A 54722-nucleotide genomic window follows, 5' to 3' on the forward strand; every position below is an offset into this window, starting at 1 on the left:
AGCCGGAGAGAATGCCTGTTACCTGCTCCTGGCATTTATCTCACTGAAGATGGAGATGAACTGGAGAACAACGAAAATAGGGAAGGTACGTCCTAATTTGCCCCTCTATAAAAAATTTACACAATTATGTTGACAGTACCGGCGATTCAACATGGCTAAGTTCTTCATCGAGTTTTTCGCGGGAGATGCCATATCTCCTGAGGGTTTTTCTTATGCCTTTTAATGATTCCGGTTTTCGGACCCTTTCCTTGATAAAAGGCGCCCTTCCGTCTGCCTTCCTTTTTTCCTCAACCACATCGAGACAGTCGATAAGTTTTATATCAATGTTGTTTTTTCTCAACACGCTTCCAAGATAAAGCAGGCCCATAGGGGTTGACCAGAAATTATATGCAGCAAAGTCATAGATGTATGGGTTAATGAGAAGCGCTTTCATGGTTACAATATTTTATGTTTCACGTGAAACGCCGGGGGCTATTTCCGGCGAGCTATTGGACGAACTGTGGGGCGAAAGAGCTTGATCGACAGCAACCCGAAAATAAAACCGCCAATATGCGCATACCATGCAACACCTTCTCCGTTTGAGAAAAGAAGCTGGATGAGAAACCATACAGAAAGGAGAAGGATAGCGGGAATCTCAACAACTTTTATAAATATGATTATAAACAACACGGTTTTTATTTTTGCGTAAGGGAAAAGAAGAAGGTATGCGCCGAGTATCCCCGATACAGCGCCGCTGGCGCCAATCATGGGAATGTTCGAGGACGGATCGTATAAAAACTGAAAAATAGCTGCAGTTATGCCGGAAAGAAGATAAAAGAGAACAAATTTCTTATGACCAATGGCATCTTCTACGTTGTTACCAAAAATCCAGAGATAGAGCATGTTTCCTGCTAAATGAAAAATACCGCCGTGGAGAAACATGGATGTAAAAATCGTTAATATATTGTAAGGCAGTAATTCGTGGCGGTTAGTTATTGCCATAGACAATTCCTGCGGGACCAGACCATAATACTTATATATGGTATGGCTATCGATGCCCCCAAAAGCAAGCTTCTGCCACAAAAAAATTAATATATTTACAAAGATAACGCTTATTGTTATAATGGGAAAGGTTCGAGACGGTATATTATCTTTTATGGGGATCATTGACGTATTACTTACCACGTGTTGTACACCAAGTCAAAGCTATAGATATAAGAGACGGAGACGTGTATGCCAGAACTGAGAAAAGACCCTATTATAAACAGGTGGGTCATTATTTCAACGGAAAGAGGAAAAAGGCCAGTTTTTTTTGGTGAGGAAACTCCACCTCAAAAGGCTGGTATGTGTCCTCTGTGTCCAGGCAACGAAAACATGACGCCTCCCGAGGTGTATGCCGTCAGGGCTGACTATGCACCACCAAACAGCCCTAACTGGACATTGAGGGTGGTCCCGAATAAATTTCCTGCCTTGAGGATTGAAGGGAATCTCAACAAAGAAGGTGTTGGGCTTTACGACAGAATGAATGGTGTCGGTGCCCACGAGGTCATTGTGGAAACGCCAATCCACGGGCAAACCTTGTCGGGCATGGACGTGCACGGCATACAGAACGTTTTTATTGCAAGCAGGGAGAGGGTTCTCGATCTGGCAAATGACAAGCGATTCAGATATGTAATGGTTTTTAAGAATCATGGTTCTATAGCAGGCGCTTCACTTGATCATTCACACTCACAACTGATAGCCCTTCCAATTGTTCCACGTAGAGTTACGGAAGAGATAAATGGCGGTCTGGCCTATTATAAATATAAGGACAGATGTGTATTCTGCGACATAATAGCACAAGAAAAAGATGATAACGTAAGGGTAGTCATAGAAAATGAAAATTTTATTGCACTCTCACCGTATGCATCCCGATTTCCTTTTGAGATATGGATTTTGCCAAAGAAACACGAGCCATATTTTGCCCTTCATAAAAGGGTGGACAACTATCATGATATCTCCGAGATACTTTTAGTTATTTTAAAAAAATACGATAAGGTTCTTAATTCACCTCCTTACAATTTTATGATCCATACAACACCATTTGGTAACGGTGATATGCAACACTATCACTGGCATATGGAAATCATACCAAGGCTGACAAAAATGGCAGGGTTCGAATGGGGAACCGGTTTTTACATAAACCCCACACCACCCGAAGAGGCTACGGCATACCTTAAAGAAACCAATATTTAGGAGGTTACAATGAATGTCTTGATAGCATCTCCTGAGGTTTTTCCTTTTATAAAAACCGGTGGTCTTGCCGATGTGACCGGCTCACTTCCCAAGACCTTAAAAAAAATGGGTGCAGACGTAAGGGTTATCCTGCCGAAGCATAAGAACATTGAGGAGCAGGGGTTTCCCATGAGATACAAGAATTATAAGTTTTCCTGTCCCATATCGCAGGGGTTTGTTGACGGCGAGATTGTCGAAAGCGAATATGATGGCGTAACAGCTTACCTTGTGGAAAAGGATGAATATTACTACAGGGATTATCTGTACAGTACGCCCGATGGTGACTATCTTGATAATGCAGAGCGATTTGTCTTTTTTGCAAAAAGCATTTTAGAGGCCATTAAGGTAACAGGGTTTGTTCCCGACGTTCTCCACTGTAATGACTGGGAAACGGCCTTGGCGCCCGTGTTTTTAAAGACAACATACAAGGATGACCCTGTTTTAAAAGACATTGCAACATTGTTTACTATCCACAACCTCGGGTATCAGGGTATTTTCTGGCAGTATGACCTGCACCTTTTGAATATCGGATGGGAATATTTTACACCGGATTATATCGAATATTTTGGAAAGATTAACTTCTTAAAAGGCGGGATAGTTTTTTCAGACATAATCAACACAGTAAGCAAAAAATACAGCGAAGAAATCCAGACTGAAGAATTTGGAGATGGTCTCGACGGTATCCTTCGGACAAGAAAGAAAGACCTTTTCGGTATCATCAACGGGATTGACTACGAGGATTGGAACCCGGACAAGGACCCTTATATACCGGCACATTACAACGCTGGTAATATTAAAGACAAGGGGCTATGCAAAAAAGCACTTCAGGAGGCTTTTGGTTTACCACCCAACGGAAATGTCCCCCTCATAGCTACCATATCAAGACTTGCTGATCAAAAAGGTTTCGACCTTATCGCCTCTTCGCTTGAAGAAATGTTGTCTTACGGAACTCAATACGTTGTTCTTGGGACGGGGGAGAGGAGATACCACGATATCTTCACAGAATTATCCAAAAAATTTCCAAGCTCATTCGGGATCAAGATTGCCTATGATAACGGGCTTGCCCATCTTATTGAAGCGGGTGCAGACATGTTCCTGATGCCCTCAAAGTATGAACCGTGCGGCTTGAACCAGTTGTACAGCTTGAAATACGGAACCGTGCCAGTCGTGAGAGGCGTCGGCGGCCTTGAGGATACGATCATAGACTATACAGAAGCGCCTGACAAAGGCACAGGATTCAAGTTCTACAAATACTCCGAAGACGAAATGCTCGACGCAATCAAAAGGGCATTGAATATATACAATACACAAGATGCCTGGCGCTCTCTTGTCAAAAGGTGTATGAATGAAGATTTTTCATGGCAAAGATCAGCGAAAGAGTATTTAGAATTATATAAAAAAGCTATTGAAAAGCATGAATCCCGTTGAACTTCTTGGGAATATCATAGAAGTATCACATTCGAACCTCGAAATAACGTCGAGGATTAAAACAGTTCTTAGCATAATGTCCCAGGGTATGGATTTTGATGAGGCGATTGTTTTTACTTCTGACCAGGACAAACGGCTTACCTGCAAGTTCAAAAACCCAAAAAGCATGCTTTATAAAATCTTAGACAGGTATAGATGTTATGTTGGTGAAGGTATTATCGGGAGCGTGGCCCAGAAAAGAATACCGCAATATTATAACAACAAAAACATACCGCCAAGATTTGGCTGTCTTTTTTATCCGGAACTTGACAGCTTAGTTGAAAAATACAAAGTCTTTGCGTTCCTCCCCTTGTCAGACGACAGCTATATTTATGGTGTCTTGGTGCTGTGCTCTTCCGGCAGGCGTTTTATAACAGACGCGGAAAAGATCCTTCTTTCCATAATCTCGCGTGAGATAGGCGGCGTGTTAAGGATAAACGATCTACTCCTTTCCTCAAAAAAGAGGATTAGCGAGCTTGCAACCCTTTCGGAACTTGGCAAGACACTTTCCTCAAACGTGGAACCGCAAATCCTATTAAAAGACATTGGACTGATTATTGCGAAGTCACTCAATGCACTATTCGTAACAATAAAATTAGATCATGTTTTCTTAAGGGCTGAACCTCAAAGATATACGTATGGAATTCTGGACCAGCCAATTGAAAATTACGTAAACGAATTAGAACAGGAAGCCTTGCGGCAGAAAAAGACAGTATCACTGAGGAACCATGGCCAGGTGGAAGACGATATTTCTTCAAAATACTCCCTTTATGCAACACCCATAATGTCGAAAAACAGGATTCTCGGAACGATAACAATATGCGGCGGAAGATCGCAGAGAGATTATGCCTTTGAGGAGAACAGCAGGTACCTTATAAACACTTTTGCAAACTATATAGCTAACGGGCTGGAAAACACCTTATTAAACACAAAGCTGAAGGATGTTATAAAAGATTTAAATAATGCTCAAAAAAGAATAATTGATCAGGAAAAATTCAAAAGTCTTGGGGAAATGACGGCAAATATAGCGCATGAAATTAAAAACCCTCTTGTAGTCATTGGTGGTTTTACGAAGAGGCTTGCAAAGAAGATGTGTATAGATCAAACTGAAAGCAGGTACATAGATATTATAACCAATGAGGTTTCGAGATTGGAGTCTATTCTCAACGATGTATTGAATTACGTAAAAGACACGCCAGTGCCTGACGAAACATGCAGTATGAATGATTGTGTTGACGAGGTTCTTTACCTCTTCTCGTCCGACACAACATGGGACCACATGCGGGTATTAAAAAATTATGATAAAAATTTGCCGCCCGTACCCTGTGATATACAGCAGATTAAGCAAGTTTTTATCAATATCATTATCAATGCCCATGAAGCCATGAATGGCGAAGGAACAATAACAATTAATACGGAAAAAACAATAATGGACAACAAACAGTTTGTGGTTGTTTCCATAGCTGATACGGGCGGAGGGATAAACCCTTCTGTGATAGACAACATCTTTAACCCGTTTTTTACAACGAAAGAGAGGGGGACGGGCTTGGGGCTTGCCATCTCGAATAAAATTATCCTTAATCACGACGGAAAAATTGAAATTGAAAATGTGGCAGGGAAGGGAGCAACATTTTTTGTTTATCTTCCTGTAAAAAATCATACAAACAGAGAGGAGCTATTATGAATGGTATAAAAATATTGGTAGTTGATGATGAGGAAAATATTCGATTCCTCCTCAAGGAAGAGCTTGAAGATGAGGGGTACCTGGTGGAGCTGGCTTCCAATGGTTTTGAAGCCATCGATAAAGTAAAGGGCACAAAATTTGATGTTATCGTCATGGACATCAAGATGCCCGGGATGGACGGTATCCAGGCACTAAACGAGATAAAAAACATGATTAAAGAACAGCCAGTCATCTTGTGCTCTGCCTACGGAGAGTTCAAACAGGATTTTTCGAGTTGGATCTCAGATGCGTATGTGGTTAAATCAGCAGATACCAGCGAGTTGAAACAGACGATAAAGAACATATTGAACACCTAATACAACGATACACAATATGTGTTCATCGGGACCTGCTTAGTTTTTTCAATTTCCCCGTTTAGCTCTGTGTCTACCGAATTGATTTCATGAATGACGGCGAAACGCCACAGGCATATAATTGTCACCAAATACCTTGATATTGTGAGAGAGTTAGAATAGTATTATTAGAAGCGGGGGTGTAGCTCAGAGGGAGAGCATCTCGTTCGCAACGAGAGGGTCGTGGGTTCGAATCCCATCACCTCCACCAAGCAAAGCGGGGCGAGACAGTCTTTTAATTAGTTTGACTTTGTTGTCAAATATGACTTATAATCAGCGAAATGCGTAAAATTTTTCTGCTTTTATTAATTTTTATATTCGCTTCATGCAGTTATTTACCTTTTACAAAAAAGAAGGATGATGCTGCTGCCCCCAAAGACACGGGCACCAAAAAAACAGCAAAAACAGATAAAAAAGCTGAAAAAATAGAAAAAATAGAGGAAAAAGACCCCAAGCCAGGCGATATAAAAGTGATCGATGGTGTGGAGTATATTTATACAAGCAACAGGAAATATATGCTCACGCCTTATGAGCCAGAGTATGTTTGGATAAGAAAGGATCAATTTACCCCTCGTATGGGCGAGGCATTGCTATCGGGAGGCACCGCATCGAAAAAAGAAAGAGACGAGATGGAAAAGCGGATTGCCAAGCTTGAAGAAGATCTCAAAAAGAAAGGAATTGCGCCATACATGGTCTACCCGCAACAGATGGGGGCCATGCCTTCCGGGATGGGCTTTATGCCGTCATTTCCCCTAATTGCTTTTAATTACCCGTCACCCAAAATGAAGAGAAGGGTCATCGTAATACCCTTTGTTGATCAATCCAATTACAAAGAAGAGGGTCTTGGCGAGCTGGCCACAAGAAGGCTCATATCGAGACTTGAAAATACAAATGCAATAATTTGTGTTGATCCTAATGTTATAAATATTCAGGGTGTACTCACTGATCCAGCTAATCTTAAAATGCTGAACGAGCTTTATGGCATTCAGGCTGTTATCAAGGGGGCACTTTCTGATGTATATACGAGCTCGTCAAAAATAGAGGGCAAAGAAGAAAGGCAAACCTCATTCGCGATGTCGAAAATATCTCTCGAGGTTTACAATACCGACACAAGCACTATATTGAAACAGCTTTCAGGGAGAAACCCCATCTCTCTCACAAGAGAAAAGGGCGACATGAGTACGGAAAAGTCGAAAATGAAGGCCATTGACCTGTCTATCGAGATTATTGCTGAAGACCTTCTCAAGGCTATACTGACATTGGATTGGCACGGACGAATTGCATCCATCGAAAGCGGTAAGGTTTACATAAATGCAGGTCGACTGTCCGGTTTAGAAAAAGGCAGCACACTTGAAGTGTACTCTATAGGTGAGCAGGTAATAGATGCCAGAACAAAAACCCCTCTTGGTATGATCAAGGGCAATTTTAAGGGAGAACTTGAGGTGGCTGAGCTGTTTGGCGTAGATGCAAGCTGGGCAAAAATCAAAAAGGGTGGAAACTTTTCACCTACCGATCTTGTTTACTTTCAGAAATAAACATTTTAGCAATCAGTGAATACCGTTACCTTACGAGTTGGAGCACGGCCTTGAATTCGTCAGTCCCGGCTTTTTGGAGGAGTTCGTAGATAAACATCTCGGTAGATGTAATAACTGCTCCGGCACGACCCATTCTCTCTAAAGCAACACGACAGTTTTCGGGCGTCCGTGACGACACAGCATCACTTATTATGTGAACATTTAAATCAGGCAATGCATATAGCGCTGTTTGAGTTACACAGATATGAGCTTCAACGCCGGTCACGATCAATGTTTTTTTCCCTGTTTTTTCTATCTCGTCTGAAAATTCTTTACAGAAGAAGCAGTTAAAATGGACTTTACTGATAGCCTGAACATGGGAAAGTCCCTTGCGTACCTCGGGGATCGTAAGACCAAGCCTTGTCTGTTCTGTTAATATAACCGGCATTCCGATAATTTGGGCAAAATTCGAAAGCTTGATCACATTTTCGACAACCCTTTCCTTATTTGAAATAACCGGGACCAATTTTTCCTGAACGTCAATGACAACAAGCACACAATCTTCCCTTGTAATTAAACACTGTGTTTCACGTGAAACGCCAGACATGAACAACCTCCCAAAACAACAAAAATAGTCTATTACCGGGGCTCACGTCGCCCCCTCTCACTCCTGGTGTGAGCTAAAGAGACGTTTTCATTAATTTTGCAACCAACAATGCTACACGCTTGCCCAATTTCCGGGCATTGACAATCGTTTTTTCATCAGGCTTTCCCGTGCACGAAATACCATAGTGGCCTGTTGCATCTAAAGGGTCTCCAACTATGATCATGCCATAGATGAGCAGCGCCTGGATTATGGACATCATGGTTGTCTCTTTGCCACCCGATTGGTCCCCGGATGTGGCAAATGCGGCGCCTATCTTGTTGCCCATTTGTTTACGAAGACCTACAAATTTATCAAAGACTTGTTTTAGCTCCGCAGCCATACCGCCAAAATATACAGGAGAACCGGCTATAATGCCGCCCGAAGACAGTAAATCATCCTTTGTCACATCCGCTACCGACTTGAGAAGACAGTTGACATCGGGGACTTCTTTTACCCCGTTTGCTATCTCTTCAGCCAATTTTTTCGTATTTCCCGACCGCGAATAATAGATTACAAGCACTTGCATGGTTTATATCCCTCCTCAGGTTTTTATTTAAAACTTTTCGATGATATAACGAGGACACCTTCCCCGTAAGCATCGTCTCAGGACAAATCAAAAGCAGAAACGAGCGTTGTCCTTGTTGTTTTACCATCCCAGCAATAACGTTCAGAGAGTTGATTGAACTCGTTTCCCTGTCCGAATTTCTCAAAAACCGCACCTTTAAGTGCGATATAATTGAAAAGATCTGCTACTTTTATTGTAACGGAGAAAAACTTACCATCGAAAAACCCATACTCAACGCTTTTCAGGATTGCATTTCCAAGCCTGAGCACATCACCTTCTCTCGTGTAAAGCATTACATTAATCTTGTTTGGCTCGACTTTCACGTACTTCATGTTTTTTAATGTTGAAATATCTGTCCCCCACTTCATGCCGTTATAACCATCGGGCTCATTATGGTATGCAAGCAGGCCAACCGGCAACAACATTAACATAATTACAAAAATGATGAATAATTTTATATGATTTATAACACTCAACACCTTATGCATGCTTTTGCTCTTATGTGTCTTTCTCAACCACGCATATCTCGGGCAGGTTTCTGTAGTGTTCCGCATAATCAATACCATACCCTACAACAAAGCCATCATCAATGGTAAGCCCAACGTAATCACCTTCCATTTCAACTTCTCTCCGTGCCCTTTTGTCGAGGAGGGCACATATTTTGAGCGACTTCGGGTTTCTTTGGAGGAGCAGCTCCTTTATGGTTTTCAAGGTGAGTCCCGAATCAATTATATCTTCAATGATGATAACATTTTTACCTTCAATACTTTCCTCAAGGTCTTTTGTGACCGTTACCTCTCCTTTGGACTTCGTGGCAGCTCCATAGGACGAGACCCTCATGAAGTCAACCGTTGAAGGATTTTTGATACACCGTATCAGGTCTGACAAAAACATAAAAGAGCCTTTCAGGAGACATACGAATAAAATTTCCTCATCATCAAAATCATTTTCGATGCAAGATGCGAGCCTTTTTACGGCATCGTCTATCTCGTCTTTAGTAAATAATGGTTTCAGCATGCACACATTCTCCTATAGGGCATATTTCATAACGATTATTTCGGGCTCCGCAGGGAGGCCCGCCTTATTGACTTCAATTTCAGAGGTCTTTGCCGCCTTCACGCCTGCCTTGCCCGCAGTAAATTCCTCAACCTTCGCGATTGGGAAATCACATTTTTCTGTTTTAAAGTGCATTGGGATGATAATGGCCGGCTTTATATCATTCATGACCCTTGATGCCCCCCCGGCATCTATAGTGTAAAGGCCTCCTACGGGCAGCAATAGAACATCAACCTTTCCCATTTCGTTGATTGCACCCTTTTCCAGTGTGTGTCCGAGGTCTCCCATGTGCGCCAACGTCAAACCATCCGCTTCGATGACAAAGACGAGGTTGTTCCCCCTCTCCGTGCCTTTTGATGGGTCATGATGTGTAGGAATGGCCTTTATTTTTATGTCTTTTACATTATGAGTACCGGCTTTCTTAATCTGTGTAAATTTTCCTTTTATATCTTTTGTATAGTTATGGTCGTCATGGTCGTGGCTTGTGAGCACAATGTCTGCTTCTTCAGTGATTTTGCCGTATGTGAGCGCCCCGCCGAATGCCCCCGACTCATAAGGGTCGATAATAATACGAATGCCCTTATCCGTCGTTATTTTAAATGCCGCATGTCCGTACCATTTAATTTTCATGATGTTTCCCTCCTTTTTTATTGGAATAAATTTTTTTCTCAATGATATCAAATGGTGTATTTGTCATGCTCTGAAGCCTTGCCATGTCCCCTCCATTATTCTCTATTATATTCCATTGATACTTAATGTCGCAAATGTATTTTAAGGCTTAATCTCTGATTCCGCAATTCCCACCTGCACCGCGAGCGTCTTGGTGGACAGGCACAATCCTCAATTCCAAACGGTTTATATCAACCCTTTTTCTTTTAAACTGCAGTAGCCTTCTTTTTCGGGTTTGCTGTGCTCGGTGATTGCGCTCTTTACGGTATGTTTTCCAACGATGATATGGTCAAGCACCTCAATGCCAAGTATTCTGCCTGCCTCAATGAGGCGGCGGGTGATTTTCAAGTCCTCTTCCGATGGTTCCGGGTCGCCGGAGGGGTGATTGTGGGCGATAACTACCGATGATGCAGCGTGGGCGATCGCCTTATTGAAAACTTCTCTCGGATGCACCAGGCTGGCATTAAGGGTTCCGACAGAGATATTTTCGATGCGAATAATCTTGTTTCTTGTGTTAAGAATCATGAGCATAAAATGCTCCTTTTTCATATCCTTGATGCGTGCACGGATTGCCTTTACCACAACCTGTGGGTTCTTGATATCATAATCTTCGTAGCCGTATTCGGTTTCCAGTTCCTTTCTTTTTCCAAGCTCAAAACATGCCTTTAATTGCGCTGCCTTGGCAAGCCCAACCCCCTTGACCTTAGAGAGTTCCTCTATTGTTGCCTCGCTTATTCCCCTGGCATTGCCAAACCTTGCCATAAGCTCCTGTGCAATAGTCATGACTGATCTTCCCGAGACTCCTCTGCCAACAATAAGGGCTAAGAGCTCCTGAGCGGAAAGCGCCTCAGCACCGAATTTTTGCAGTCTTTCCCTTGGCCTTTCCGCCTTTGGCATGTCATTGACAGTAAAAGATGCGTCGTTACTCATGTTTACCCTCCAGCAAAATCAGAAGTTAAGAAGTTGAGAAAATACATTTATCTTAATATTTTCCTGAACACTATCTCCTCCGCTGACGGCTCAAGCGGTATTGAAGCCCTGTCTATATCGCCGTTTTTGCCCATAAGGAAGGTTACTCTTAAATCTAATCCGCCGACGGGACCCTTGTTAACCGTTTTGAAGGTGTCGTACTGATAGTGTCTAAGGGGTGCGGTTGCTTCTTCGATGTCTCTCAGGGAAAGTTTGAGGCCATTATCCTTGATATCGATTGTTACGGTGCCGAATGCCGGGTGCTCATATTCTCCCGCATAATCTGTAAGGGAATGTGACGGTTTTGTGCCTTTTTTCCTGCCCCGTTCTTCTTCTGTCACCTTTTCTTTCAGGCCCGCCAATTCACGGGATATCGCGTTGCTCAATCTTGTGCTCCAGGGGACCTCTGTAAGACCCAAAATGCGGTCGTATGTGTTAAACGAAGCAGATGCCATAAATTCGTAGTTATTTGACCTGTTGGTGAGGATCACAAGACCGGCTTTTTCTGCAGGCAGAAAGCCTACGTGGGCGGTGAAACCCTCGATCATGCCGTCATGGCTGACAAGGTAATGCCCCCGGTAGGGCGTTATCATCCAAGCCATACCGTAACTGCCGGGGAGTATCTCATCGTATTTCATGGGGCTACCTGTCAGCATTTGCGGGGTAAATAGCTGAGACAGGGTGTCTTGAGAAATTAATTGCCCGTCACCAATCTTGCCTCCATTCAGGTGAAACAGCACCCATTTTGCCATGTCCTCAAGATTGGAATTAATAGAGCCGGCAGGCCCATACACCCCTATATTTTCGAAGGGCAGTTCTTTAATCGGCGCACTGAATAGTTCTGCCTGATTCGCGGGAAATTTTTTCAGCGCCTCATTGTCCATCTTGTGAGGGATGGCAAAATCAGGAAATTTTTTGGAGTCTTCAGGGGAAAGGTTGGAGCTATCCATCCCGAGCGGTTTGAATATTCTTTTGCTTACAAACTCCTCCCAGGGCATCCCCGAGACCGTATCAACCATTATACCGGCAACCGCATAGTGGAAATTGTTATATTGAAACCTTTCCCTGATGCCTGTATTAGGTTTCAGATATTTAAGCTTGTTGATAGCCACTTCCCTTGTTGAATCCTTGGTGTCAATGGCGGCGTCATATCTGGGGATGCCCGTTCTGTGTGACAATATATCCTTTACCGTAACCCGTTCTGTAGCATAGGAATCATAAAGCTTGAATGCCGGGTAGTATTCTCTCGCCGGCTTGTCAAAGTCCATCTTCTTTTCGTCGACGAGCATCCCTATGGAGAGGGAGGTAAATGCCTTGCTACAGGAGCCTATGCCAAAAAGGGTTTTTGGTGTAACGGTTAATCTATTTTTCATATCTTTGTGACCAAAGCCCTCTGAAAAAACAACCTTCCCGTCCTGTATAATAAGGATAGCGGCACCCGGCACATTCCACGTCTTCATCTCGCCATTGACAAATTTTCTATAATCTCCGGCATCAAAGGCGCCTTGTACCGATGCGGTTGAAAGAGATAAAAATATTGTGATACAAAATGTGGTTATTAATCTTACCGGACTTTTCATGTTGACTCCTTATTTGAGGATTTTATAATTAACTATAAAAAAATCCTGACAAAATAGCTACATTCAATTTTTGTTATCCTTAACTGCTTTTCAGGGCACGAAAAACGTGGTAATATTTTCTTCAAGAGGAGGCGAAACATGATTAAACTTAGAATTTTCTTTTCCGCCATGGTTGTGTTTTTTATCGTTATTGTTTTATCAGGCTGTACCACTACCCAGTATCAGGCGCGTGATTTTTTTGGCGAAGGCTATACCGAGGCGCGGATAGCTGAAAATACATACAATGTAGACTTCCGGTGCAACGAGCTTACTTCAGAAACGCTCTGCGAGGGGCATTTGTTCAGACGGTGCGCTGAATTGACCATTAATGCTGGGTACGATTACTTTATTATGGAGAACCACAGCACCTACTTTAAAGGAGAGAACACGGTTGTTCCCGGGCACTACAACACCGTAACAACCGGTTCGGGAAAAGACAAGACAACCACCACGGTATTTCAGCCGGGGTATGTTGTTAAAAATCAATATCCTGTATCTAAAGCAATGATAAGGATGTTTAAGGGGAGCGTTCCAAAAAACGAAAAGAATGCATATAGCCCCCGGGAGATATTGAAATATGTAACTTCCGGCAACTAAAACGTTTTTATGAAGGGGATGAGATGGGACCGAAAGAAATAACCGAGGACACATACCTCATAGGGGATTCGGATATAAGCGATTCAAGGGATTGCTCTATTTATCTTTTAAACCTTGGGGAGTTGGTGCTTATTGATACCGGCGCAGGGCCGAGTGCAAACAAGATCATTCAGAATATCGAAAAACTGGGGCTCAATCCTGCAAAGATTTCCACAGTGATTCTTACGCACTGCCATATAGACCATGTGGGTGGAGCGCAGGAATTCAAAAAACGGTTTGGCTCGCGCATTATCATGCACGAGATCGATGCAGAGGCGGTTGAAAGGGGCGACAGCAGAATGACGGCAGCGCACTGGTATGGTATTGATTTCACGCCTTTGGCCGTTGATATAAAACTTAAAAAGGAAAGCGAGAAGCTTACCGTCAGTGATCAGGAGATTGTATGCCTCCATACGCCCGGGCACACACCCGGATCGATTTCGGTGTATCTCGACAGGGGCGGAAAAAGGATTCTCTTCGGCCAGGATATCCATGGCCCTTTTCTTGCGGAGTTTGGCGCAAACATGTCTCACTGGCAGGAGTCGATGGAGAAACTCCTTGCGCTGAAGGCGGACATCCTCTGCGAAGGACACTTTGGCGTCTATCAGCCGAATGAAAAGGTGACGGAGTATATTGAGCGGTATGTCGAAGAATATGGGGAATAAGGAGCGCTCACTGTTTAGTATTGCGTATTTCAGCAAAGCCCCTATTCCATCCTTATATTCTCCGGTTTTTTCTGTGATGCTTTCCAAACACCATAAAAGGACTTGATCAATCCCGCCAGTCTCTCGGTCTGTTCATCTTCGAGTACATTGTTAACTGTCGCTATGGCTGCACCAATCAGCATGGCGTTCGCCGCTGAGCAGCTTTCCTGAGAAACCAATATCACAGGTTTATTCACTGCATGGGCATATCCTGCTTCAAACGCAGTGCCGGCATCATTATCATCTACAAGAGCAATAACAATGCCAGATTCACCCAGAAGCCTTATGCGTTTAACCTTGATGCTCTCTGCCATCTCTAATTTGGTCTCTATGTGCCCTTCAACGTTTGGGGTACAGTCAAAGGGGTCTACTATGCTGATATCGTTTCCGTATCGGGTTTGAGATAAAGCAGAAGAAAGCTTTTCCAGGAATACCTTTTTGAAATGTCTTTGTTTGTCATTGAAACATGGGTGGGCGAAATATGCTTTCATAATGCAATACTATCGTTTCAGTTTCTTAAATGCTTTGTATGCTCCATAGCCAAGTATTGTAGCAGTCCCAACTATTAAGGGAACACCGAATATAATAATTGTGGATACTGCTTTTATTGCCGTTGCAGCAGCAGCAATTTTACCGGATTTTTTCATCTGCTCACCTGCCCCTCACTACAACCACTTTTTTCTTCTGAAATAGATGAGCATGGATGTACCAATAGTCAGCATGATGAGCCAGATTGCAGGATAGCCCCAGCGCCATTCAAGTTCCGGCATGAATTTGAAGTTCATTCCATAGACGCCGGCGACAAAGGTCAAAGGCATGAATATTGTGGCAATAATGGTCAGCACCTTCATAACCTCGTTTAATCTGTTGCTTATACTGGAGAGGTAAATATCGATCATCCCGTAGAGCATATCCCGGAAGATTTCTATGGTGTCAACCACCTGGATTGTGTGGTCATAGATATCCCGTATATAAACGCGCGTAGGTTCATGAATAAGGCGTGAACCCTCCCGTTCAAGGCTGTTAATGACCTCTCTGAGGGGCCAGACCGATTTATGTAACGAGAACACGCTGCTCTTCAATTTGTGGATCGCTTCCATTATTTTCGGCGTTGGCCGGGTAACGAGCTCTTCTTCAAGAAGTTCTATCTTTTCTCCAAACCATTCAATGACCGTGAAATAATTGTCCACAATCTCATCGATCAGGGAATAGGCAAGAAAATCTGTCTTCATGATCTTTTCACGGTTTGCCCCACCCTTGATCCGTTCTCTCGTGTGCGTGAAGGTGTCCTTTTGGTCTTCCTGGAAGGTGATAACAAAATCTTCACCGAGAACAATGCTTATCTGCTCCGCCTCCATAGCGTCATTTTGATCGTTGTGTGACAGATTTTTTAAAACAATATAAAGATAATCCCCGAAATCCTCTACCTTGGGGCGCTGGTCGGTGTTCATAACGTCTTCTAATGTAAGGGGATGCAGATAAAAACGTTTGCCGACCTCTTCGATAATCTTTAACTGATGGACGCCGTCTATGTTAATCCATTTTATGGCCGTGGTATCCAAGAGCGGCAGGGCCTCTTCGATTGTGCTTACTTCTTTCTCCTGGAAGGTCGTCTCATTATAAACCGTTACCGTGATTTTGACTTCACCGGTCTTGTGCTCACCGATATAGACCGGTGTCCCCGGTGGCAAACCGGCTTTTTTTGATCTTTTCCTTGCGTTCTTCAGCATGATATTTTATTCACCTCGGTTAAGGGTCTGGATCGTTGCATCGGGAAGCACGAAAACATCAGGGTTTTTATGTTGATATGCGTCTTCGAGAATGTGGATAATCTCATTCAAATCCTTATGCCACGATGTGTCTTCTTTTCTTCCAAACCACCATTCATTTGCCCTGTCCCTGTATTGTGAGTAGACAAAAACCTTTTTCACCCTGCTGTCTTTTTCCCTTTCACCGAAGGAAAGCCTCCCCCATGTGTGTTTTCCGAATCTCCCGAGGAGATAATGGATTACCTGTCCCTCCGGCACATCACAGAGGAGCACAATATGGCCTCCGGTGTCTTTAAGCAGCATCTCAGCCAGAGAGAGGGCTATAATCGATTCATTGGCCTTGCTGTATGTATTTGCAAAGACAATATCCGCCCTGCCTGGAGCTTTTGTGCTGTAATGAACGGAGGATTTTTCGGTCATGTACAGATAAAGATCGTCAGGGTTGCCTGCGAAAATGTCAACTATCTCAGCATCTGTGTTTATGAGAACATCTATCTTTGCATCGAGGCGTGCCATTCTTCCGCACTCCTTAATGTCCTTGAGCAGAGGATTATCAATATATTTCCCTATGCTGTAACACGCTTCCCAATGGTTCTTTAAAAGTGTTCCGTGATGGTATTCGATGGTGTCGATATGACATAATGCGGGCATGACGATCTTGTATCCGCCGCCAAAACCGCAGAACGAATGCGGCACAAAGGTGCCGATGCCGAGTCTCAGGTCGCAGGACAGATATTCTTTGTTTATCATGAGGGGCGTGCCGAGTCTTGTTTTCCCAACGAAAGCGCAGTTTTCGAAAGGGTTGTGGTTGAAGACGGGGAACCTTTCGACAATCTCTGGCCCCAGTTTTTTTCGGAAGGCCACATTATCGAGAGGTCCATGGGTTCCCAGGGCGCATATAAACCGTACCTGCCCATCCCTTATGCCATGCGCTTCGAACAGCTCAAGAAGAAAAGGTAAGACCTTGTAAGCCTTTGTGGGGCGGGACAGGTCATCAAAGAGTATGCAAATCTCCTTTTTACCTTTCAGCATTGGCTCAAGAGGCGCTATTGCCCTTCTGAGACTGTCTTTACCGAGCACCCTCTTTTTGTCGCCTTCCATGGGGAGAACGGTTGTGTTCCACCTGTCCGGGACTTGAAGAGAGAGGCTGTAATCTCCATTCCACAGGCCGTGTTTAAGGGTTATTTCCATGGCGTTCAAATCACCGTACACCGTGCAGTTTCCATCACGAAACATACCAGGTTATTTTGAGTAGGACCCTATCTTCTTTAAGAAAAAATCATACCAAGCAGTACCGAAAGTGCCCTTGTATTTATCATAAACAGGACTTACAGCCTTTTTAAAGACCGCCCTGTCCTCGACGCTTAACGTGTATATATCTACCCGTTGTGTTAGGGCCTTCTCCATTGCATAATCCCCGCTTTTTGTGATTGCCTGCCGGTTGACCGTTATCTGAACCTCGGCGGCCTCCCTGAAAACCTTCTGCTGATCCGGGGTGAGGGACTTCCAGAATTTACTGTTCACTACCACAGGACATTCATTAAGGATATGATTTGTTATGGTGGCGAATTTATTCACCTCTGTAAATTTCATCATAACAGATGTATAAAGCGAATTGTCCTGACCGTCGATCATCTTTTGCTGCAAAGCATTGTAAACTTCCGGCAGGGGGAGGCTGGTTGGATTCGCGCCAAGCGCCTTAAATGTATCAATGAATATAGGGCTCACAGTGACACGTATTTTTAAACCCCTTAAATCATCCGGTTTCTTTATCTGCCTCTTTGAATTTGTCATGTCCCCAAAACCGTTTTCGGTATATCCTATAAAAACAAAACCCTTGGGATCACAGTATTGGGCAAGCCTTTCCATTATTTCCTTATCTTCGAGAACCTTATAGGCAGCCTCTTTGCTTGGAAAGACAAAGGGCAATTCTATAATGCCGAACTCAGGCACAAAATTGGCAAGCACCCCGGAAGATACAGTCGCCACATGAAGAGAACCTGCCCGAACCTGTTCCGCCAAAGAGCGTTCGCCGCCAAGCTGACCGAGGGGAAACACCCGGACTTCCATGCTGCCCTTAGATTTTTCATTTATATATTTTGCAAACGCCAACGCCCCGAGATGCTGCGGATGGTCAAGCGATGACATGTGACCGTATTTAATGACAGTCTGTGCTTTTGCAAGGATAAAAGATGAAAAGACAAGGGTGGTTACCGTCAATAGTATAAGGGTGGTTTTCTTGAACATGGCACCTCCGCTTCCCCAAGGTTTTTAAATCTGGGAAATTCTCATATAAAATCCTATGCTTGTCAAACAAAAAACCTACTCGAAGAAGATTGATACAATTTTTTACACTATATGCTGAAATTATTAGCGACACCAAATCCCTTATTGTGTTGACAAATAGATTTTTTATATTTTAAATGAACTATAAATAAAAACTTGAAAGGGGTGTGTTATGAAAAAAACATTATTTTTTGCAACGCTCTTGCTTGTTCTGCTCGGCCTGCATATAGTTTTTTCTGTGTCCCATGCAGCAGACACTATCAAGGTGGGTATTGTCGATACATATTCCGGGCCAGCGACAACATATACACAAGACGTCCTCGATGGATTCACTCTGGCCATAAACCAGGTGAACGCAAAAGGCGGAGTGCTTGGAAAGAAGATTATTTTTGTGACGCGGGACGACAAATTTAAGCCGGATATTGCCCTATCGATGGCAAAAGAGCTTGTGTTAAAAGAACGCGTTGATCTCCTCATGGGCTCCACAAATAGCGGTGGCGCACTTGCCATATCGGATTTTGCGAAGAAGGAAAAAGTACCGTTTATTGTAACCGATGCAAAAAGCGATAAAATTGTAGGAGAAAAGGGCCACCGGTATGTTTTCAACGCAAACGAGAACACTATGATGATCGGGAAGGCGACAGCGATCGCACTTTCCAAGAAGCCTTATGTGAAGTATTGGATCATGGGAGAAGACTATGAATTTGGTCATGCCTGTGCGGATGCTATCTGGAACAACCTTAAGGCTCTGAAGCCTAACGTGCAGTTGCTCGGGCAGTCATGGAGAAAGGTGGGAGAGGTTGATTTGACTCCGTACCTGAGCGGTGCTCTCCAGGCTAACCCGGACTGTATAATAAGTGCATCGGGCGGAGGCGGTGTAGTGAATTTTCTCAAGTCAGTTAAGACGCTAGGTTTAGCCCAAAAGATTCCCATTTATCAGCATTACGCAACGGACACCCTTGCGCTGGCACCCCTCGGCCTGGAAGCCCCGGAGGGAGTCATGGGAAGCTCAAGCTATCATTTCTACTATCCAAATATACCGGAAAACAAGGCATTTACAGAGGAGTTCAGGAAGACCTACAAGAAGTACCCCGGGTCCACGGCGCTATACGGCTATTCTGCCGGCATGTTCATAGCAAAGGCATACCAGAAGGCGGGAAAAGTTGATACTGAACGCTTCATTGATGCCCTGGAAGGTCTTGTCATAGACAGTCCCATCGGAAAGCTTGAGATGCGTGCCTGCGATCACCAGGTCACCCTGCCCATGTATTATGGGGTCACAAGGAAAGTGCCCGGCTATGATTTTCTCCTGGGCGCGGATATGGTAACGATTCCTGGAAAGGATTACTTGCCGACCTGCGAAGAAATGATGAAATTGCGTAAATAGAGTGTTTTTGTTGACAAATAACGGCGTATATTTTAAAAGTTTCCATATAAGGATAAAAGAATAGGCAGTAAAAAACACAAAAGGGGTGCAGTTATGAAAAAAACAGTATTACTTTCCATGTCTTTGTTGTTTTTTGTCGGTTTGTTTATGATATGTCCACTCACGAATGCCCAAAGCACAATAAAGGTTGGCATTGTTGATACCTACACAGGGCCAGCAACAACATTCACAATGGATGTGCTTGACGGTTTCAAGCTTGCAGTCGATAAAATTAATGCAAAGGGCGGTGTTCTCGGGAAAAAGATCGAATATACTACACGCGACGAGAAGTTTAAACCGGATATCGGCCTTGCCATGGCAAAAGAGCTTGTACTGAAGGAAAAGGTTGACATCCTCATGGGTACGATCAACAGCTCAACAACCCTTGCTATTTCCGATTTCGTGAAAAAAGAGAAGGTACCGTTTTTTGTGACCTTTGCAAAAAGCGATAAGATCATAGGCGAAAAAGGACACAAGTATGTATTCAATATGAACGAAAATACCGCTATGGCAGGAAGGGCGGCAGCCGTTGCACTGGCGAAAAAACCATACGTAAAATACTGGATTGCCGGTGATGATTATGAATACGGACGCGCCATTGCCGAAAACGTATGGAATAACCTGAAAAAGCTGAAACCACAGGTCCAGAAGGTCGGAGAGTCGTGGTGGAAGGTCGGAGAAGCAGATTTTACACCATATATCACCCAGATTCTCGCAGCAAAGCCTGATTTTATCATAGTAGCCACCGGTGGCTCTGGTATGGTCAATTTTCAGAAGGCCGCAAAGGCAACCGGTTTAAGCCAGAAAATACCGTTCTATCAGCATACGGCCATCGAACTTTCTGTTCTGAAACCCCAGGGCCAAAATGCACCGGAGGGTGTCTACGGAACAGCCAACTACTTCTTCTACTATCCTGATACACCTGCGAACAAAGCATTTGTAGATGAATTTAAGAAGGCATACAACAGAGAGCCGAGAATAGGCGCCCTCTCCGGTTATATGACCGCCCAGTTCATAGCCGAAGGGTATAAGAAGGCCGGCAAGATTGACACAGAAGGTCTGATCAAGGCCCTCGAAGGCATGTCGCTTGACAGCCCCGTGGGTCCCCTGGCAATCAGAGGGTGTGACCACCAGCTTGAGCTTCCCATGTATTTCGGAGTTACGAAGAAGGATCCCAAATATGATTTTCTCGTAGCAGGCGATATCCAGATAATCCAGGCAAAAGACTACATGCCTACCTGTGATGAGGTAAAAAAGGTCCGTAAGTAGGAATCCTCCAAAAGGAGTTCAATAGATGGATTTTATCTATTCGATAATACCAGCGGGTGTTTTGTCACAGGTTTTTGTGGGTTTGAGCCGTACCACTATACTCTTCATTGTGGCATCAGGTTTAAGCCTCATCCTTGGTGTCTTGAGGATCCCCAACGTCGCCCACGGTTCACTCTATATGATAGGGGCTTTTACCGCTTTCACGGTGACAAAAATATTCGGCAGTGGTTCTGCCGGTTTCTGGATGGCCCTCATCATTGCCCCTCTCGTTGTGGCCTTTATAAGCCTTATCGCGGAAAGGGGGATGTTTCAATTCCTCTACGAACGGGAACACCTCATGCTCCTCCTTCTTACCTTTGCGTTTTCCCTCGTTTTTGGTGACCTTGTAAAACTTGTATGGGGCGGCGAGTACAAATCAGTACCGGTGCCCCATATTTTTCAGGGTTTTGTACCCCTCTTCGGAGGCCTTCCCTTCCCCCTCTACAACCTCTTCCTCCTCGTTGCGGGCCCCGTTGTGGCAATACTCCTCTGGCTTCTGACGAATAAGACCAAAATTGGAAAGATTGCACGGGCAGCAGCAGTAGACAGGGAGATGGTGGGCGCTGTGGGCATCAATGTAAGCTGGGTCTTTGCCACTGTCTTTGTCATCGGCTGTTACCTTGCCGGCCTTGGGGGTGTCCTTGTGGCGCCTACGGTGAGCGTTACCCTCGGCATGGACCATAACCTCATTATAGAGGCATTCCTCATTGTTATTATGGGAGGATTGGGGAACATCTGGGGGGCGCTGCTCGGCGCCTTGATATTTGGCCTAACACAGTCGATGGGCATTCTCATATGGCCCCAATTCGGTATAATCTTCCCTTACCTCGCAGTGGTTATTGTGCTGTTGTTCAGGCCTACCGGGCTCCTCAAGTCTACATGGTAACGGAGTGCATATGAGAAAGAAAACCCTTCTATGGCTGAGCGCGGGCATCATCGTTCTCCTGCTGTTCCCCACATTTCTCCCGCGATTCTATGTGTACCTCGCATCGATTATTCTGCTCTATGGTCTCCTTGCCACAAGTCTGAACCTTGTCCTCGGATACGGAGGGATTTTCCAGTTCCACCACTGCGTATTTTATGGGGTTGGCGCCTATGGGACAACGCTTATGCTCACAAAGACAGGGCTGCCTGCTGTGTTCGCATTTTTTGCGGGGCCTCTCGTGTCTGCCGCATTCGGACTGATTATGGGTATCATCTGTATCCGCCTCTCCAAGCTCTATTTTGGCATGTTGCAGATATCTCTCGGTTCCCTTGTCTGGGCTATTGTATACCGGTGGTATTCCTTTACCGGAGGCGATGACGGGATCCATGGCATACCCATTCCGGAGATGCTTTCATCACCAAATAGCGCTTACTACTATACGCTCACAGTAACCATTGTGTGTCTTTTTGTAATGCGGAAAATCATCAACTCCCCCTTCGGAAGTGCTCTCCAGGGGATACGGGACAACCCGGTGAGAAGTGAGATGATCGGGATAAACGTCAGGAGGCATCAGCTCCTCGCCCTTGTCGTTGCGGGGTTCTTTGCGGGGGTTGCAGGGTCTCTCTTTGTTGTTGTTGATAATACGGTTTTTCCGGATATGCTCTTCTGGACCCTTTCGCTGGAAATATTTATTATGTGCCTGCTGGGGGGGTGGTTTACATTCCTGGGACCCATGCTCGGCGCTGCCATCATTATTGCCCTGAGAACGTTTGTGAGTACCTATACCGTCTACTGGGCACTTGTTCTCGGTATTATCATGATGCTCGTCATCTTTTTCCTGCCCAACGGCATCCTTGGCTATGTTGAGGAAAAATTCAAAAAGGGATTTATAGAACCGGAAATAAAGGAGTAATCAGTGTTAGAGGTAACATCCATATCAAAGGCCTTTGATGGGTTCAAAGCGGTGAACAATGCGAACCTTACGGTGGAAAAGGGCGAGATTGTTGCAGTCATCGGACCGAACGGGGCAGGAAAGACAACCCTCTTCAACCTCATTACAGGGATTATTAAGCCTGATTCCGGGAAGGTACTTTTCAAAGGGGAAGACATTACGGGGCTTCCGCCCTATGAGGTATGCAGAAAGCGCATCTCCCGCTCCTTTCAGATAGTCAATGTGTTTCAAAGACTTACGGTTTTTGAAAATGTCCAGATATCCGTCCTGTCAAGACAGAAAAAGACCTGGAACCTCTTTACCCCCTCTACAAAGCTGGCGATCAAAGAGACAGACGATATCCTCGAAAGCGTCGGCCTCTTGAAGAAAAAAAACCGCACTACCGCCCTGCTCTCACATGGCGACCGTAAAGTCCTGGAGATCGCCATGGCCTTGGGGGGCAACCCGGAATTCCTTATCCTCGATGAACCCACTGCCGGCATGGCCGCAGAAGAGACCTCGCTGTGCATTGACCTCATTAAAAAGCTTTCCCTAACTATGGGGCTCACCATCCTTTTCTGTGAACATGACATGGAGATTATCTTCGGGATTGCCAACCGCATTATGGTTATGGTGAGAGGCGGCACGGTTATCCAGGGGTCCTGTGAGGAAGTGCGGTGCAATGAGGCGGTACAGGATGCGTATTTAGGGGGGAGTGACGTATGCTTAATGTAAGGGGGATTGAGACATATTACGGCTTAAGCCATATCCTCTTCGATGTCTCCCTCGCCGTCAATAAAGGAGAGGTAGTGGGTCTTCTGGGGAGAAACGGTGCAGGTAAAAGCACCACCATGAGAAGCATCATGGGCCTTACCCCTCCGAAGAAAGGGCACATATCCTTTAACGATGAAGACATTACAGGCCACAAACCCTTTTTGCTCTTCAGAAAAGGGATCGGTTATGTCCCCGACGACAGAAGGGTCTTTGCAGATTTAAGTGTTGACGATAACCTTGAGATAGTCTTCCACAGGGGAACCGAATGGAATAAACAGAGGATATACGAGATTTTTCCCGCTCTCAGCGAAATGAAAACAAGAAGGGCAGGGCACTTAAGCGGCGGTGAACAGCAGATGCTCACCATTGCCAGGGCCCTTATGGGAGGGCCTGAGCTCCTTCTGCTTGACGAACCGACGGAAGGACTGGCGCCGCTTATTGTCCGCGACCTGGAAGAGCAGATACTTAAGCTGCGGGATGCGGGTATCAGCATCCTTCTGTCGGAACAGAACGTAAGATCGGCGCTGAAGATGATCGGCAGAGCCTATGTCATCGATAACGGGAGAATTCGCTTTGAGGGAACCGTTGCCGAGCTCGAGGCGAACGAAGAAGTGAAGAAGAAGTATTTAATGGTATAGGCAATCACCCGCCTTACAGTCTAAACGCAATTCCTGTTTTTCATTTACCACCAACCATCAACTATAAACTGTTTCCAAGATCGGGACATTCAAGGTTTGCTGCAAAGCGATACCCTTGGGAAACGGGAGATTCCCCTGCCGGACAGACGCCCGAATCTCAGGAGACAGTTTCAAAAGTGAAATCGTGCGAGACAGTGTTCGTATTGACTTTCCAGAGATTTGGGAAGCTTCCGACACAGTGTCGGAAAAACCTTCCGATACATAATCGGGAGACCGCTCGTAGTTTACCAGGGCGCTCATCACCCCGTTCACATCATACCACTTTTCAGGAAAGAAACAGGTGAGAGGCAATATGCTATGGGCAATAGGCGATATAAATCACGTGTGATTCAATCCCGACAGCGGAGGGACATCACGCAAGCCTTAATCCTGCCAGGCAGGACATCACGGAATTTAAGTTATAAATTGCCAAAAAAACAGCACTTTAAGCCCCAGAAATACAGTTTTGAGTGTTGGGTGCTAAGTTTTGTGTTATTTGAATTGACGTTTTCAACTCAAAACAGCTTTTATGGTTTGGTCCGACCCAAATCGACATTCCTGACGCTGCCAAAAGAGTAAAATTCATGATTCTTTTCGGAGATTATGTGGGTAATGGCTACTTTCTGTAATCCTCAACCTGATCTTGTGCTTCGACATAGCATGTTACAAGTGGTTATCGTTAAAATCGCAACAGATTTAAGATACACTTCAATAGTAGGCACCGACGTACTTGAGTGCTGGGGAGCAATGGAACAGAAAATGCGGTTAACGACTTCACGAACCTCTTCAATGGAATCTTATGGGTTCCGCAGCGGTCACAGTTCTCCACGTAGGACAGTCTCCAATACCGAAGAAACATACCTCCCGGACTTCATTGTAGACATGGCAGCAGCTTCGCTGGTGCTGGTTCTTCGCAAGAGATTCGATGATGTGGCAAATGGAAGTAAAGCAAAAATAACTTACCATTTCAATAACGGTTGTTATATAATGCAAACATATTATTTAATGACCTTTTATGGGGGTTCTCGATGCATGGGAAGATTATTCTGTCAGTCGTATTTTTTGTTTTCTTCGTATCCTTTGCCGTTGCAGGAGGAAAAGAATCCAAAGACCCCACAACAGGTATGGAATTTGTCTTCGTCAAAAGCGGCTGCTATGATATGGGCGATACCTTCGGTGGCGGCGAACCAGATGAAAAACCTGCCCATAACGTCTGCGTCAGTGATTTCTATATGGGTAAATACGAAGTTACACAGGGGCAGTGGAAAACCATCATGGGCAGCAATCCGTCATATTTCTCTTCCTACGGCGATACCTGCCCCGTAGAAATGGTTTCGTGGAATGACATTGAGGAGTTCATTCAAAAGTTCAACAGCAAAACAGGCAAATCCTACCGTCTCCCCACCGAGGCAGAGTGGGAATATGCCGCAAGAAGCGGAGGCAAGAAAGAGAAATACGCAGGAACAAGCTCCGATTCAGACCTTAAAGACTATGCCTGGTATGGCTCTAATTCAGACAATGAAACCCATCCTGTAGGTCAGAAAAAACCCAACGGCCTTGGCATATACGACATGTCCGGCAATGTCTATGAATGGTGTCAGGATTGGTTCAGTTCTTATTACTATAAAAACAGCCCCCGGAATAACCCTCAGGGTCCTTTTTCGGGCAGTAACCGTATGTTTCGCGGCGGTTCCTGGCTCAACGAACCGCCGCTTGTGCGGGCTTCCGACCGGAACGACGACGATCCATCGGGCAGGTACAACCGCGTCGGTTTCCGCCTCCTGAGGACACCATAGAGAGCATCAGATGTTTCAGAAAGAAGACTTACCATCAAGACTCCGAAGTCGGGGAATGAGTCGGAGGTTGCCTTCATGCCGGAGCAGGTTGCAAAACGCCTTCGCGAATACATCACACACAACAGTCTTTCTTCTGATACGCAATATATCTGCCGTCTGTACCAACTAACAAACCCAATTCTTTCTTTGACAGTTTACAGGTCTTTCTCAGCTTCTTAATTGTATCTGGTGTCCAGGATGACATATATATAGTATAATCACCTTTTTTTCTGTATCCGTCGATATGTGATGGGGTTTATAGATGAGTTTTAACTGGAAATACTATTCTTGCCGGTATCTATCAAATCAATTTAGCCTCTACAGAATATCGCCAGTCATATTATTATTCCATTGACACACACAGTTGTTCTTTTTATAATTTCACGTTACAGAAGCAATGTCTTACCAAACATGTTCTTTGTTACTGTAAACAAATTCAATAAGGAGAAGGTAAAATTTATGAAAAAAATCGGTTGTTTCTGTCTAATATTGTGTTTAGTCCTTCTTGCCGGAAGTGTACATGCGACTCAGAAAAATATAAAAGGAACTTTTGAGCTGACAATGTTGACGGAGGAATACCCGCCTGTCACGTTTATAAAAGACGGGAAGGTCACCGGTTTTGTCACGGACATAGTACGCGAGATTATTACCCGTCAGGGCACTCCGGATAAAATCCGGTTAACCTCCTGGGATGAGGCCTACAATATGGCGTTGAACACCCCGAATGTGGTGCTCTTCAGCGCCGAGAGAACGGAAAAAAGGGAGAAGCTGTTTCAATGGGTGGGGCCGGTCGGTAAAAACAGCGCGATATTTTACGCAAAGAAAGGCTCCGGCATAAAAATTAACAGCCTGGAAGAAGCCGGAAGGCTTGCCGCCATTGCTACAACTACCAACTGGTTTACCGAACAGTACCTTAAAAGCAAAGGGTTTACGAATTTGGTCAGTTCTCCTCTTCCCACCACCAACGTTAAGCAGCTCATGGATGGAAGCGTTCAGATTTCGGTCTTTACCGATATTACAATCCCGGAGATTGTGAAAAATGCGGGATACAGCATGGATGATCTGGAACCGGTCTTTCCTGTGAGCAATACCTATTTTTACATTGCGATGTCACTTGGAACTCCGGTTGAGATGGTTAAAAAATGGCAGTCGGTCCTGGATGGCATGAAAGCGGATGGTGCCTTCGAAAAAATATACCGGAGCTACATTCCCACTGCTGACCTGAAGGATCTGCTGCAATTTTCCCGATAAGCTCTGCTTTTGTCATTGATACCCCCTTGTGGATTGTTGTTAATAGAGACTTTCTATAAATAAGTTGGTAGAATTTTCCTTGATACAAATCTATTGATAAGCAGGTGCTATACGTAACATATCTTGCTTTCTCTCTTAATATTAGTTACTTACACCCTGTTTTCCCTTATCCGTCTTTTATCCAATTCAAACCCATCATTCTCATTTGACTGGGTACGTTGCATGACGACAACGATTTACGGAACTGCAAATTGTGAGAAGATGTTCTGAAACATTTTCAGAAACTGTTGCTGAAAATGCTGAAACCTACCCAAAGTCAACAAAGACAGGAAAATGCAGGGGCCGGACCAGAAAGTCTGTGCCGGGTGATGGGCGTAATGAGGCAAGTTTCTACAACAGTTGTAGAAAGCTTTTTAATCCTTGTAAATTTAAGCCAGTCTTCGTTTTACGGATTCTCCGCACAGTGGCGGAGAATTTGGAAATAGCCGAAAAAGGACCGCCTCTTATGAATGGGGTCTTGCTTTTTGCATTAATGGACCGGGGTGTGCATCAGAGGGAATTTGCGGACACATTGTCCGCAATCGCTGCATGGGTAATCTGTCCGGAGTGGAAGCCGAAGAAATGGTTTTCCATTAATATCAATTTGATAGCATATTGGAATAAATTGTATCCGGTCAGTCATGGGATAGATTTCCGGATATGTTTCGTAATAAAGAAAGAAAAAAACTAATCTTTTGTTTCCATTTATCCGTATTGCGAGCGACAGCGGGCGGCAAAAAAGTATTTTTCCTAAAACTGGCCGATTATTTTAAATTATTGATTATTTATGCCGAGTTGGTATATAAACATAATCGTTGTAACTGTTGCCAGAGATACAAAAATGTATTTCAAAGGATAATCCGGGAGTAACCCATGATCAAATTTCAAGGGGTGCACAAGTGGTTCAAGAAACTCCACGTTTTAAACGATATCAACCTTCACGTGACGCCTGGAGAAGTACTGGTGGTATGCGGTCCCTCAGGCTCCGGCAAATCAACGCTCATACGCACCATCAATAAGCTGGAACCCGCTGACAAGGGAACCCTTGTTGTAGATGGCATGGATCTCTCTGATCCGAAAACAGACATCAACAAACTGCGTGCAGAGATCGGCTTTGTGTTTCAGCAGTTTAATTTATATCCGCACCTTTCCGTCCTGAAGAATATTACGCTCGCACCCATCAAAATACGCGGACTCTCTAAAAAAGAGGCTGAAGGAAGCGCAATGGCCCTTCTTGAGCGTGTAGGGCTGTCCGACAAGGTACATGCTTACCCCACACAACTTTCAGGTGGACAGCAGCAGAGGGTGGCCATTGCCAGGGCCCTTGCAATGAAACCGAAGATCATGCTTTTCGATGAGCCTACGTCTGCACTGGATCCCGAAATGATCGGCGAAGTGTTGCTTGTCATGCAGGACCTTGCACGTTCCGGTATGACCATGATAGTGGTAACCCACGAGATGGGATTTGCAAGCGAGGTTTCTCACAGGGTTGCCTTCATGGACTATGGTGTCATACTTGAAGAGGCAAAACCTGATGAATTTTTTAAAAACCCGAAACATGAGAGGGCACAGCAGTTCCTTAAGGAAATACTGTCCCCCATGCACTAAGTACCATAAGGAGGATATACAATGAAGAGATTTGGAGTGTTAGTGCTGGCATTGGTATTTGTCGCAGGTATTTGCGGAGCATTGTTCGCAGCAGATACGCTGGAGACGATCAAGAAGAAAGGTGTAATGGTAGCGGGCGTCAAAGACTCCACCCCGGGCTTTGGCTATGTGGATGAGAAAACACGCGAGATTGTCGGTTATGATGTTGATTTTGTCAAGGCAATTGCAAAAAAGCTTGGCGTGAAGATTGAACTTAAGCCCGTTACCTCGGCAAGCCGTATGCCCCAGCTTGTGGAGGGAAATATTGATATCATCGCTGCCACAATGACGAAGAACCCCGAGAGGGCAAAGCAGATTGACTTCAGCAATACATACTTTTTTACCGGCCAGAAATTTATTGTAAAGAAGGGGACGGCAAAGAGCCTTGCTGATCTTGATGGAAAGAGGATGGGGACGGCAAAGGGCTCCACTTCAGAGCAGAATGCAAAGAAGGCATTGCCAAAGGCAACAATACTTTCTTTTGACGATTACCCTCAGGCATTTCTTGCACTTCAGCAGGGCAAGGTTTTTGCTGTGACAACGGATGAGTCAATCCTTGCAAACATCCTTAGCAAGGCCCCGAACAAGGATCAGTACGAAATTCCCGATATCCAGATTTCCGATGAGCCGTATGGGCTGGGTATCCGCAAGGGCGAGAAGAACTTCGTCGACGCTGTGAATAAAACCCTTGTTGAAATGGAAAAGAGCGGCGAAGCGAAGATGATTTTTGACAAGTGGTTCGGTCCGAATTCGACAACTCCACTCAAGAGAGGAACATTCAAGATTACGGCGGACAAGTAAAGCCGTATTCATATGGCGCAGAGCGGTTAGCGTGGAGCGTATAGAAATTCTCATGAATCAGAGACTGAACGCTAAACGCTATCCGCTAAGCGCTCATGCAAGGGGTTAGCTTTCAGTGTTTAAGTATCAATTCGATTGGGCGGTGGTTACATCAGGGCAGTATGCTGAGTGGCTTCTTTCGGGCATTAAGGTAACGTTCGAGCTCTCTCTCGTGTCGATTGTTTTATCGTTTATTCTCGGCCTGCTCATTGCTGTCATGCGCATGAGCCGTGTTGGCCCTGTTCGCTGGTTCGCCCACGCGTATTTAGAGTTTTTCAGAAATACACCCCTCCTTGTGCAGATTTTCTTCTGGTATTTCGGGTCGTATAAGATCCTTCCAAAGGCATTTAACGATTGGTTGAATACTACGAATTTCGAGTTTGCTGCTGCAGTAATAGCGCTTACCATATATACATCCGCCTTTATCGCTGAAGATATACGCTCCGGTGTTCGCTCCATACCAAAGGAGCAGATGGAGGCAGCCAGAAGCTCCGGTTTTTCCTATTTACGTTCCATGCAATATATCATTCTGCCGCAGGCGGTTCGTCTTACGATTCCACCTCTCATAAACCAGTTCCTTAATCTCACAAAAAACTCTTCGCTGGCTATGACAATCGGGGTCATGGAATTAACCTACCAGGCACGTCAGGTAGAAAGCTATACCTTTAAAGGTTTTGAGGCCTTTACTGCAGCCACACTTGTATATGTTGTTATTTCCCTGATAATTACCGGCATGGTAACGCTCTACAGCAAAAAGGTGTTAAGTCCCATGAAGGCGCATTAGCATGAATACATGGTTCGATTTTACCGTTATCTGGACCAATATAACCTATTTTTTCATAGGCCGGTTTCCTCACGGGGCATTGGGCGGCATTTCCCTTACCCTTTATCTCGCCATAGTCTCCTGCATACTTTCTTTTTTCGGAGGCCTCATGCTGGGGCTCATGAGCATATCACACAACAGGATTATCAAGTATGGTTCAATGGTAATATTGAATATAATCAGGGGGATGCCGCTCCTGATGGTTATATTCTGGATGTATTTCCTCCTGCCGGCCTTTCTGGGAAGGACGGTTTCGGAGAATTGGACGGTCATTATGGCATTGACACTCTTTACCTCTGCCTACATGGCTCAGATTGTAAGGGCAGGCGTTGAAGGTATCCCCAGAGGGCAGACAGAAGCAGGGCTCTCAACGGGTCTCCCTTTATGGCAGGTAATGATATATATTGTAATGCCTCAGGGATTGCGCAACATGATCCCTTCTTTCGTAAATCAGTTTGTCTCAATGATTAAGGACACATCCCTTGCTTTCATTGTCGGGGTGTCTGAATTGACCCAGGTGGCAATTCAAATCAACAACCGGACAATTATCTATCCGACGGAAATTTTCTTCTTTATTGCTGTTATTTATTTTATTATCTGTTTTGCCTTTACAAGCCTTTCGCGCTGGCTTGAAAAGCGTCTCGCCTGGAAGCGGTAAGATTAAAGCATATTTTTTACCCGCATCTGTAATTCGATGAGGGTGGAATTTGACAGCCTTGTCAGACCGTCCTTTTTGATCTTGTCAGGCCTTACCTTTTTGATTGCCTTGAGAACCGAATATTCTACGCTGAGATTGCTCGTCATGAAGTAGCTGAATGCCCAGCTTGTTATTTCGTATTTGTCTCGCTCAGATAACCAGAACAACTGTTCACCCCTTCTTTGCTATATTTAATGCAGAAGACTTTTTATGGCCAGGGCTCAATCTTGCCCTTCATGGGCAGACAATATTTCGTATTAGCCCCAAACCACTTGTCATATATTTTTTTGTAGGTGCCGTCTTTCCATACATCCTGGATAGCCAGGTTGACGGCGGTCTTCCATTCAATGTCATTTTGGGGCAATCCAATCCCGTATGGCTCGACACTGAAAGATTCTCCTACAAGCTCATATTTTCCCGGTTCTTTTGCGGCAAACCCGATGAGCAGTGTGCTGTCCGCTGTCCAGCCTGCAACCTTGTCCTGATATAAAGCCAGGAAACAGAAGGATTCATCCTGAAAACTCACAATTTGTTTTCGGGGGTTTTTGATGCCGAAACCAGTCATGAGGTTTATCAAGTTCTGTTCGTTCGTTGTTCCCTGTACCACTGCCATCCTCTTGCTGATAATGCCTTTTACTGTATTGTATCTCCCTTTTTTTGCAAGGACAGACTGGCCGTCAAAAAAATAGGTATTGGAAAAGTCGACAAATTTTTCTCTTTCTTTTGTGTGGGTTATGCTTGCAATGCTCATATCAATCTGTTTGTTTTTCACATATTCTATCCGTGTAATGGTTTCAACCCTTACACGCTCAACTTTTAAGGTTTTTCCCATGAACTGCGCGATACGTTTTGCAACCTCATCTGCAAAATCCACCTCAAAACCAACCCACTTATTTTTCTCATTGATGAATGCCAATGGGGCATTATCCTGTAAAAGGCCAATACGAACTGTCCCCGTCTCTTTTACCCTGTCGTAAACAGTACCGGCAATGAGCATACCCGGCATGAGGAGCAACACGAGAAGAATGCCCGTTGAGAATAACCAGCCCTGTTTATTCATCCTGTTCCCCTTTCTTATCCATTGGCAGTATTGTTGTCAATTATGCACAAAATGGTAACCTTATTCTTAAAAAAATGAAAGAGAAAATATATTCATTTTGACAACATGCAAGCCATTATGATAATAATACCGCTATGGCTATAAGGGTATTCAACTCGTTTTCAGGGAAAAAAGAGGAATTCAAGCCCATTAATGAAGGGTTCGTCAAGATGTACGCCTGCGGTGTAACCGTATACGACCATTGTCACATCGGCCATGCGAGAAGCGCCATCGTTTTTGATGTTATATACAGGTATTTCATGGCCAGGGGATATGACGTTACCTACGTGAGAAATTTTACAGACATTGACGATAAAATTATTAATAAATCACGCATTGAAGGTATTGCATGGGAGGAGGTAGGAAAGAAATATATTAAGTCTTTTTATGAAGATATGGACGCCATGAACATACTGAGACCAACCCATGAGCCAAGGGCAACGGAACACATTGAAGAAATGATTTCCCTTGTGGAAGCCCTTGTCAAAAATGGCCACGCCTATGCGGTTGATGGCGATGTTTATTTTTCCGTGGAAAGCTTCAGGAGTTACGGCAACCTGTCGAAGAGAACACTGGAGGAAATGGAGGCAGGCGCCAGGATAAGCATTGATGAGCGGAAGAGAAACCCCCTCGATTTTGCCCTCTGGAAGTCGTCAAAAGAGGGCGAGCCCTGCTGGGTAACCCCATTCGGGGAAGGGAGGCCTGGCTGGCACATAGAATGTTCTGCCATGAGCACGAAATATCTCGGGAGCCCCTTTGATATACATGGAGGAGGGAAAGACCTTATATTCCCGCATCACGAGAACGAGCGGGCACAATCAGAGGCGGCGACAGGGGTTAAATTTGTTAACTACTGGATTCACAATGGTTTTGTGAATATTGACAAAGAAAAAATGTCGAAGTCCCTTGGAAATTTTCTCTTAATCAAGGATTTTATTAAGGATTATCACCCCGAGGTTTTGAGACTTTTCTTTCTTTCGAACCACTACAGGAGCCCCGTAGATTATAGCGACCAATCCATTGAAGACAGCAACACCGCACTGTATCGCCTCTATTATACCCTTGAAAGGGTTCTGGAACTGGAAACGGCGAATCAGGGCGTGGAACCACGGCAATACAAAGAAGCGGACGAACACGAGAAATTGTTCTTCGAGGCCATGGACGATGACTTTAATACTGCACTTGCCTTGTCCCATGTCTTTGAATTGTCGAAGCTCATTAACAAACTCCTTGACAGGAAAGACAAAAGGAGTGCACCATTCATCGTATACACAAAGAACGCGATGCTTCACCTTGCCAATATTCTTGGCATGCTGAGCGATGACTTTAAAAGTTTTGAAGCAAAAGAGAAGGCCCGTCACCTTGAACGTATGGGGCTGACAGCACACGAAATTGAAAATATGATACAGGAAAGGGTTGCGGCAAGGAAAAACAAAGATTTCAAAAAGGCGGATGAGTTTCGTGATACACTTTTAAAGAAGGGGATACTCTTATTGGATACCCCGAAAGGCACTGAGTGGAGAATAAAACATATATTTACATTAAAAGGAGAGGGATAAAATGGTAGAGGTCAGGTTTCACGGAAGAGGCGGCCAGGGTGCAGTAACGTCTGCGGAACTTGTTGCGCAGGCTGCAATAACGACGGATCATTTCGCACAGGCCTTCCCCAGTTTTGGTCCTGAAAGAAGGGGTGCACCTGTACAGGCGTTTTTAAGGGTTTCGGAAACCCCTATTAAGCTGAGGTCAAAGGTGTATCAACCGGATAACGTGGTGATACTGGACCCCACATTATTAGGAGTTGTAAACCCAAGTGAAGGCCTGAAAAAGGATGGTTTTGTTGTCATAAACTCTCACAAGTCGGTAGAAGAATTGAAAAAACTTTTCCCCGGTTACAATATTGCTGTTGTAGATGCCTCGAAAATTGCAAAAGAAGAACTCGGTGTGCCTATAACGAACACTACCATGATAGGCGCCCTCATAAAGGCATCGGGCATCGTTGATCTTGAATCTTTAGAAGAGCCGGTAAAAAAGCGTTTCGGGGTTGTTGCCCAGAAAAACATTAACGCATATACAAGGGCTTTCAAAGAAACGGTTATAATTAAAGCCGAATAATCAAGGTTCACGATGCGTGATTCACAATAAATGGGTATTAGAAGTTCTTAACTTCCTAACTTCTGAATTATGAAAGTTTCCGGTAATATCGTCGATGTACTAAATTCCACCATCTATCCCGGAACAATACTGATTAACGACGGCAGGATTGTTGATATCGTCAGAGACAGCAGACGGTACAATACCTTCATTGTCCCCGGGTTCATCGATGCCCATGTCCACATTGAGAGTTCTATGCTGGTGCCCTCTGAATTTGCCCGGCTGGCGGTAGTTCACGGTACAATAGCTACTGTCTCCGATCCGCACGAGATTGCAAATGTTCTCGGCATAGAGGGTGTCAGATTTATGGTAGAGAATGGGAAGACCGTACCTTTCAATTTCTTCTTCGGCGCCTCCCCCTGTGTGCCTGCCACTTCTTTCGAGACATCCGGCGCCTCCCTCGATGTGCCTGAAATTGATGCACTTCTCAGGAGAGAAGATATTAAATATTTAAGTGAAATGATGAATTTCCCGGGCGTTATCAATGAGGATTCGGATGTGATGGAAAAAGTTGCCATCGCAAAAAGATACGGAAAGCCGATTGACGGTCATGCGCCCGGCTTGAGGGGAGAGACCCTTGAAAAATATGTCCGCGCCGGCATATCAACGGATCATGAAACGTTTCAATATGAGGAGGGTCTTGAGAAGCTTTCCCTGGGCATGAAGCTCATCGTCAGGGAAGGCTCGGCTGCAAAAAACTTTGATGTCTTAAGCCCGCTCATTTTGAAATATTCGGATCAGTGCATGCTGTGCAGTGACGACAAACACCCGGACGACCTTATTACGGGACACATTAACGAGCTGGTAAAAAGGGCATTACGCATGGAGATTGATGTAATGACTGTGCTTAAATGTGCCTGTGTGAACCCTGTTATCCATTATGGGCTTGATACAGGCTTGCTCCGTTCAGGTGATTATGCTGATTTCATTGAAGTGGATAACCTTGAACGTTTTGATATTCTGCGAACGTATATTAATGGCGAGGTCGTTGCAGAACATGGCAAAACCTTGTTGCCCCACTTACCGGCGCCCCTTCTTAACAACTTTTCAGCGACCGAAAAAAAGGTGTCCGACTTTTTTGTTTCCAGAAAAGGCGATACAATCAATGCGATTGAGGTCGTTAACAACCAGGTCATTACAGGCAGGGTAGCTATGACCTGCAGGCCTTCCGAAAACAATGTAATTTCTGACACCGAGAGGGACCTTTTGAAACTTGCCGTGGTAAACAGGTATGAAAACCGCCCGCCTGCAATAGGCTTCGTTAAAAATTTCGGTCTTAAAAGGGGCGCAATTGCGTCATCGGTTGCCCATGATTCCCATAATATTGTGGCTGTCGGGGTAACAGACGAAGATATTTGCAATGCGGTGAATCTGATTATTCAGCACAAAGGGGGGCTTTCCGTGGTATATGATGATGTTCGGGAAATCCTTCCCCTTCCCGTTGCCGGTCTTATGAGCAATGAGGACGGATATAGCATTGCTCAGCATTATGCAAAGCTTGACCACCTTGCCAAACAACTGGGATCGTTTTTAAGTGCACCTTTTATGACGCTGTCTTTCGTGGCCCTCCTTGTTATACCGAAACTAAAGCTGAGCGATAGGGGATTGTTTGATGGCGAGCAGTTTCAATTTACCGGCCTTTTTACCGATAAATGAAATTTTGTAATACTCATTACACTTTCCTCTTCCTGGTCTATCGGAAGCGATAATTCCAGGTTTCCGGTATTATTCAAAAATGATGCTCACTATATCATCCTTATTCACGGGTACGTTGAGGGTTTGCCCATTTTTCAGTTGAATTCTAATATTTTTTCCGCCAGAGGATACAGGCGTACGACTAACTTCTATATTCTTGAAATTGGACAAGGCCCAGTTCTGCATTTTCCCGTCAGCACAATCGAGGGCAAAGCCCGCCCAGGCATATATGGCAGCCCGAAAGATTGAGCCGTCTGTTCTTTCAAAATCGTGCAGGTTGTATAAGGATTCGGTATAACTGAAGCTCGGGGTTATCTTCCGTTTCTCGTTGGTGGCCGTTATCCTTCTCGAATTTTTCACACTCACCTTAAAGCTCTTGCCGTTAGGCTCTAACAGATTGAATTCGTCGGTTATGATCTTTCCGGTTTTGCACTCATAGGAACTGCCGTCTGCTGACTTAGTTAGTCTGATTGATGTGCCAGGTTCGAAGTCAATAGAATCGGCAAATGTCGGAACTGCTCCAAACAATGCTATACACATAACACAGACAACTCCATAGGTCCTTAACTTCATCACGCGATCTCCTCTGGTGCAATTTTGGAATGAACCTACCCCGTTCAAGACAAAAGTCAAGCATACTTAATAAGAAAAGGGGCAATTTGTAGCAAAGGGGTACAATGTGGGCAGCCCTATGAGTGAATTGGTGGCTTATGAACGGAGGCTCGAAGGCCTATCCAAGGAAATTGCTGACACTGTGTCAGCAACTCTTGAAATCTCCGGAAAATCAATACGGACGATGCTTCGCACGATTTACGTTTTCGCCGTGTCATTATCATTCTTCATTCTTCATTCTTAATTATTCATTGCTTTCCATGCGTGCTTCGTGCTTAGGATTCTTCCACAACATAAAAGTATTTCCCCTGTACACCCTTATGGTATATAGTATTGAAGTCTCGTCAGAATGAGTGAAATCCTATCCACCTTCTTTTAACCTGGAGGTTTTGTATGAAAAACTATATGGAACGCACCTCCCTTGATGCACGCATTAACCCCATATTCACAGCCCTCGTTACTTCATTTGCTGAGCAATCTGCAAAGGCCTTCGGGCTTGATCACGCCGGCGCCCTGAAACTGACCCTCGCATGTGAAGAAATTTTTACCTATCTGTGCGGAATAGACAAAGGGGATAAACCGGTAACCATAGAAGCGAAGAATGGTCTTTATTTTGTTCAGGTTAAAATTCTCTTCGATGTGGCCCATTTTGACCCAAGGGCGTTTAATCTTACGGCAAAGGTGTCTCTTGATGACGAAAGCGGCCTTGAAGATATGGGTCTTCTCATTGCATCACGTTCTGTGGACAGGTTCAGCATTAACCATGATGCGAGGGAAGGCACAGGGGTGGTGCTTATCAAAGAAAGAACCTACCCCGAGATTACCTGGGCCGAATCAACAGCAGTCAAACCTTTAAAGGGTTTTACCATTACAGCCCCCGATCCGGAGGCGTTAAAACTCTTTGCACATCAAACCGTTTCGACGTATTCCGACAATCCTTATCCCCCTGATTTTCGTTTTCCCGGCAAGCTGGTTGATATGGTGGCAAGCGGTGAATATAAAGCACTTATTGCAACTGATAATTACGGAGCAATCGGTGGAGGTGTAATATGGCGATGGCGTATTGCGAGAAAGAAAATAGTGGAATGTGCAGGTCCTTACATTTTTGGACAACCCCCCGAATCCGGTATAGCAGAAAAACTCATGGATGCCCTCATTGGTGCTATCGCAAAGACCGAAGCCATTTGCCTGATAAATGAATATGCCTCGCCCGAGTTGCCGAAGCAGTATTTTGAGCCATTAGGCCTGGTTGATTACTATGGGCCTGACGGAACATTCGTGCCATGGTGCCTCTATTACAGGTTGTTGAAGGAAGATGTGGGTTCCCAGGTATGGGCACATCCTGAACTGGAAGATTTTCTTAAAATACAGTACAAATCCTTATCCTTTGCGAGGAAGATCGTATTGACCAGCTATGGCGGGGAAGCAAGACCACCACATTCGGTATTTGCATCTCAATTCGTGCGTACACAGCGGGTGGTTACTTTGCGTCCTGTCTGGGACGGTATTGATGTTTCGGTAAATCTGTCAAGACACGTACAGATCCTAAAAAACGAGGACATACAGACCATATTCCTCGAAATCGATCTTGGCCATGCATGGCAAGCTAACCTGGTCCCGGCTCTTAGAGAAAACGGTTTTACCCCACGGCTTATACTTCCGTATGCCGGCAGGGCGGATATTGTTGTTTTTCAATACAGGGAAGGTATGTAGGGCCATGTTCAGTATTCCCCTCGGCAGCCTTGTACCTGAATACATAAAGAAATTCGAGCCCTATGTCCCGAGCAAACCGGACCAGGAATTGATGAAAATGTACGGGTGCGAACGCCTTTACCGTCTCAATAATAACGAAAACCCTCTTGGACCTCCCCCTGCATCGCAGGAAATTATCCGGCAGCTCTGGCCACCCAAGGCAGGCATTTACCCAAGCGGAGATATTTACTATATGCGGTACAGGCTTGCGGAAAAATTCAACATGCATCCCGACCAGTTTCTCTTCGGGAACGGGGCGAATGAGGTCATTGCCTTTGTTATCAAAGCATTCTGTCAGGAGGGCGACAATATCATCACTGCCGATAAAACCTTTGCTGTTTATGAATGGGTGGCGACATTTTCAGGTTTTGAGGCAAGGCTTGTTCCGTTAAGGGATTTTGGTTTTGATGATGCAGGCATGCTCGATCAGATTGATGAGCGAACAAAGATACTATTTGTCTGTAACCCCAATAACCCTACCGGTACATACTGGAATGAAGATACTTTACGCAATTTTCTGGATGTTATCGGGGGCAGACAGATCGTTGTCGTAGATGAAGCGTATTGTGAATTTGTTGAAAAAGAAGATTATCCGGACGGTATGAAGCTTGTGGAAGAGTACCCGAATCTTGTTGTTTTTCGGACCTTCTCAAAGATGTATGGTCTGGCAGGCTTGCGTATAGGCTACCTTGCAGGGAATCTGGAGGTGGTGGATATTATCCGGCGCACCTGTGTGGTCTATTCCGTGAACACGGTTGCACAGGATACAGCGCTTGCAGCTATTGACGATGACGACCATGTTAGGCGTACCCGTGACCTTGTAAGGACGGAGAAAGCCTATCTCAATGCGGAACTGGACCTGCTTGGGCTTGAAACCCAATCCGGCGAAGGATGCTATATCATGATTAAATTGCCTATGAGCGACACCCTTGCTTACAGGAAGCTTATGAGCGAAGGCGTGATGATCCGGAGCATGACGGGATTCAGATTTCCGAACTGGATACGGGTCAGCATAGGGAAGCATGAGGCGATGGAGGCATTTGCAGATGCACTCAGAAAAATACTCGCTCGGTAAAACCATGCCTCGTTTCGATGCCGTTACAAAGGTGACCGGCCGGGAAAGGTATGCTGCCGATTACTATAGTGATGATTTTCTCTGGGCCGGGGCGAAAAGGGCCGGCGTTCCTCATGCCCGCTTGAAGGGTATTGACATTGCGACAGCTAAAAACATTCCAGGTGTTGTTGCCGTTCTGACCCATAAAGATGTGAAAGGGACGAACAGGTACGGCATAATCCGGAAAGATGAATCAATACTGGCAGATTCAAAAATCCACCATTGCGGCGATGCCGTTGCCCTCGTCCTGGCTGAAGACAGAGAAGCCCTCAGGCGCGCCATTGAAAGCATCGCCTTTGATTATGAGCTATTGCCCGATATTTTTGATCCGGAAGAAGCCCTGAAGAAAACCGCTGTAAAGGTGCACGAGGATGGCTCCGCAGGGAACATTATACGGCATGTCCCGGTAGAGACCGGAACCGCCGAATCCGCTTTCAATGAATGTGACACAGTTGTTGAAGCGGTATTTGAGGTGCCCCGCCAGGAACACGCATACCTCGAGACAGAGGCTGGCTGGGCATATTTTGACAAAACCGGGCAGCTTGTCATTGTTGTTGCTACCCAGACACCCTTTCGCGACCGTTTTGAGATTGCCCCTGCCCTCGGATTGGACATGGAGAAGATACGCCTTATTGTTCCCTATCTCGGCGGCGCATTCGGGGGGAAAGACGGTATAACGCTCCAGTGTCTTCTGGGTCTTGCGGCGCTCCATTCCGGAGGAAGGCCCGTAAAAATGTGGTGGGACAGGGAAGAGAGCTTTCTTGCCAGTGTGAAAAGGTTGCCAGCGCGTATGTATTACAGGCTCGGCGCAAAAAACGATGGAATCCTCCATGCCCTGGAATGCAGGCTCTACTTTGATGGCGGCGCCTATGCTTCTCTCGGCGGAGAGGTCATGACCCTCGCTGCGGAACATGCAGGCTCTGCATACCGGATTCCCCATGTGAGCATAAAAGGCTGGTGCGTTTACACGAATAATCCCGTTGGAGGTCCATTCCGCGGATTCGGTGTCCCACAGGTGACGGCTGCCATGGAACAGATGGTGGACATGCTTGCCTTAAAAATCAGGATGGACCCCCTCGAAATCCGCAGGAAAAACATTGTCAGGCAGGGAGATACTAACTGTGTGGGTGTAACCCTCACACAGTCCACGGGGGCTGAAGAATGTCTCAGGGTGTTGGCGGAACACCCTCTGTGGAGGAAAAAAGATACATGGAAAAAGTCAGCAGCCCCATTCAAAACGCGAGGGGTCGGGATTGCATGTATGGCCCATGCAATGGGATACCCGCCCATTGTTCCTGATGTGGCAAACGCAAAGATTGAGCTTACAGAAGAAGGGAAAATACGGGTATACGCGGGCGTTGTAGATATGGGACAGGGCAATGCGAGCACATACCTCCAGATGGCAGGTGAGATACTGGGTCAGGATATAACCGGGATGGAACTTGTATTACCTGATACAGAACGGACGTTACCTTCAGGCTCATCATCTGCCAGCAGGACGACCTACACGTACGGCAATGCCTTAATAAAAGCAGCAAATACCTTGAAAATGCGCATTTTTGAGAAAATATTGCCACTGGTTCAGAGATCAGATGTCAATGAGTTTATCCTTGCACCTGACAGGGTTATCCATACACCCACAGGGAAAGAGGTTTCCCTTAAAGAAGCTTCCCGTTTTTTTAGTGAATCCGAAAGAGTCTGTATTGATACTTTTACAATGCCTGTTGTAAAGGGCATGAACGATGTTATCTATATGGGCCCCCATCTTATTTATTCTTATGGAGCCCATCTTGTCTATGTGGAGATTGACAGGCTTACAGGTGAGGCAGAAGTAAAAGACTATCTTGCTGTTACCGATGCCGGCAGGGTCATAAATCCTCAGGTTTTTGAGCAGCAGATACAGGGCGCAATCGCACAGGGTCTTGGCTATGCCCTGTACGAAGATTACAGGGTCGATGAGGGGGTTCACCTGACCCGTGATCTTGCAACCTACATCATCCCTACGTCTATGGATATACCTGAAATGACGTCCATTCCGGTGGAAACCATTGAAGAATCAGGCCCGTTTGGTATGAAAGGCGCAGGAGAAATCGCCATGAGCGGCCCCTTGCCGGCCGTTGCAAACGCTATATACGATGCATGCGGCATCAGAATTCCCCGTTCACCATTCACGGCAGAGAAGATTCTCATGACCATGCAAGATGAAAATAGGGGAGAGGTTTTGCGGTGAAGGTTTTTTTCATTCTCAACGGTTTACAGACTGTGATTGATGTTGACCCTGACAGAAGGGTGGTGGATATCCTCCGGGAGGACCTGCGACTGACAGGCACAAAGGAAGGTTGTGGTTCAGGCGAGTGCGGGGCATGCAGCATTCTTGTGGATGGCGAAAGCAGGCTTTCCTGCCTCATGCTTGCAGCGCAGCTTGAGGGAAAAAAGGTTATCACTGTCGAAGGGTTGGCTTCAGGTAAAAACATGCACCCTGTTCAGGAAGCGTTTGTTGAACATGGTGCAGTTCAATGCGGATTCTGTACCCCGGGAATGGTTATGGCAACAGTAGACCTTCTCAGCAGGAATGCTGAACCAACCAGGAGCGAGATCAGAGAAGCTATAAGCGGCAACCTATGCCGTTGCACTGGTTACCAGAAGATTGTCGATGCAGTGGAAGTGGCTGCAAAAGCAATGAAGAATGAAGGGTTAAGAGTTAAGAATGGCGGGGAAGGATAGATGAGAGAGGTATTTATACCGGATCATCTTGATGAGGTATGGGATATTCTCGAAAGAGAACCGGAGGCATTGCTCTATGCCGGCGGCACCGACCTTCTGGTCAGGCTCAGATTTGACTTCGCCGGTTCGCCGGTTCGCCGGTTCGCCGGTTCGCTCATCTGCCTCGAACGGATAGACGAACTCAAAAGCATCCATGAGGCAGATGGTCAGATATTTATCGGCAGTTGTGTAAGCCATACAAAGCTCATGGAAAACCTGCTCATCCAGAAGCACTTTCCCTTTTTAATTCAGGCGGTGAAGGTTCTCGGTTCACCTCCAATCAGAAACATGGGTACAATCGGTGGGAACATCTGCACCGCCTCTCCTGCAGGTGATACACTCCCTCCCCTGTACACGCTTGGAGCTATTGTGGAGATACGATCCATTGACAGTAACAGGCTTGTGCCGCTCAAGGGTTTTATCAAAGGTCCCGGCAAAACGGCCCTTCAGAGGAGTGAGATCGTCTATGGGGTATGGATTAACACGGACCAGGATTATAATGTCTGTTATTACGAGAAGGTAGGGCAACGGAAGGCGCTTGCCATTGCCATTGCCAGTTTCGCAGCTTTGCTGAAACTATCAGAGTCGGGCATCATTGAAAAGGCGCTGTTTGCCTGGGGAAGCGTGGCGCCTGTGATTGTAGCCTCTCGGGAAGTAGAGGGGGCACTCATTGGAAGGCCCCTCACCGCGGAGTCTCTCAAGTCGGTTGTTCCACTCGTTGAGAAGGCCGTATCTCCCATAGACGATGTCCGGGCAAGCGCAGAGTATAGAAGAATGGTGGCTGGAAATCTTCTTTTCCGCCTGCTGCAATATGGGAACCATGGCAGCACCTGAAAGGCTTTTTTCCAGGGATTTTATCCTTCTCAATCTGATATTCTTCATAGCATCTACCGCAACGGCGATCTTTTTTCAATTCCATCGGTACCTGAGCTTCCTCGGGATCCCCGAAGGCTGGTCCGGATTTATTATTGCCGCCGATGCCATTCCCGCCTTGATCCTTCAACCGCTTCTCGGCGTTTTTTTGAACAATAATAATGCCAGGAAATGGATGTTCGGGGGCGTTACATGCATGATTGCAGCGCTTTTATCGTACGGTTTTGCAACCACAGTGACGGCCCTCATTGCAGTGCGCATATTCCAGGGCGCAGGTTTTGCCTGTCTCATTGCTGCAATGATGGTGCTGATGGTAAATTACATCCCCTCACAAAAAAGCGGTACGGCCTTTGGAATCGTCTCTACCGTACGGCTGTTGCCCTATGCTCTTATCCCGCCCGTTATGAGCGGTTACTTCAAGGCGCCTCAGGACTTTTCAAAAGCGCTCACATACAGCGTTCTGCCCATGGCGCTGTCTTTGATGGCCGTTCTGCTGTTAAAATCACCGGATATTTTACCGGGGGGGCCGGGTCTCCGGCAGTCCATAAAAAAGAGGGAATTACTCGAAGACATAAAGGACCGCGGGGTATCCATTGTCCTTGTGATAAACCTCCTCTTGTACAGCGGATATACAACGGTCTTTTTCTTTCTCGAAGGATATGACCGGAAGATGGGTATAGAAAACCCGGGTCTATTCTTTACCATTGCCACAATGACAATGATCGGGGTAAGGGTTTTTGGAAGCGCTTTATTTGATAAAATAAATAAGGTATACCTTACGCTCTGGAGTATGGCCGGACTTGTTGTATGTTATGCCGCCCTGCCCTTTACGTCCTTTTACGGCTTTTTCTATATTCTGGCCTTTTTCACCGGGCTTGGCTGGGGGATAGTAATGCCTGTCCTCAATGCCTTGATGTTTGAGGTCTCTGCCCCTCCCTTCCGGGGGCTTAATCTGAACTTGTCTCTTGTCATGATGCAGGGAGGGTTTTTTGTGGGCCCGTTTCTGGGGGGACTGGTACATGGATGGTGGGGTTATAACATGCTCTTTTATTTTTGCGCATCGTTGAGCCTGCTCTCTGCGGTGTTTACGTGGAGGCTTTTGCATCACGTGAATGAGAGCGATAAGAGCGGGCAGGGCAGGACTGACTGATTAAAAAAGGTTATTATATAAAACGGAGGAAGTGATGGATGAAAAAAGATTTGAGATAGACATTTTTCACCCCGGAGACGCAGAAGGGGTGGCAAAACTATTTACCGCGATATACGGCAAGGGGTATCCGGTAAAAATTGTGTATAGCCCCGAACAGCTCATCGGCGCTTTTGAGACAAAGAATAATATACCCGTTGTTGCCCGTACCCCGGAAGGTGATATTATCGGATATGTTGCCATGTTCCGGTCAGCGCCGCATCAGAAACTTTACGAGGCGGGCCAGGGACTTGTTCTGCCTGACTACAGAAATATGGGGATTGCTGCGGCGATGAACCGATATCTCTGTGATATTGTAGCAGCAGAATTTCACATTGATGCAATTTTCGGTGAAGCGGTTTGCAATCATACCCATATGCAGCGGGCCTGGGCAGAGTACGAACCCATCGAAACGGCAATCGAGGTAGATCTTATGCCTGCCGAGGCATATACAAAGGAGAAGAGCGCATCCGGACGTGTGTCCACCCTTGATATGTTCAAGACATATATATCAAGACCGCATACGCTATACATTCCTCCTGTCTACAATGATATTATCCGCTACATCTATTCTGCATATGATGATGCGCGTGCATTTGCTGTGTCCAGCGGACGCCCTCCGGCAAATGTGCGAACGAACCACACCGTGCAGGTCTTTGATTTTGCACAGGTGGCCCGTGTGGCTGTCTTCGAAGCCGGTTTCGATTTCGAGGATATTTTTGATAATGAAGAGAAGGAACTCCTCGATCAGGGCCTTCTGGTTATTCAGGTCTGGCTGAAGATCTCGTGTCCATGGATTGATAGTGCCGTGCAGTTTTTGCGCAGGAAAGGATATTTCTTTGGAGGCGCACTTCCCCGGTGGTTTGATGATGATGGCCTGCTCATGCAGAAGATTGTGGGAACGCCCAACTGGGAAGGCATCCAGCTTTACTCTGAACGTGCCGAAAAGATACTGGATTTCGTGAAAACCGATAGTGAAATAACGTCAGGCAAAATAAATAACCTTTAATTTAAAATTATATTTTTTTCTTGACAAGAATAAACGTATGTAGTACTTTTATTCTAGATATGTTAAATAATTCACAAGATAAGAAGTGTAAAACCTGCTATCGGCAGGGCAATACATTGGTTTTCGATAACTGCTATATAAATAAACGTATTGATTTTTGCCAATTGAGCAATGTTTCACAAAGTACCACCCCTTAACTTTGAAATTCACCTCCATAAGCTTCTCATAATAACCCCCCTTCCCCCTGGGGCCACCCAGGGGGTTTTTTCTTTACAAGACAAGTGGTGGTGGTGTATATTTTCATATTCATGGACATTTCAAGTATAAACAACTACACGGGCGGAGTATTGAGTATGCTTTACTCTGCAGGACCCGTAGCGAAGGCAGTTGTATTTATCCTTTTTATATTTTCTATCGTCTCCTGGACAATTATCCTGTATAAATGGAATCAATACAGAAAAGCCGAGAAAGAGGGCGAGAAGTTTATTAAGACAGCAAAAAATGCCGATTCATTTAAAAAGCTTATAGCTACATACAGAGAGAACCCTGATAATATATTTTACCGGTTGATGCTTGCTTCGTATAAAGAGCTTACTTCAATACAGAAAGATAACCCGGGAATAAGACCAGAAGTTGTTCAACATGTTGAAAATGCACTAAAAATTACCCTGTCGGAGGAAACCGAGCGCCTTGAAAGAAGACTTTCATTTCTTGCCACAACGGCAAACGCTGCACCTTTCATTGGATTGTTCGGTACGGTATGGGGTATCATGGACTCTTTCCGTGAGATAGGCCTGAGAGGAACGACAAGCCTTTCAGTTGTAGCGCCTGGCATAAGCGAGGCGCTTATTGCTACTGCCATTGGCCTCGCTACCGCCATACCTGCAGTGCTCGCCTATAATTATTTTATCGGGAGACTCAAAAGAATCTCTTCCAAAATGGAAAATGCATCCATGTATATCCTTAACCTTCTTGAAAAATGAAGTTATCGAAGGACTCAAAAGGCCCACTTTCAGAAATAAACATCATCCCCCTTGTCGATGTCATGCTCGTTCTCCTTATCATATTTATGATAACGGCCCCTATGATGCAGCAAGGCATGGGTATCGACATCCCCAAGGTAACAACAAAGCCCCTTCCCGCTAAAGATGAACCGCAGATTTTGAGTATTACAAAGGATCAGCAGCTTGTTTTGAATGAGAAAAAGCTGAACATAAAGGACCTGAAGGCAGCCATACAACTCCTTTTTGTAAATAGGGGTGACAAGGAAATCTTCCTGAGGGCAGACAAGGACGTGCCGTACGGGTTTGTCGTCAATTGTATGGGGATTGTCAGAGAGGCTGGCGTTGAGAAGGTGAATATCGTTACCCGACCGCTTGAGTAATAATGAAAGAAGAAACCTGGTTCAAAATGCTCGTTGTGTCCACCATCCTGCATATTCTCATAGTCGGCGCATTCAGCATACCCATGAAAAAATCATCAAAAAAGATTTCAATGTTGTCCTCGTACACCGTTAATCTTGTGGGGGATCCGGGTGCCGGGGCGTTGGGAGGGGATGGAAGGATGTCTGGCCCTGCACAGGCAAAGAAGGCACCGGAAGCAAAAGTCACAAAACCGGTGCCCGCTGCAAAGAAGCCTGCACCCGTAAAAACAAAACCAAAACTTGAGAGGAAAGAAAAAGAGACAGCCGTATCTCTATCCAGGAAAAAGGCGCCGGCAAAAGAAGCAACCACAAGGGAAGAACTGAGTCGTCTCAACGACAGGATAAAGGAAATCCGCAAACGTACAGACTACCTCGATGTTTCACGGGCACCAGGATCCGGGGGAAGTCCGGGAAAAACAGGGGGTTCAGGGTATGGCCTTCCTGGTTCTTCGGAAGGAGGGGCAAGACCCATGGACCCGGTCTCGCAGCAATATATCCTTGGGATATGGGAGAAGATCAAAAATTCCTGGGGATTGCCGGGCATGTCTTCCTTTAAAAAAGATTTGGAAACGGTTGTAACAATAAAGATAAGAAAGGATGGCAGGATTGTTGATATCAATATCGAAAAGAGGTCCGGGAACAGAATGTATGATGAATCGATCCTAAGGGTATTAAGATCAGTTGACCCTCTTCCGTCAATACCTGCCTCATTAAATATGGACACAATGGAAATAGGCTTCCGGTTCCTGCCGGGTGACTTATCGTGAACCTGACAGAGAGCATTATAATGGGAGCAGTACAGGGCATAACAGAGTTTCTGCCCATAAGCAGTTCAGCCCATCTCATTGTTCTCCCCTGGTTTTTTAACATCGATGACGGAAATATTAACAAGCTTACCTTCGATGTCATGCTCCACTTTGGGACCCTTCTGGCCATATTATCTGTCTACGGTAAAAGATTTATAACCATTGTGATCGAAGGTCTCCGTGGCCTGAAGGACAGGCGAATAATAAATTCACTTCTGATGAAGATTGTTGTAGCCACTATTCCTGCGGCAGTCCTGGGCTTGTTCTGTAAGGATTTCATTGAACTTTACTTCAGGACACCCCATGTAACAGTGTTCAGTCTTATTGCTGTGTCCATCTTGATGATTGTCTCTGAAAGAATTTTTGTGAGCGGCAAGGAGACAACATACCCGATAGCAATCATGATTGGTTTTGCCCAGGCCCTTGCCCTTATCCCGGGTACATCGCGAAGCGGAATAACTATAACGGTGGCCATTTTGCTGGGGTTAAAACGTACTCAGGCTGTTGACTTTTCTTTTCTCCTCTCCATACCGATAATAATGGGTGCGGCGCTCTATGAATCGAAGCACATCGACTACAGTGGCGGCGGAATGGATATATACATGCTCGGCGTCCTGTCATCCTTTGTCTTTGGCTATTTCAGTCTTAAATTTTTGATCGGCTTTTTGAAGAATCACTCACTCGATGTCTTTGCCTTTTACCGCATCGGCCTGGCGTTGCTTATCCTTTTTTTTCCGAAGTAATGCCTGGAAAGCATTACTAAATCCCTGTATTATGTAATTTTTCGTGAAATACAGGATAGCGGTAAAAGCTATACTGGCAGCAAGCAACCAGAAGAACGCCTGATATTTTCCCTGGCTCACCGCAGTGCCTTGCATTGTAAGCATCAGTGTGCCGGGCAGCCTGCCGAAGATGTTCATAAAGAGAAAGTCTACAAGCCTCATACGGCTAAGTCCCAGCAGGTAGCACAGAGAGTCTTTCGGGAATCCCGGCAAAAGAAAGAGGATAAAGGTTATATTTAACCCTTTATGTGTTATGAAATTATTGAGTTTATCAATGTATTCTTTCTTAACCACCTTTTCTACGAGTTTTATGCCGAAGACCCTGGTGAACGAAAATGCCAGGAGCGAACCAAGGGTGAGGCCGATGGTAGATAATAGTAAACCTTGGATGTTCCCGAATAAAAGACCCCCGACAAAACCGGTAACTTCGCCGGGAACAGGCGCAAACACAACCTGGGCAGATTGGACAAGGATGAACATTACGGCAGCGAATGGACCGAAAGAGGCAACGAAAACCTTGAGCCTTTTTGGTTCGAAGAAGAATCTGTAGAATTTTATTATCTCTTTCCACGCACCTTCTTCGTGCCAGACATAGAATATCAAAATGACGAGGGCAAGCCCCGATGTCCAGAGAAGAACCCTCAACAGTGTTGATGCAGATTTTGTTTTGACTATTGATCTTTTCAAGACTGAATCGCCACCGTCCTCAGAACCTCTTCCACTGTGGTCAATCCGTCCTCAAGTAATATGACGCAGTAGTCTTTGAGTGTTATCATGCCGCCTTTTATGGCCTCCTGTCTTATAATCTCAGACCCGGCACCTTCACTGATATGACGCCTTACCCCTCCAGTTACTTTAAGCACCTCGTAAACACCGACCCTTCCCTTATATCCAGTCATATTGCATACATCGCAACCCTTTCCTTTATACAACTCTATATTCTCCGGCAATCCGAGGTATGTTATAGCCGCCACGTTATCCGGTTTATATTTTTCTTTACAATTTGAACATATTCGCCTTACGAGCCTTTGAGCGACAATACCGATGATTGATGTGGAAATAAGAAAAGATTCTATGCCCATTTCGTTGAGTCTCATGAAGGTGCTTGGTGCATCATTGGCGTGGAGGGTTGTAAAGACAAGATGGCCTGTAAGGGCTGCTTCAACAGCGATTTTAGCAGTTTCTTTATCCCTTGTCTCACCAACAAGTATGATGTTCGGGTCCTGTCTCAAAAAGGCCCTGAGAACCCGCGCAAAATCGAGACCGATATCGGAATTTACCTGCACCTGGTTTATTCCTGCAAGGTCATACTCAATGGGGTCTTCCACGGTTGATATATTCACATCAATGTCGTTCTTTTCAGCAAGGGCGCTATAAAGTGTTGTGCTTTTACCGGAGCCGGTGGGCCCGGTCACGTATATGATACCGTAAGGTTCGGCTATCATCTCTCTGACGAGATCAAGAGTAGGCTTGTGTGAAATTAATTTATCCAGACCAAGCATTGTATTGCTCTTGTCGAGGATCCTTGCACATATCTTTTCGCCGAACTTTGTTGGAAGCGATGAAACCCTGAAGTCTATCGATTTACTCCCTACCTTCATGGATATTCTGCCGTCCTGTGGCATTCTTCTCTCTGTAATATCCAGTTTGGAAATGATTTTAATCCTGCTTATGAGCGGGAGGATAACCTTTCGCGGCAGCATCATCTCTTCTTTAAGGATACCGTCGATCCTGTAACGAACCCTGCATCCGCGCTCCATGGGTTCTATGTGAATGTCGCTGGCACCCTTTTTTAATGCCATACCGATAATACTGTTTGTCAGTCTTACAATGGGTGCCCCCTGTGCCTCACTTTCCAGGTCTGCTATCCCCATCTCATCTTCCTTTCCTTCTTCAACCTCCATATCTTTTAATATGTCGGACTGGAGATTGTCCATATTGTCAAGGAACGTATCTATGTTGACTTCGGGTTTCTCCTCCTCCTCCTTCATAATCTCAGGATACTCTTTTTCCATGAAGGTCTTTAGATCGCCCTCGCTAATAAGCGCCAGTTCTATGGCGACTCCCTTGATAAACTTTCTTACCTCGTCTATGGCAAGGATGTCATTCAGATTGACCATACCTAGTGTCACGGTGTTATTGGAGTATGCAATAGGTAATACCTTTTGTTTCATGATAACCTGTTGGGGGACAAGCGACAGCACGTCAGAGTCTATTTTGAGGGTGGCTAAGGATTTCATGCCCATACCCCTCTGAACATTCAACCCCTCCAACCTTTCCGCAACGATCTTGTTCAAGGACATGGAAATCGAAGGGTGTTCTTTCATGAGGGATTCAAAATCCTTCTTCTCAAGCACAAACACAGACGTTGCCTGGGTTGCCATTACCGTAGCAGAACGCGGATTGCCGGTTAAAAGGGCCATTTCACCAAAACATGCCCCCCCATCAAGGGATGCAATGGTCATGTCAATCCCCATAGATTGTTCTCTTTTTTTAATATCCACCTTGCCATCTTTTATGATAAACATGGCGTCCCCGGGTGCACCTTCTCTGACAATAGCCGTATTGGGCGGATACACACGTTCCTTTAGCCTGTTTACTAATTCCTGGAGTTCCTCCTGGCTCAGGGATTTAAATAGTTCCGTATTTTTCAGACACAGCATTTTATCGGTACAGGTGTTCATTGCCCAAACCTTCTGCTCCTGTGCTGGTAACTCCTGATAGCCCTTAAGAAATCAATTTTCCTGAAAACAGGCCACAGGGCATCACAAAAGTAAAACTCGCTGTATGCGCTCTGCCAGAGGAGAAAACCGCTTAGGCGTATCTCGCCGCTTGTCCTGATAATCAGGTCTGGATCAGGAATCCCGTTGGTGTATAGGTGGCTTGTAATGTCTTCCAAAGTGATGCTGTTCGCCAGCTCATCTATGGTGCTGACCTTTTTTTCTTTGACAGCCTTCTTTACCGCTTCCAGAATTTCTTCCCTGCCGCCATATCCGATTGCAATATTGAGCATATGGTTTGTATGGGTTTGCGTAGATTCTTCGGTCCTTTTTATTGCTGCCTTCAGTTCTTCCGGGAGCGTATCAATCTTGCCCAGCGCTTTAATTCTGAAGCCATTCTTCTTTATGACAGGGCTTTTTGCGAGCTCTTCTATCTTTTCCTGTATCACTTTCAGAAGTGCCTCAACCTCTTCCTTATTTCTCTGGATATTCTCGGTGGAGAAAACCCATATAGTGATAATTTTTATACCCAAATCAGCGCACCATTGCAAGACATCATCCAGTTTATTAGCGCCCTGTTTATGGCCCATTGTAACATTATCATAGCCCATTTCCTTTGCGTATCTCCGGTTGCCGTCGAGGATAAGGCCAAGGTGGGTTGGCATTTCACCCTTTTTCACGCCTTTTTCGAGGAACTTTTCATACGAAAAATATAATAATTTCTTAATAGGCATAATAAATTATAATGCATTTTGAAATAAAATGACACGAATTTGTGAATAGCTTTTAGCTGATAAGCAATTAGCGATACAGCTCACATGGTGAGCGAGAGGGGAAGACTCCAAGTGAACCGTTCAATCTGTTCAAGTAGTTCAAGCGGTTTGAACATTTAAGAAAGGAGGAGGCGACCCCACTACGGGGACAGGCGCAAGCCCCGGTAATAGAGGGTTTTGGCTAACAGCTATGAGCTAACAACTATGAGTATTAGTTCAGTACCGAAGGCTTTGCCTTTGATGTGAGGGCCTTTATAGCATCTTTGAGGCCATCGAGGGTAAGCTCGAACATGGGGAAAACCTTGCCAACAGTGTCAACCGTGTAATGGCCCCAGAAATTCTTATGCGTGGGATTCAACCATACCGAGTGAGGGAAATGCTGTTTTATTTTCATGAGCCATTCAATACTTGGTTTATCGTTTGTGGAGAAATAATCAATACAGCCGTTTACATCAAACAATTCTGAGTAGGCCATTCGCGCATCTCCTACAAGTACCACTTTGTATCCTTTGTGGAATTGTGAAAAAAGCTTTTCCGTGGGTATGCGTTTATAGTTCGCAATATCTTCATAGATATCCTGATAAATGCAGTTATGGAAGAAAAAGTATTTAAATTCTTTGAAGTGTTCCATTTGTGATGCAGCAGAAAAAAGTCTTTCACATAGTTCCGTATAAGGAAGCATTGAGCCGCCGGTGTCCATAAGGAGGATAATCCGTACCGTATTTTCCCTGGACCTGTTAAAAACAAGCTCTATCTCGCCGCCCTCTTTTGCAGTTTTATCGATGGTTTCATCGATATCCAATTCTTCCTGTGCGCCTTCCCTCTTGAGTTCTCTCAGTTTTTTCAGGGCCATCTTTGTCTGTCTCACATCGAGGATGATATCGTTCCTGTAATTCCTGAACCTCCTCTCTTCGGCTACCTTGGCAGCGGATTGCATCCATGACTCGCCGCCCACCCTGATGCCGCCGGGATGGTGTCCATAAGCGCCAAATGGCGATGTGCCCCCTGTGCCGATCCATTTTCCCCCGCCATCATGCCTTTCTTTCTGTTCCTTGAGCCTTTCCATGAACTGTTTCATCAACTCATCCATGTTATGTTCTTTTCTGAATTCTTCAAGTCTCTGCTGGAATTCTGCTATTTCCTCGGGTGTCATTTTGGGGAGTTTGTGGAGAGGGTTTTCAAGCCAGTCGAGGACCTTGTCGAGCTCAGGGCCTTCTGTTTTTATACCGCCGAAGTATTCCTGAAAGGCCTGATCAAACATATCGTAATAAGCTTCACTCTTTACAAGAAACGCCCTCCCCACATAATAAAGGTGGTTCAGGCTTGACTGGAAATAACCATTATATAAGGCTTCGATAAAGGATACCCATTCTGTAACAGTAACAGGCACCCCCTTTTTTCTCAATAAGTAGAAAAAATCAGTAAACATGGTTTAGCTCCAAAGTTCTAAAATCTCCTCTTGAAGCCGAACCCCCCTCCCTGGGCATGGGAAAGCTTTATGAATCTGCCGGTATCCTGCTCGTTTTTTAAAATTGCTCCCAGAAAAGGTATCTCTGAGCTGATCTTGTCCGTACTGATTCCGCCTAACGAGAGGGCCTTTATCCAATCGAGAAGCTCGCTGGTGGACGGTTTCTTTCTCAGCCCATCCACATCCCTTATCCAGTAGAACCTCTTGATGGCCTCCCTTACCAGTTTATTCTCAATATCAGGATAATGGACCCTTACGATCTTTTCCATCATCTCTTCGTCAGGGAATTCGATATAGTGGAATACGCATCTTCTTAAAAAGGCATCGGGAAGTTCTTTTTCTGAATTGCTTGTGATAATCAAGACAGGCCTGTGTTTGGCTGTAACTTCTTCGTCAAGTTCGGGGATATGGAATGACATCTCATCAAGCTCATTAAGAAGGTCATTAGGAAATTCCACATCCGCCTTATCAATCTCATCGATGAGCAATACAAGCTGTTCGTCGTTTTTGAATGCCTGTCCTAATTTGCCCATTTTTATATATTGTCTTATATCGGAAATATCTTTATCTTTAAACCGTGCATCATTTAATCTCTGGATGGTATCATATACGTAAAGCCCGTCCTTTGCCTTTGTTGTTGACTTGACATTCCAGATGAGAAGTTTTTTGTTCAGCGCCTTCGAAATACTATGGGCGAGCAGAGTCTTGCCTGTGCCCGGTTCACCCTTTATTACAAGTGGTTTCCCCAGTGCAATCGAAACGTTAACAATTTCCATTAAGGGTTTTGAAGCTATGTAATCTTCACTCCCTTTGTATCCTTGACCTGTAACCATTGTGTAAGCCTCCTGTCTATAAGTGAAAAATATCACTTGTAGTATAAGGTTTTATAGCCCCATTGTCAACAGTCTAAACCTGCACAATTATTCGTAGAAACAGGACAGTCCCGCCAGACAGGACAGCCTGTCCACGGTTTTTACCTTGTATTGAGGGCAATATTACCGGTTAAATTTCTTGCAGGCACTTGCGTAGGCCATAATGGCTTTAACATAGTTGTCACAGTGGTTGTAGGCCCAAATGGCTTGTTTTTTCTTTTG

The 54722-nt window shown here is 45.2% G+C and carries 56 protein-coding genes and 1 tRNA gene; 35 read left to right on the forward strand and 22 right to left on the reverse strand.

The features are described from left to right. Positions 1 to 124: 124 nt before the first annotated feature. Both NTX75_10430 and NTX75_10435 read right to left on the reverse strand, forming a co-directional pair. Positions 125 to 433 (reverse strand): hypothetical protein, encoded by a 309-nt coding sequence (locus tag NTX75_10430; GenBank protein MCX5816636.1) that lies wholly within the window; start codon positions 431 to 433, stop codon positions 125 to 127. Positions 434 to 471: 38 nt separating this feature from the next. Then, positions 472 to 981 (reverse strand): rhomboid family intramembrane serine protease, encoded by a 510-nt coding sequence (locus tag NTX75_10435; GenBank protein ID MCX5816637.1) that lies wholly within the window; start codon positions 979 to 981, stop codon positions 472 to 474. Between the two features lie 231 nt (positions 982 to 1212). Between NTX75_10435 and galT the strand changes: the two genes are divergently transcribed. From galT to NTX75_10465, 6 genes are all read left to right on the forward strand, one after another. After that, positions 1213 to 2214, forward strand: coding sequence for a galactose-1-phosphate uridylyltransferase (gene galT, locus NTX75_10440; protein MCX5816638.1), 1002 nt, complete (start codon positions 1213 to 1215; stop codon positions 2212 to 2214). Between the two features lie 9 nt (positions 2215 to 2223). Further along, positions 2224 to 3681 carry a glycogen synthase GlgA gene (gene glgA, locus NTX75_10445; protein MCX5816639.1) on the forward strand — a complete coding sequence of 486 codons (1458 nt, stop codon included), beginning with the start codon at positions 2224 to 2226 and terminating at the stop codon, positions 3679 to 3681. After that, complete coding sequence (locus tag NTX75_10450; GenBank protein MCX5816640.1) at positions 3668 to 5404, forward strand: ATP-binding protein; 1737 nt, start codon at positions 3668 to 3670, stop codon at positions 5402 to 5404. The genes glgA and NTX75_10450 overlap by 14 nt, the downstream gene beginning before the upstream one ends. Continuing rightward, a complete protein-coding gene (locus NTX75_10455) occupies positions 5401 to 5760 on the forward strand; it encodes a response regulator (GenBank protein MCX5816641.1) in 360 nt (119 codons plus the stop codon). Before NTX75_10450 ends, NTX75_10455 begins: the two co-directional genes overlap by 4 nt. 172 nt (positions 5761 to 5932) lie before the next feature. Next, positions 5933 to 6007 (forward strand) — tRNA-Ala (locus NTX75_10460). Between the two features lie 70 nt (positions 6008 to 6077). Next, positions 6078 to 7331: a hypothetical protein gene (locus tag NTX75_10465; protein ID MCX5816642.1), complete on the forward strand. Its 1254-nt coding sequence runs from the start codon at positions 6078 to 6080 to the stop codon at positions 7329 to 7331. Between the two features lie 25 nt (positions 7332 to 7356). Here NTX75_10465 and NTX75_10470 read toward each other — a convergent pair whose 3' ends face one another. The 7 genes from NTX75_10470 to NTX75_10500 all read right to left on the reverse strand — a co-directional run bounded on the left by NTX75_10470 (position 7357) and on the right by NTX75_10500 (position 12795). Next, positions 7357 to 7917, reverse strand: a complete 561-nt coding sequence (locus tag NTX75_10470) for an isochorismatase family protein (protein MCX5816643.1) — start codon at positions 7915 to 7917, stop codon at positions 7357 to 7359. 73 nt (positions 7918 to 7990) lie between these two features. Further along, entirely contained in the window at positions 7991 to 8482 is a 492-nt protein-coding gene (locus NTX75_10475; protein MCX5816644.1) for an NAD(P)H-dependent oxidoreductase, read from the reverse strand. Between the two features lie 77 nt (positions 8483 to 8559). Beyond that, positions 8560 to 9009: a hypothetical protein gene (locus tag NTX75_10480; GenBank protein ID MCX5816645.1), complete on the reverse strand. Its 450-nt coding sequence runs from the start codon at positions 9007 to 9009 to the stop codon at positions 8560 to 8562. Positions 9010 to 9019: 10 nt separating this feature from the next. Then, complete coding sequence (gene hpt / locus NTX75_10485; protein MCX5816646.1) at positions 9020 to 9538, reverse strand: hypoxanthine phosphoribosyltransferase; 519 nt, start codon at positions 9536 to 9538, stop codon at positions 9020 to 9022. 12 nt (positions 9539 to 9550) lie between these two features. Beyond that, a complete protein-coding gene (locus NTX75_10490; GenBank protein ID MCX5816647.1) occupies positions 9551 to 10207 on the reverse strand; it encodes an MBL fold metallo-hydrolase in 657 nt (218 codons plus the stop codon). A gap of 225 nt (positions 10208 to 10432) precedes the next feature. Beyond that, positions 10433 to 11176, reverse strand: coding sequence for a DNA repair protein RadC (radC, locus tag NTX75_10495; GenBank protein MCX5816648.1), 744 nt, complete (start codon positions 11174 to 11176; stop codon positions 10433 to 10435). Positions 11177 to 11223: 47 nt separating this feature from the next. After that, on the reverse strand, positions 11224 to 12795 hold the full coding sequence (locus NTX75_10500; GenBank protein MCX5816649.1) for a serine hydrolase: 1572 nt from the start codon (positions 12793 to 12795) through the stop codon (positions 11224 to 11226). 138 nt (positions 12796 to 12933) lie between these two features. On the opposite strand from NTX75_10500, the gene NTX75_10505 reads away from it, so the two are divergent. Together NTX75_10505 and NTX75_10510 are read left to right on the forward strand one after the other, a co-directional pair. Then, on the forward strand, positions 12934 to 13431 hold the full coding sequence (locus NTX75_10505) for a hypothetical protein (protein MCX5816650.1): 498 nt from the start codon (positions 12934 to 12936) through the stop codon (positions 13429 to 13431). 23 nt (positions 13432 to 13454) lie between these two features. Continuing rightward, positions 13455 to 14135 (forward strand): MBL fold metallo-hydrolase, encoded by a 681-nt coding sequence (locus NTX75_10510; protein ID MCX5816651.1) that lies wholly within the window; start codon positions 13455 to 13457, stop codon positions 14133 to 14135. 41 nt (positions 14136 to 14176) lie between these two features. Here the strand turns inward: NTX75_10510 and NTX75_10515 are convergent, their stop codons facing one another. From NTX75_10515 to NTX75_10535, 5 genes are read right to left on the reverse strand one after another with little or no spacing between them, the layout of a single operon-like run. Next, entirely contained in the window at positions 14177 to 14665 is a 489-nt protein-coding gene (locus NTX75_10515) for a nucleoside 2-deoxyribosyltransferase (GenBank protein ID MCX5816652.1), read from the reverse strand. A gap of 9 nt (positions 14666 to 14674) precedes the next feature. Further along, complete coding sequence (locus NTX75_10520; protein MCX5816653.1) at positions 14675 to 14821, reverse strand: hypothetical protein; 147 nt, start codon at positions 14819 to 14821, stop codon at positions 14675 to 14677. 18 nt (positions 14822 to 14839) lie between these two features. After that, positions 14840 to 15904: a magnesium/cobalt transporter CorA gene (gene corA / locus NTX75_10525; protein ID MCX5816654.1), complete on the reverse strand. Its 1065-nt coding sequence runs from the start codon at positions 15902 to 15904 to the stop codon at positions 14840 to 14842. A 6-nt stretch (positions 15905 to 15910) separates the two neighbouring features. Continuing rightward, positions 15911 to 17155, reverse strand: a complete 1245-nt coding sequence (locus tag NTX75_10530) for a lactate racemase domain-containing protein (GenBank protein ID MCX5816655.1) — start codon at positions 17153 to 17155, stop codon at positions 15911 to 15913. Between the two features lie 30 nt (positions 17156 to 17185). Further along, the gene (locus tag NTX75_10535) at positions 17186 to 18190 is read right to left on the reverse strand and encodes a DctP family TRAP transporter solute-binding subunit (protein ID MCX5816656.1); all 1005 of its coding nucleotides are present in this window, start codon (positions 18188 to 18190) and stop codon (positions 17186 to 17188) included. A 211-nt stretch (positions 18191 to 18401) separates the two neighbouring features. Here NTX75_10535 and NTX75_10540 point away from each other — a divergent pair, with 211 nt between their 5' ends. From NTX75_10540 to NTX75_10600, 13 genes are all read left to right on the forward strand, one after another. Next, positions 18402 to 19616, forward strand: a complete 1215-nt coding sequence (locus tag NTX75_10540) for an ABC transporter substrate-binding protein (protein MCX5816657.1) — start codon at positions 18402 to 18404, stop codon at positions 19614 to 19616. A gap of 93 nt (positions 19617 to 19709) precedes the next feature. Further along, complete coding sequence (locus NTX75_10545) at positions 19710 to 20924, forward strand: ABC transporter substrate-binding protein (GenBank protein MCX5816658.1); 1215 nt, start codon at positions 19710 to 19712, stop codon at positions 20922 to 20924. A 25-nt stretch (positions 20925 to 20949) separates the two neighbouring features. Beyond that, positions 20950 to 21849: a branched-chain amino acid ABC transporter permease gene (locus NTX75_10550; protein MCX5816659.1), complete on the forward strand. Its 900-nt coding sequence runs from the start codon at positions 20950 to 20952 to the stop codon at positions 21847 to 21849. Between the two features lie 10 nt (positions 21850 to 21859). Further along, positions 21860 to 22801, forward strand: a complete 942-nt coding sequence (locus NTX75_10555) for a branched-chain amino acid ABC transporter permease (GenBank protein MCX5816660.1) — start codon at positions 21860 to 21862, stop codon at positions 22799 to 22801. A gap of 3 nt (positions 22802 to 22804) precedes the next feature. Continuing rightward, positions 22805 to 23554 (forward strand): ABC transporter ATP-binding protein, encoded by a 750-nt coding sequence (locus NTX75_10560; GenBank protein ID MCX5816661.1) that lies wholly within the window; start codon positions 22805 to 22807, stop codon positions 23552 to 23554. Further along, positions 23542 to 24231, forward strand: coding sequence for an ABC transporter ATP-binding protein (locus tag NTX75_10565; protein MCX5816662.1), 690 nt, complete (start codon positions 23542 to 23544; stop codon positions 24229 to 24231). Before NTX75_10560 ends, NTX75_10565 begins: the two co-directional genes overlap by 13 nt. A 1067-nt stretch (positions 24232 to 25298) precedes the next feature. Beyond that, a complete protein-coding gene (locus NTX75_10570; GenBank protein ID MCX5816663.1) occupies positions 25299 to 26066 on the forward strand; it encodes a formylglycine-generating enzyme family protein in 768 nt (255 codons plus the stop codon). Between the two features lie 498 nt (positions 26067 to 26564). Then, positions 26565 to 27356: a transporter substrate-binding domain-containing protein gene (locus NTX75_10575; protein MCX5816664.1), complete on the forward strand. Its 792-nt coding sequence runs from the start codon at positions 26565 to 26567 to the stop codon at positions 27354 to 27356. A gap of 475 nt (positions 27357 to 27831) precedes the next feature. Beyond that, positions 27832 to 28086: a hypothetical protein gene (locus NTX75_10580; protein MCX5816665.1), complete on the forward strand. Its 255-nt coding sequence runs from the start codon at positions 27832 to 27834 to the stop codon at positions 28084 to 28086. Between the two features lie 182 nt (positions 28087 to 28268). Then, positions 28269 to 29003, forward strand: coding sequence for an amino acid ABC transporter ATP-binding protein (locus tag NTX75_10585; GenBank protein ID MCX5816666.1), 735 nt, complete (start codon positions 28269 to 28271; stop codon positions 29001 to 29003). A gap of 21 nt (positions 29004 to 29024) precedes the next feature. Further along, the gene (locus NTX75_10590) at positions 29025 to 29843 is read left to right on the forward strand and encodes an ABC transporter substrate-binding protein (GenBank protein MCX5816667.1); all 819 of its coding nucleotides are present in this window, start codon (positions 29025 to 29027) and stop codon (positions 29841 to 29843) included. A gap of 115 nt (positions 29844 to 29958) precedes the next feature. After that, the gene (locus NTX75_10595; protein ID MCX5816668.1) at positions 29959 to 30666 is read left to right on the forward strand and encodes an amino acid ABC transporter permease; all 708 of its coding nucleotides are present in this window, start codon (positions 29959 to 29961) and stop codon (positions 30664 to 30666) included. A gap of 1 nt (position 30667) precedes the next feature. Further along, a complete protein-coding gene (locus NTX75_10600; protein MCX5816669.1) occupies positions 30668 to 31363 on the forward strand; it encodes an amino acid ABC transporter permease in 696 nt (231 codons plus the stop codon). A 2-nt stretch (positions 31364 to 31365) separates the two neighbouring features. Here NTX75_10600 and NTX75_10605 read toward each other — a convergent pair whose 3' ends face one another. After that, on the reverse strand, positions 31366 to 31569 hold the full coding sequence (locus NTX75_10605; GenBank protein ID MCX5816670.1) for a hypothetical protein: 204 nt from the start codon (positions 31567 to 31569) through the stop codon (positions 31366 to 31368). A gap of 41 nt (positions 31570 to 31610) precedes the next feature. Then, the gene (locus NTX75_10610; GenBank protein MCX5816671.1) at positions 31611 to 32462 is read right to left on the reverse strand and encodes a transporter substrate-binding domain-containing protein; all 852 of its coding nucleotides are present in this window, start codon (positions 32460 to 32462) and stop codon (positions 31611 to 31613) included. A 134-nt stretch (positions 32463 to 32596) separates the two neighbouring features. Here NTX75_10610 and cysS point away from each other — a divergent pair, with 134 nt between their 5' ends. The 3 genes from cysS to ade all read left to right on the forward strand — a co-directional run bounded on the left by cysS (position 32597) and on the right by ade (position 36308). Beyond that, positions 32597 to 34060, forward strand: coding sequence for a cysteine--tRNA ligase (gene cysS / locus NTX75_10615; protein ID MCX5816672.1), 1464 nt, complete (start codon positions 32597 to 32599; stop codon positions 34058 to 34060). 1 nt (position 34061) lies between these two features. After that, positions 34062 to 34613 (forward strand): 2-oxoacid:acceptor oxidoreductase family protein, encoded by a 552-nt coding sequence (locus tag NTX75_10620; protein MCX5816673.1) that lies wholly within the window; start codon positions 34062 to 34064, stop codon positions 34611 to 34613. A 69-nt stretch (positions 34614 to 34682) separates the two neighbouring features. Then, positions 34683 to 36308 (forward strand): adenine deaminase, encoded by a 1626-nt coding sequence (ade, locus tag NTX75_10625; GenBank protein ID MCX5816674.1) that lies wholly within the window; start codon positions 34683 to 34685, stop codon positions 36306 to 36308. 69 nt (positions 36309 to 36377) lie between these two features. Here ade and NTX75_10630 read toward each other — a convergent pair whose 3' ends face one another. Beyond that, a complete protein-coding gene (locus tag NTX75_10630) occupies positions 36378 to 36923 on the reverse strand; it encodes a hypothetical protein (protein ID MCX5816675.1) in 546 nt (181 codons plus the stop codon). Between the two features lie 429 nt (positions 36924 to 37352). Here NTX75_10630 and NTX75_10635 point away from each other — a divergent pair, with 429 nt between their 5' ends. From NTX75_10635 to NTX75_10685, 11 genes are all read left to right on the forward strand, one after another. After that, positions 37353 to 38672 (forward strand): hypothetical protein, encoded by a 1320-nt coding sequence (locus tag NTX75_10635; protein MCX5816676.1) that lies wholly within the window; start codon positions 37353 to 37355, stop codon positions 38670 to 38672. Positions 38673 to 38676: 4 nt separating this feature from the next. Next, positions 38677 to 39786 (forward strand): histidinol-phosphate transaminase, encoded by a 1110-nt coding sequence (gene hisC, locus NTX75_10640; protein ID MCX5816677.1) that lies wholly within the window; start codon positions 38677 to 38679, stop codon positions 39784 to 39786. Continuing rightward, positions 39758 to 42055 (forward strand): xanthine dehydrogenase family protein molybdopterin-binding subunit, encoded by a 2298-nt coding sequence (locus NTX75_10645; protein ID MCX5816678.1) that lies wholly within the window; start codon positions 39758 to 39760, stop codon positions 42053 to 42055. Before hisC ends, NTX75_10645 begins: the two co-directional genes overlap by 29 nt. Continuing rightward, complete coding sequence (locus NTX75_10650) at positions 42052 to 42549, forward strand: (2Fe-2S)-binding protein (GenBank protein MCX5816679.1); 498 nt, start codon at positions 42052 to 42054, stop codon at positions 42547 to 42549. The genes NTX75_10645 and NTX75_10650 overlap by 4 nt, the downstream gene beginning before the upstream one ends. After that, positions 42550 to 43422, forward strand: a complete 873-nt coding sequence (locus NTX75_10655) for a xanthine dehydrogenase family protein subunit M (protein MCX5816680.1) — start codon at positions 42550 to 42552, stop codon at positions 43420 to 43422. After that, entirely contained in the window at positions 43409 to 44611 is a 1203-nt protein-coding gene (locus NTX75_10660; GenBank protein ID MCX5816681.1) for an MFS transporter, read from the forward strand. The genes NTX75_10655 and NTX75_10660 overlap by 14 nt, the downstream gene beginning before the upstream one ends. Positions 44612 to 44645: 34 nt before the next feature. Next, positions 44646 to 45656 carry a GNAT family N-acetyltransferase gene (locus NTX75_10665; protein MCX5816682.1) on the forward strand — a complete coding sequence of 337 codons (1011 nt, stop codon included), beginning with the start codon at positions 44646 to 44648 and terminating at the stop codon, positions 45654 to 45656. 353 nt (positions 45657 to 46009) lie between these two features. After that, a complete protein-coding gene (locus NTX75_10670; GenBank protein MCX5816683.1) occupies positions 46010 to 46639 on the forward strand; it encodes a MotA/TolQ/ExbB proton channel family protein in 630 nt (209 codons plus the stop codon). Further along, the gene (locus NTX75_10675) at positions 46636 to 47040 is read left to right on the forward strand and encodes a biopolymer transporter ExbD (GenBank protein ID MCX5816684.1); all 405 of its coding nucleotides are present in this window, start codon (positions 46636 to 46638) and stop codon (positions 47038 to 47040) included. The genes NTX75_10670 and NTX75_10675 overlap by 4 nt, the downstream gene beginning before the upstream one ends. A gap of 2 nt (positions 47041 to 47042) precedes the next feature. Further along, positions 47043 to 47846: a cell envelope integrity protein TolA gene (locus tag NTX75_10680; GenBank protein ID MCX5816685.1), complete on the forward strand. Its 804-nt coding sequence runs from the start codon at positions 47043 to 47045 to the stop codon at positions 47844 to 47846. Further along, positions 47843 to 48628: an undecaprenyl-diphosphate phosphatase gene (locus NTX75_10685; protein ID MCX5816686.1), complete on the forward strand. Its 786-nt coding sequence runs from the start codon at positions 47843 to 47845 to the stop codon at positions 48626 to 48628. Before NTX75_10680 ends, NTX75_10685 begins: the two co-directional genes overlap by 4 nt. Here NTX75_10685 and NTX75_10690 read toward each other — a convergent pair. The 5 genes from NTX75_10690 to NTX75_10710 all read right to left on the reverse strand — a co-directional run bounded on the left by NTX75_10690 (position 48563) and on the right by NTX75_10710 (position 54461). After that, positions 48563 to 49354, reverse strand: coding sequence for a VTT domain-containing protein (locus NTX75_10690; GenBank protein ID MCX5816687.1), 792 nt, complete (start codon positions 49352 to 49354; stop codon positions 48563 to 48565). The two genes, NTX75_10685 and NTX75_10690, sit on opposite strands and share 66 nt — an antisense overlap. Next, positions 49351 to 51351 carry an ATPase, T2SS/T4P/T4SS family gene (locus NTX75_10695; protein MCX5816688.1) on the reverse strand — a complete coding sequence of 667 codons (2001 nt, stop codon included), beginning with the start codon at positions 51349 to 51351 and terminating at the stop codon, positions 49351 to 49353. Before NTX75_10695 ends, NTX75_10690 begins: the two co-directional genes overlap by 4 nt. Further along, positions 51348 to 52121 carry a polyprenyl diphosphate synthase gene (gene uppS, locus NTX75_10700; protein ID MCX5816689.1) on the reverse strand — a complete coding sequence of 258 codons (774 nt, stop codon included), beginning with the start codon at positions 52119 to 52121 and terminating at the stop codon, positions 51348 to 51350. Before uppS ends, NTX75_10695 begins: the two co-directional genes overlap by 4 nt. 250 nt (positions 52122 to 52371) lie before the next feature. Further along, entirely contained in the window at positions 52372 to 53589 is a 1218-nt protein-coding gene (locus tag NTX75_10705) for a VWA domain-containing protein (protein MCX5816690.1), read from the reverse strand. Between the two features lie 17 nt (positions 53590 to 53606). Next, positions 53607 to 54461, reverse strand: a complete 855-nt coding sequence (locus NTX75_10710; protein ID MCX5816691.1) for a MoxR family ATPase — start codon at positions 54459 to 54461, stop codon at positions 53607 to 53609. Between the last annotated feature and the right edge of the window lie 261 nt (positions 54462 to 54722).

Source organism: Pseudomonadota bacterium (assembly GCA_026388315.1).
Lineage (GTDB): Bacteria > Desulfobacterota > Syntrophorhabdia > Syntrophorhabdales > Syntrophorhabdaceae > MWEV01.

Bases quoted from the DNA above. Each gene is read 5' to 3' on its own strand.
- NTX75_10435 (MCX5816637.1), bottom strand. From the start codon at position 981: ATGGCAATAACTAACCGCCACGAATTACTGCCTTACAATATATTAACG.
- NTX75_10635 (MCX5816676.1), top strand. From the start codon at position 37,353: ATGAAAAACTATATGGAACGCACCTCCCTTGATGCACGCATTAACCCC.
- NTX75_10620 (MCX5816673.1), top strand. From the start codon at position 34,062: ATGGTAGAGGTCAGGTTTCACGGAAGAGGCGGCCAGGGTGCAGTAACG.
- NTX75_10590 (MCX5816667.1), top strand. From the start codon at position 29,025: ATGAAGAGATTTGGAGTGTTAGTGCTGGCATTGGTATTTGTCGCAGGT.
- NTX75_10470 (MCX5816643.1), bottom strand. From the start codon at position 7,917: ATGTCTGGCGTTTCACGTGAAACACAGTGTTTAATTACAAGGGAAGAT.
- NTX75_10565 (MCX5816662.1), top strand. From the start codon at position 23,542: ATGCTTAATGTAAGGGGGATTGAGACATATTACGGCTTAAGCCATATC.
- NTX75_10520 (MCX5816653.1), bottom strand. From the start codon at position 14,821: ATGAAAAAATCCGGTAAAATTGCTGCTGCTGCAACGGCAATAAAAGCA.
- NTX75_10575 (MCX5816664.1), top strand. From the start codon at position 26,565: ATGAAAAAAATCGGTTGTTTCTGTCTAATATTGTGTTTAGTCCTTCTT.
- NTX75_10430 (MCX5816636.1), bottom strand. From the start codon at position 433: ATGAAAGCGCTTCTCATTAACCCATACATCTATGACTTTGCTGCATAT.
- NTX75_10675 (MCX5816684.1), top strand. From the start codon at position 46,636: ATGAAGTTATCGAAGGACTCAAAAGGCCCACTTTCAGAAATAAACATC.
- ade (MCX5816674.1), top strand. From the start codon at position 34,683: ATGAAAGTTTCCGGTAATATCGTCGATGTACTAAATTCCACCATCTAT.
- cysS (MCX5816672.1), top strand. From the start codon at position 32,597: ATGGCTATAAGGGTATTCAACTCGTTTTCAGGGAAAAAAGAGGAATTC.
- NTX75_10550 (MCX5816659.1), top strand. From the start codon at position 20,950: ATGGATTTTATCTATTCGATAATACCAGCGGGTGTTTTGTCACAGGTT.
- NTX75_10645 (MCX5816678.1), top strand. From the start codon at position 39,758: ATGCACTCAGAAAAATACTCGCTCGGTAAAACCATGCCTCGTTTCGAT.
- NTX75_10695 (MCX5816688.1), bottom strand. From the start codon at position 51,351: ATGAACACCTGTACCGATAAAATGCTGTGTCTGAAAAATACGGAACTA.
- NTX75_10515 (MCX5816652.1), bottom strand. From the start codon at position 14,665: ATGAAAGCATATTTCGCCCACCCATGTTTCAATGACAAACAAAGACAT.
- NTX75_10710 (MCX5816691.1), bottom strand. From the start codon at position 54,461: ATGGTTACAGGTCAAGGATACAAAGGGAGTGAAGATTACATAGCTTCA.
- NTX75_10480 (MCX5816645.1), bottom strand. From the start codon at position 9,009: ATGCATAAGGTGTTGAGTGTTATAAATCATATAAAATTATTCATCATT.
- hpt (MCX5816646.1), bottom strand. From the start codon at position 9,538: ATGCTGAAACCATTATTTACTAAAGACGAGATAGACGATGCCGTAAAA.
- NTX75_10450 (MCX5816640.1), top strand. From the start codon at position 3,668: ATGAATCCCGTTGAACTTCTTGGGAATATCATAGAAGTATCACATTCG.
- NTX75_10510 (MCX5816651.1), top strand. From the start codon at position 13,455: ATGGGACCGAAAGAAATAACCGAGGACACATACCTCATAGGGGATTCG.
- hisC (MCX5816677.1), top strand. From the start codon at position 38,677: ATGTTCAGTATTCCCCTCGGCAGCCTTGTACCTGAATACATAAAGAAA.
- uppS (MCX5816689.1), bottom strand. From the start codon at position 52,121: ATGCCTATTAAGAAATTATTATATTTTTCGTATGAAAAGTTCCTCGAA.
- radC (MCX5816648.1), bottom strand. From the start codon at position 11,176: ATGAGTAACGACGCATCTTTTACTGTCAATGACATGCCAAAGGCGGAA.
- NTX75_10570 (MCX5816663.1), top strand. From the start codon at position 25,299: ATGCATGGGAAGATTATTCTGTCAGTCGTATTTTTTGTTTTCTTCGTA.
- NTX75_10505 (MCX5816650.1), top strand. From the start codon at position 12,934: ATGATTAAACTTAGAATTTTCTTTTCCGCCATGGTTGTGTTTTTTATC.
- NTX75_10680 (MCX5816685.1), top strand. From the start codon at position 47,043: ATGAAAGAAGAAACCTGGTTCAAAATGCTCGTTGTGTCCACCATCCTG.
- NTX75_10540 (MCX5816657.1), top strand. From the start codon at position 18,402: ATGAAAAAAACATTATTTTTTGCAACGCTCTTGCTTGTTCTGCTCGGC.
- NTX75_10585 (MCX5816666.1), top strand. From the start codon at position 28,269: ATGATCAAATTTCAAGGGGTGCACAAGTGGTTCAAGAAACTCCACGTT.
- NTX75_10600 (MCX5816669.1), top strand. From the start codon at position 30,668: ATGAATACATGGTTCGATTTTACCGTTATCTGGACCAATATAACCTAT.
- corA (MCX5816654.1), bottom strand. From the start codon at position 15,904: ATGCTGAAGAACGCAAGGAAAAGATCAAAAAAAGCCGGTTTGCCACCG.
- glgA (MCX5816639.1), top strand. From the start codon at position 2,224: ATGAATGTCTTGATAGCATCTCCTGAGGTTTTTCCTTTTATAAAAACC.
- NTX75_10455 (MCX5816641.1), top strand. From the start codon at position 5,401: ATGAATGGTATAAAAATATTGGTAGTTGATGATGAGGAAAATATTCGA.
- NTX75_10465 (MCX5816642.1), top strand. From the start codon at position 6,078: ATGCGTAAAATTTTTCTGCTTTTATTAATTTTTATATTCGCTTCATGC.
- NTX75_10545 (MCX5816658.1), top strand. From the start codon at position 19,710: ATGAAAAAAACAGTATTACTTTCCATGTCTTTGTTGTTTTTTGTCGGT.
- NTX75_10610 (MCX5816671.1), bottom strand. From the start codon at position 32,462: ATGAATAAACAGGGCTGGTTATTCTCAACGGGCATTCTTCTCGTGTTG.
- NTX75_10555 (MCX5816660.1), top strand. From the start codon at position 21,860: ATGAGAAAGAAAACCCTTCTATGGCTGAGCGCGGGCATCATCGTTCTC.
- NTX75_10660 (MCX5816681.1), top strand. From the start codon at position 43,409: ATGGCAGCACCTGAAAGGCTTTTTTCCAGGGATTTTATCCTTCTCAAT.
- NTX75_10670 (MCX5816683.1), top strand. From the start codon at position 46,010: ATGCTTTACTCTGCAGGACCCGTAGCGAAGGCAGTTGTATTTATCCTT.
- NTX75_10665 (MCX5816682.1), top strand. From the start codon at position 44,646: ATGGATGAAAAAAGATTTGAGATAGACATTTTTCACCCCGGAGACGCA.
- NTX75_10705 (MCX5816690.1), bottom strand. From the start codon at position 53,589: ATGTTTACTGATTTTTTCTACTTATTGAGAAAAAAGGGGGTGCCTGTT.
- NTX75_10655 (MCX5816680.1), top strand. From the start codon at position 42,550: ATGAGAGAGGTATTTATACCGGATCATCTTGATGAGGTATGGGATATT.
- NTX75_10500 (MCX5816649.1), bottom strand. From the start codon at position 12,795: ATGAAAAGTCCGGTAAGATTAATAACCACATTTTGTATCACAATATTT.
- NTX75_10490 (MCX5816647.1), bottom strand. From the start codon at position 10,207: ATGAAAATTAAATGGTACGGACATGCGGCATTTAAAATAACGACGGAT.
- galT (MCX5816638.1), top strand. From the start codon at position 1,213: ATGCCAGAACTGAGAAAAGACCCTATTATAAACAGGTGGGTCATTATT.
- NTX75_10535 (MCX5816656.1), bottom strand. From the start codon at position 18,190: ATGTTCAAGAAAACCACCCTTATACTATTGACGGTAACCACCCTTGTC.
- NTX75_10475 (MCX5816644.1), bottom strand. From the start codon at position 8,482: ATGCAAGTGCTTGTAATCTATTATTCGCGGTCGGGAAATACGAAAAAA.